The organism is Actinophytocola sp. (assembly GCF_036378875.1).
Taxonomy (GTDB): Bacteria; Actinomycetota; Actinomycetes; order Mycobacteriales; family Pseudonocardiaceae; genus Actinophytocola.
In genome coordinates this window covers 1-47,393 of the sequence record NZ_DASUVO010000167.1, presented here as the reverse complement: position 1 = coordinate 47,393, position 47,393 = coordinate 1, and the positions used below count along the sequence as shown (strand labels likewise).

The 47,393-nt window shown below is 68.3% G+C and carries 38 protein-coding genes, 1 tRNA gene and 1 pseudogene; 17 read left to right on the top strand and 23 right to left on the bottom strand.

Annotation, left to right across the window (positions count from 1 at the left end):
- The coding region (locus VF106_RS46125) for a DEAD/DEAH box helicase (protein ID WP_330846426.1) at positions 1 to 2,513 on the bottom strand (2,513 nt) is incomplete at its 3' end.
- 1,084 nt (positions 2,514 to 3,597) lie between these two features.
- On the opposite strand from VF106_RS46125, the gene VF106_RS46120 reads away from it, so the two are divergent.
- Both VF106_RS46120 and VF106_RS51100 read left to right on the top strand, forming a co-directional pair.
- Positions 3,598 to 4,107: a hypothetical protein gene (locus VF106_RS46120; RefSeq protein WP_330846425.1), complete on the top strand. Its 510-nt coding sequence runs from the start codon at positions 3,598 to 3,600 to the stop codon at positions 4,105 to 4,107.
- Positions 4,079 to 5,410 (top strand): annotated as a pseudogene (locus VF106_RS51100) (recombinase family protein); the annotation flags it as partial. The gene VF106_RS46120 and the pseudogene VF106_RS51100, both read left to right, overlap by 29 nt.
- A 629-nt stretch (positions 5,411 to 6,039) precedes the next feature.
- Here the strand turns inward: VF106_RS51100 and VF106_RS46110 are convergent.
- Positions 6,040 to 6,113: transfer RNA gene (locus tag VF106_RS46110), tRNA-Leu, on the bottom strand.
- A 189-nt stretch (positions 6,114 to 6,302) separates the two neighbouring features.
- Between VF106_RS46110 and VF106_RS46105 the strand changes: the two genes are divergently transcribed.
- Complete coding sequence (locus tag VF106_RS46105; RefSeq protein ID WP_330846423.1) at positions 6,303 to 6,911, top strand: two-component system response regulator PdtaR; 609 nt, start codon at positions 6,303 to 6,305, stop codon at positions 6,909 to 6,911.
- Here the strand turns inward: VF106_RS46105 and VF106_RS46100 are convergent.
- A complete protein-coding gene (locus VF106_RS46100) occupies positions 6,904 to 8,835 on the bottom strand; it encodes a hypothetical protein (protein ID WP_330846422.1) in 1,932 nt (643 codons plus the stop codon). The two genes, VF106_RS46105 and VF106_RS46100, sit on opposite strands and share 8 nt — an antisense overlap.
- A 270-nt stretch (positions 8,836 to 9,105) precedes the next feature.
- Between VF106_RS46100 and VF106_RS46095 the strand changes: the two genes are divergently transcribed.
- From VF106_RS46095 to VF106_RS46075, 5 genes are all read left to right on the top strand, one after another.
- Complete coding sequence (locus tag VF106_RS46095; RefSeq protein WP_330846421.1) at positions 9,106 to 10,341, top strand: branched-chain amino acid ABC transporter substrate-binding protein; 1,236 nt, start codon at positions 9,106 to 9,108, stop codon at positions 10,339 to 10,341.
- A gap of 84 nt (positions 10,342 to 10,425) precedes the next feature.
- Positions 10,426 to 11,343: a branched-chain amino acid ABC transporter permease gene (locus VF106_RS46090; protein WP_330846420.1), complete on the top strand. Its 918-nt coding sequence runs from the start codon at positions 10,426 to 10,428 to the stop codon at positions 11,341 to 11,343.
- Entirely contained in the window at positions 11,340 to 13,103 is a 1,764-nt protein-coding gene (locus VF106_RS46085) for a branched-chain amino acid ABC transporter permease (RefSeq protein ID WP_330846419.1), read from the top strand. The genes VF106_RS46090 and VF106_RS46085 overlap by 4 nt, the downstream gene beginning before the upstream one ends.
- A complete protein-coding gene (locus tag VF106_RS46080) occupies positions 13,100 to 13,984 on the top strand; it encodes an ABC transporter ATP-binding protein (protein WP_330846418.1) in 885 nt (294 codons plus the stop codon). The genes VF106_RS46085 and VF106_RS46080 overlap by 4 nt, the downstream gene beginning before the upstream one ends.
- The gene (locus VF106_RS46075) at positions 13,981 to 14,694 is read left to right on the top strand and encodes an ABC transporter ATP-binding protein (protein ID WP_330846417.1); all 714 of its coding nucleotides are present in this window, start codon (positions 13,981 to 13,983) and stop codon (positions 14,692 to 14,694) included. The genes VF106_RS46080 and VF106_RS46075 overlap by 4 nt, the downstream gene beginning before the upstream one ends.
- A gap of 52 nt (positions 14,695 to 14,746) precedes the next feature.
- On the opposite strand, the gene VF106_RS46070 is transcribed toward VF106_RS46075, so the two are convergent.
- Positions 14,747 to 15,172, bottom strand: coding sequence for a PaaI family thioesterase (locus tag VF106_RS46070; RefSeq protein WP_414639226.1), 426 nt, complete (start codon positions 15,170 to 15,172; stop codon positions 14,747 to 14,749).
- Between the two features lie 139 nt (positions 15,173 to 15,311).
- Between VF106_RS46070 and polA the strand changes: the two genes are divergently transcribed.
- Entirely contained in the window at positions 15,312 to 17,966 is a 2,655-nt protein-coding gene (gene polA / locus VF106_RS46065; RefSeq protein WP_414639227.1) for a DNA polymerase I, read from the top strand.
- A 274-nt stretch (positions 17,967 to 18,240) separates the two neighbouring features.
- Here the strand turns inward: polA and VF106_RS46060 are convergent, their stop codons facing one another.
- The gene (locus VF106_RS46060; RefSeq protein WP_330846415.1) at positions 18,241 to 18,399 is read right to left on the bottom strand and encodes a hypothetical protein; all 159 of its coding nucleotides are present in this window, start codon (positions 18,397 to 18,399) and stop codon (positions 18,241 to 18,243) included.
- A gap of 975 nt (positions 18,400 to 19,374) precedes the next feature.
- Here VF106_RS46060 and VF106_RS46055 point away from each other — a divergent pair.
- Positions 19,375 to 19,773 (top strand): Rossmann-fold NAD(P)-binding domain-containing protein, encoded by a 399-nt coding sequence (locus VF106_RS46055; RefSeq protein WP_330846414.1) that lies wholly within the window; start codon positions 19,375 to 19,377, stop codon positions 19,771 to 19,773.
- Positions 19,774 to 19,805: 32 nt separating this feature from the next.
- Here VF106_RS46055 and VF106_RS46050 read toward each other — a convergent pair whose 3' ends face one another.
- The 6 genes from VF106_RS46050 to VF106_RS46025 are packed head-to-tail and all read right to left on the bottom strand — an operon-like array spanning position 19,806 to position 25,056.
- Positions 19,806 to 21,020: a beta propeller repeat protein gene (locus tag VF106_RS46050; protein WP_330846413.1), complete on the bottom strand. Its 1,215-nt coding sequence runs from the start codon at positions 21,018 to 21,020 to the stop codon at positions 19,806 to 19,808.
- Entirely contained in the window at positions 21,013 to 21,501 is a 489-nt protein-coding gene (locus VF106_RS46045; RefSeq protein ID WP_330846412.1) for an RNA polymerase sigma factor, read from the bottom strand. The genes VF106_RS46050 and VF106_RS46045 overlap by 8 nt, the downstream gene beginning before the upstream one ends.
- 60 nt (positions 21,502 to 21,561) lie before the next feature.
- Positions 21,562 to 22,734 (bottom strand): YCF48-related protein, encoded by a 1,173-nt coding sequence (locus tag VF106_RS46040; protein ID WP_330846411.1) that lies wholly within the window; start codon positions 22,732 to 22,734, stop codon positions 21,562 to 21,564.
- Positions 22,727 to 23,254 carry a SigE family RNA polymerase sigma factor gene (locus VF106_RS46035; protein WP_330846410.1) on the bottom strand — a complete coding sequence of 176 codons (528 nt, stop codon included), beginning with the start codon at positions 23,252 to 23,254 and terminating at the stop codon, positions 22,727 to 22,729. The genes VF106_RS46040 and VF106_RS46035 overlap by 8 nt, the downstream gene beginning before the upstream one ends.
- A gap of 21 nt (positions 23,255 to 23,275) precedes the next feature.
- Positions 23,276 to 24,196: a GNAT family N-acetyltransferase gene (locus VF106_RS46030; protein WP_330846409.1), complete on the bottom strand. Its 921-nt coding sequence runs from the start codon at positions 24,194 to 24,196 to the stop codon at positions 23,276 to 23,278.
- On the bottom strand, positions 24,193 to 25,056 hold the full coding sequence (locus tag VF106_RS46025) for a class I SAM-dependent methyltransferase (RefSeq protein ID WP_330846407.1): 864 nt from the start codon (positions 25,054 to 25,056) through the stop codon (positions 24,193 to 24,195). Before VF106_RS46025 ends, VF106_RS46030 begins: the two co-directional genes overlap by 4 nt.
- A gap of 261 nt (positions 25,057 to 25,317) precedes the next feature.
- Here VF106_RS46025 and rpsA point away from each other — a divergent pair, with 261 nt between their 5' ends.
- The 3 genes from rpsA (at position 25,318) to coaE (ending at position 28,938) form a co-directional block, all read left to right on the top strand.
- A complete protein-coding gene (gene rpsA / locus VF106_RS46020) occupies positions 25,318 to 26,814 on the top strand; it encodes a 30S ribosomal protein S1 (RefSeq protein ID WP_330846406.1) in 1,497 nt (498 codons plus the stop codon).
- Between the two features lie 323 nt (positions 26,815 to 27,137).
- Positions 27,138 to 27,722, top strand: coding sequence for a hypothetical protein (locus tag VF106_RS46015; protein ID WP_330846405.1), 585 nt, complete (start codon positions 27,138 to 27,140; stop codon positions 27,720 to 27,722).
- 13 nt (positions 27,723 to 27,735) lie between these two features.
- A complete protein-coding gene (gene coaE, locus VF106_RS46010; protein ID WP_330846404.1) occupies positions 27,736 to 28,938 on the top strand; it encodes a dephospho-CoA kinase in 1,203 nt (400 codons plus the stop codon).
- On the opposite strand, the gene moaA is transcribed toward coaE, so the two are convergent.
- From moaA to VF106_RS45975, 7 genes are all read right to left on the bottom strand, one after another.
- Positions 28,935 to 29,954: a GTP 3',8-cyclase MoaA gene (moaA, locus tag VF106_RS46005; protein WP_330846403.1), complete on the bottom strand. Its 1,020-nt coding sequence runs from the start codon at positions 29,952 to 29,954 to the stop codon at positions 28,935 to 28,937. The genes coaE and moaA overlap by 4 nt on opposite strands.
- Before the next feature lie 32 nt (positions 29,955 to 29,986).
- Positions 29,987 to 30,616, bottom strand: coding sequence for a response regulator (locus VF106_RS46000; RefSeq protein ID WP_330846402.1), 630 nt, complete (start codon positions 30,614 to 30,616; stop codon positions 29,987 to 29,989).
- Positions 30,613 to 31,893, bottom strand: coding sequence for a sensor histidine kinase (locus tag VF106_RS45995; RefSeq protein ID WP_330846401.1), 1,281 nt, complete (start codon positions 31,891 to 31,893; stop codon positions 30,613 to 30,615). The genes VF106_RS46000 and VF106_RS45995 overlap by 4 nt, the downstream gene beginning before the upstream one ends.
- Before the next feature lie 3 nt (positions 31,894 to 31,896).
- Positions 31,897 to 32,637 carry an ABC transporter permease gene (locus tag VF106_RS45990; RefSeq protein ID WP_330846400.1) on the bottom strand — a complete coding sequence of 247 codons (741 nt, stop codon included), beginning with the start codon at positions 32,635 to 32,637 and terminating at the stop codon, positions 31,897 to 31,899.
- Between the two features lie 9 nt (positions 32,638 to 32,646).
- Positions 32,647 to 33,555: an ABC transporter ATP-binding protein gene (locus VF106_RS45985; RefSeq protein WP_330846399.1), complete on the bottom strand. Its 909-nt coding sequence runs from the start codon at positions 33,553 to 33,555 to the stop codon at positions 32,647 to 32,649.
- A 113-nt stretch (positions 33,556 to 33,668) separates the two neighbouring features.
- Positions 33,669 to 34,187: a ribonuclease FAU-1 family protein gene (locus tag VF106_RS45980; RefSeq protein WP_330846398.1), complete on the bottom strand. Its 519-nt coding sequence runs from the start codon at positions 34,185 to 34,187 to the stop codon at positions 33,669 to 33,671.
- A 142-nt stretch (positions 34,188 to 34,329) separates the two neighbouring features.
- A complete protein-coding gene (locus VF106_RS45975; protein WP_330846397.1) occupies positions 34,330 to 34,836 on the bottom strand; it encodes a ribonuclease FAU-1 family protein in 507 nt (168 codons plus the stop codon).
- 196 nt (positions 34,837 to 35,032) lie between these two features.
- On the opposite strand from VF106_RS45975, the gene uvrB reads away from it, so the two are divergent.
- Positions 35,033 to 37,198, top strand: a complete 2,166-nt coding sequence (uvrB, locus tag VF106_RS45970) for an excinuclease ABC subunit UvrB (protein ID WP_414639225.1) — start codon at positions 35,033 to 35,035, stop codon at positions 37,196 to 37,198.
- Between the two features lie 1,208 nt (positions 37,199 to 38,406).
- Here uvrB and VF106_RS45965 read toward each other — a convergent pair.
- Entirely contained in the window at positions 38,407 to 38,682 is a 276-nt protein-coding gene (locus VF106_RS45965) for an SRPBCC domain-containing protein (protein ID WP_330846394.1), read from the bottom strand.
- 246 nt (positions 38,683 to 38,928) lie between these two features.
- Here VF106_RS45965 and VF106_RS45960 point away from each other — a divergent pair, with 246 nt between their 5' ends.
- A complete protein-coding gene (locus VF106_RS45960; RefSeq protein ID WP_330846393.1) occupies positions 38,929 to 39,885 on the top strand; it encodes a helix-turn-helix transcriptional regulator in 957 nt (318 codons plus the stop codon).
- Here the strand turns inward: VF106_RS45960 and VF106_RS45955 are convergent, their stop codons facing one another.
- From VF106_RS45955 to VF106_RS45940, 4 genes are all read right to left on the bottom strand, one after another.
- On the bottom strand, positions 39,886 to 41,109 hold the full coding sequence (locus VF106_RS45955; protein ID WP_330846392.1) for an MFS transporter: 1,224 nt from the start codon (positions 41,107 to 41,109) through the stop codon (positions 39,886 to 39,888).
- Between the two features lie 10 nt (positions 41,110 to 41,119).
- A complete protein-coding gene (locus VF106_RS45950) occupies positions 41,120 to 41,719 on the bottom strand; it encodes an acyl-CoA-like ligand-binding transcription factor (RefSeq protein ID WP_330846391.1) in 600 nt (199 codons plus the stop codon).
- 206 nt (positions 41,720 to 41,925) lie between these two features.
- Positions 41,926 to 43,635: an AMP-binding protein gene (locus tag VF106_RS45945; protein WP_330846390.1), complete on the bottom strand. Its 1,710-nt coding sequence runs from the start codon at positions 43,633 to 43,635 to the stop codon at positions 41,926 to 41,928.
- A 14-nt stretch (positions 43,636 to 43,649) separates the two neighbouring features.
- The gene (locus tag VF106_RS45940; protein ID WP_330846389.1) at positions 43,650 to 44,474 is read right to left on the bottom strand and encodes a crotonase/enoyl-CoA hydratase family protein; all 825 of its coding nucleotides are present in this window, start codon (positions 44,472 to 44,474) and stop codon (positions 43,650 to 43,652) included.
- A gap of 196 nt (positions 44,475 to 44,670) precedes the next feature.
- Between VF106_RS45940 and VF106_RS45935 the strand changes: the two genes are divergently transcribed.
- On the top strand, positions 44,671 to 44,847 hold the full coding sequence (locus tag VF106_RS45935) for a hypothetical protein (protein ID WP_330846388.1): 177 nt from the start codon (positions 44,671 to 44,673) through the stop codon (positions 44,845 to 44,847).
- 429 nt (positions 44,848 to 45,276) lie between these two features.
- Positions 45,277 to 46,920, top strand: coding sequence for an MFS transporter (locus tag VF106_RS45930; protein WP_330846427.1), 1,644 nt, complete (start codon positions 45,277 to 45,279; stop codon positions 46,918 to 46,920).
- Positions 46,921 to 47,393 lie beyond the last annotated feature (473 nt).

The window sequence follows — 47,393 nt, the reverse complement described above, 5'->3', positions numbered from 1 at the left end:
ACCAGCAGGTGCGGCTCGTCGAGAGTTGAGGACACCAGCACGGTGCCGGCGTTGAGGGTACCGCCGAACTGTTTGATGGCCTCGTCCATCACCGTGTCGTGCAGCGGGTGACCTGGCGCGAGGAGATCGGCGCGGGTCATTCCGTCATCCAGGGCGACGTGGGGCAGGTCGAAGGTGACCCGGTCGTAGCGGGTCGCGATAGGCCCGTGCTTGCTGCCCCGGAGGGAAGCCGGCACGTTGGCGATCTCGTAGCGTCCGCGTTCGCGCCTGGCGATCCGTCCGCCGAGGCGAGTGAACGCCGCCTTGAACGCTAGTTCGATGTAGTGCGGCTGCAGGCGTCGAGCGCGGGCTTCATCCATCGCGGCACGGAGTGCCGCGAGGTCGGCCTCCCCCAAGTGACCAGCGGCGAGAGCCCTCTCTTCCAGCAGGTCCTTGACACCGTCACCGACGCTGGCGTCGATGACCTTGTGCATGTTCGCCCGGACATCGGGACGCTCGCCGTACTGGATCGCCTCCATCAGCAGATTGCGGAGCGGGGTCTCGGCGAACGCCTCGCCGAGCACATCGAAGACCTTCCCGCCGTAGGCCTTGCCCATCTCCTCAAGCTTCAGCAGCAAGCGGGTGAAGACCTCACCCTCGCGGGTGTTGGAAGCGACCAGGTTCCAGAGTCGGCAGACCTCTTCCTGGCCGATACGGTGGATACGGCCGAAGCGCTGTTCGATCCTGTTCGGGTTCCACGGGAGGTCGTAGTTGACCATCAGGTGGGCAGCCTGCAGGTTCAGGCCTTCGCCCGCGGCGTCGGTGGCCAGGAGGATCTGGCAGTCGCGGTTCTTGGTGAACTCCTCGGTGATCTGCCGGCGCTCACCGCGGCGCACGCCACCGTGGATGGCTCGGACGGCATCCGGGCGGCCGAGCAGCGAGCCGATACGGCCCTGGAGGTAGTCGAGGGTGTCACGGTGCTCGGTGAAGATGATGAACTTCCGCGGACAGCCATCCCTGTCCGTGGTGAGCGCGTTGTCCTGCAGGATCGTCGACAGCTCGGTCCATTTGCGGTCCGTGCCGAGATCGCGGACCCGCTTGGCGAGCGCGGTCAGCTCGGTCAACTCGACGAGCTCGGCGTCAAGTTCTTGCACCGTGCGTGCTGCGGTGGCGGCGTCGAGGAGTTCCTCCTCGAGAGCCTCGACCTCCTCGGCGTTGTACTCGTCCGCGTCGAGACCGCCGAGGTCGATCGCGGGCTCTGCCTCCCGGTAGGTGCCGTTGAGGATTTCCTGCTTCTTGCGTTCCAGGCGCCGCGAGCGGCGGACCAGGCTCCGGTGGATCGCCTCGGGGCTGGAGGCAAGCCGCCGCTGGAGCACGGTGAGCGCGAAGCCGACGGTGTTCCTGCGCTTGCCGTCGAGCTTCTCTGCCCGGTTCATTCCGGTACGGACGTACTCGGTGACCTGCTCATACAGGTGGTACTCGATGGCGGTGAGCTCGTAGGGAACGGTCTCGGCGATCCGTTCGGGGAACAGCTTCTTGCCTTCGAAGGTCAGCAGATCCTCTTTGACCATCCGGCGCATGATGCCGCTGGTGTCGGCGGTGACTTTGTTCCTGCCCTCGAACCGGTCACGATCCAAGAGGGTGAGGAAGAGCTGGAAGTCTTCCTCCTTGCCTGAATGGGGGGTGGCCGTCATTAGCAGCAAATGGCGGGTGATCTCGCCGAGAAGCTCGCCGAGCTGAAAGCGTTTCGTCTTCTCCAGCTTGCCGCCGAAGTAGTGCGCTCCCATCCGGTGGGCTTCGTCAACGATGATCAGGTCCCACTCGGTCTCCGTGAGCCGCGCTCGCAGCTCCTCATTGCGGGCGAGTTGGTCCATTCGCGCGATCAGCAGCGGGTTGGTCTCGAAGATGTTGAGGTTGATGTTCGCGTCGACGAGCTGGTTGGTCAGCAGGTCGAAGCGCAGGCCGAACTTGAAGAACAACTCGTCCTGCCACTGTTCGACCAGGCCGCCGGGCGCGACGATGAGACATCGTTGCACGTCGTCGCGGAGGATCAGCTCCTTGATGTAGAGCCCGGCCATGATCGTCTTACCGGCGCCGGGGTCATCCGCCAGGAGAAACCGCAGCGGCGTGCGCGGGAGCAGTTCACCGTAGACGGCGCGGATCTGGTGCGGCAGCGGCCGGACATCACTTGTCGCGACCGCGAGCATGGGATCGAACAGGCCGGCGAGGGTGATCCGCTGCGCCTCGGCGACGAGCTTGAAGTCGCTGGCCGGAGCGTCGAAGGCACGGCTTCCGGACTGGGCGATCGACAGAGTGCCCCCGTCCTTCCGGAACACCACCTGCTGCCCGAGCCCACCTGCTGTGGTCTTGTAGGTCAGTTCCAGTGCGTCAGCACCGTGCCACTGCACCGCGAGGACTGTGATGACCTCAGCAGGAATGAGTCCCTCAAGCCGCAGTCCTGGCTTGACCTCCTCGAGCAGCACGCATGACCTCCTAATCGACAGCCCGCCAACGTTAGTCGAGAGGTCCGACAATCTTGTTACGACCCCACCGTCAGCGTCACCGATCTTCGCAGTGCAAGCGACGGAACCTGAGGGTAATCGACCATGACGAACGACAGCATTTCCGGACGGTCGTTTGGCCGCTCAGGCCTGCACCCAACAGCCCACACTGCGCATGTTGCGGCTGACCGGCCTCGGTCAGCGCTCGCCGTCTACTCCACCGGCGGCGCACCCGTCGAGTCGAGGACACTCGGGCCACGCGTCCCCGGTGGGGGGCGTTTCGGGTGCAAACCTGACGGTTTCCGTGGGTCTGTCCAGCGCTTGGGGATGGTTAGTCGATGTGCACGGTGTGGGGTTGGTGTAAGCGTGGTTGATGCGGAGGCGGACGGTGGGGGCGGGTAGGTCGGTGAGTTAGGCGGGGGTGAACTAGCGGGCGTCGGTGGCTTCCTGATGGTCGGGGCGGAGTCCACCTCAGGCCCGACCTCGGGTGGACTCCGCGCGGTGAGCCGGTGGTCGACAGCGGGTGTATCGGCGCTGATCAGGTACGGGAGTGTCATAGTCGGCCGATGCACGATGGCCAGGCCGACCCGCGTCGCGAGCCGCCCGCGCCAGTTGCCGGCTCGGTCGACGATCTGGCACGCGATCCCGCGCGGACCGTCGCTCGAAACGGGCGTGACGGTCAGTGGCACACCGCCGAACAGGTCATCCATGCGCACGGCCTGCCGATGTCACCCTCGCCCCCGTGTCACACCCCGACTGGGTCGCCCGCCTCGCTCTGGGGGCGCCGCCGCCGGGTTGTGGCATTGCGTCATGGCCACGAACTCCCACACCGCCTACCCAGTCACACCCGCACCAACCGGCGGCTCCAGCAACATGAAAACCGCTGGTAGCGGCCGTGCTAGTCACGTCTCGTGACGGTATGTGTGCATCTGCAATCGTGGTGGTGGTCGTGTAGTTTGGATCTAGCGTGGGGGCGCCGGTAACGGTGGCCTTCCCTCCCCCTAGTGGTTGCCCGATGGGGCGTCGACCTCCCACGTGACGGAAAGAACGCGCGAACGCGGAGCGGTTCTGGGGTCGTCGACGCGGCACGTGCGTGTGACGCAGTGGAGGGAAGGTAATGGGTGCCGATCTCGCATCGGACAACAACCCCGGTAATGGTCCCGGCAATAATCCTGGTGACGACCCCGGCAATCAACCCCGCAAAGATTCCGGAACTGGTTCCGGTACTGATCCTGGTAATCACCATAGTGGCGACGTGGACGATTTCGTTATTCCATCGCCCCGTCCAGCGCCGGATGACGACATCGCCGGCCTGCCGACCAGTCCACGGCGGACCTCTCGGCAGAACCCGTGGGAGAACGCGGAGAAGTCGCAGGAGAGGTCGCCGGAATCTGGTTCGGATGACCCGGTGTGGTGGTATGATCAACCGCGCAAACGCGGCGGGGATCGCCGCTACTGGGGAGAAGTTGAGTGGATCGGTGGGCCGGAAGCTGACCGATTACGCGACAAGCTGACCGAGATTGTTCGGGATCTGCTCGATTGGGCACACAGTGAACAACTGAAATCCGAAACAGATTCAGACGCAGATTCTGGTGAGGATGGTGATACCGATGACACACCCTCATGACCCACGCAACCCGCGTGACCCACGGGCCGACCCGCCGCCGCCCGCGTTGCGGGGGCCGTTACCCAGACGGGAGGTCCCGGAGACGGGTCCGTCCGGGTTGTCCGACTATGCCGTGTCGCCGTTGGGGATGCGCGGCGCGGTGCTGGGGCAGTTGTTGGCCGGCGAGGTGCGGGTGGCGGTGTTGTGCCGCACCTCCACCGAGGATCTGCAGGATCCGCGGCAGTCGGTGTTGCGGCAGGTCCACAACGTCAAGGACGCGTTGCCGAAGGCGTGGATGATCGTCGCGTACTTCTACGACGTCGAGTCCGGCCGCATGGAACTGGACCAGCGTGGCCGGAAGACCAACTACGAGCGGTTCAACATCCCGATCCCGCGTGACGGCGGGATCGGTGACCTGCTGGCCGAGGCGGCGCAGCCGAAGCGGCGGTTCGACGTGGTGATCTGCGAGAGCATCTCCCGTGTCGCCCGCCGCGCCTTTGAGGGCTTGTCGGTCGAGCGGGACCTGGAACGTGCGGATGTGCCGTTGTTCGCCGCGAACGAGCCGATCACCCTGGACGGGTCCCAAGCGCAGCGGATCCTGCTACGCGGGATCAACCGGTCGGTGGCCGAGTACGAGGCGGTCAACACCGGCGAGCAGTCCTGGGGCGGGTTGTGCGCCCACACCCGGGACGGGTTCAACATCGGCAAACCCCCACACGGCTATAAGGCGAAGGTCTACCGGCACCCGAACTCGGTGAAGGCCGCCAAGGGCCACACCAAGTCCCGGCTGGAGCCGGACGGGGCACGGGGGGAGACGGTCACGCAGATCGCGTTGTGGCGCTACCACGAGAACCTCGGCTACGGCACCATCGCCGAACGCCTCAACCAGGACCTCACCAAGTACCCGCCACCCGTGCCGCCCGGCAAGACGAGGGCGCGGGGGGCGTGGAGCAAGACCAGCGTGTACGAGATCCTGAAGAACCCGAAGTACACCGGCTACATGGTCTACAACAAACGCGCCACCCGCTCCCGCAAAGGGAAGGTCAACGACCCGATGCTGTGGGTGTGGTCCGCCGAGCCGGTGCACGAGCCGTTGATCCCCAAGTGGATGTACGACGAACTCGCCGCCCGCCGCGCCGCCAAACGCGGCTCCCGTGACGGCAACGCCCCGAACACCCACCCCAAGACCCGCCGCACCTATGTGCTGCGGGGGATGGTGTTCCACTCGTGTGACCGGCGGATGTATGGCAACCACCGCCACGGCAGCCAGTACTACATGTGCAACCCCGCGTCCAACAACCGCGGACGGCCGGACAAGCACGCCGGGCACGCGAAAGCCGCCTACATCCGAGAGGACGAGATCCTCAGCGCCGTCTCGCAGGTCTACATCGACCGAGTGTTCGGCCCGCACCGGCGAGAGCTGTTCACGGCCGGTCTCGCGAGCACCGATGACCGCGAGACGAGACAGCGAGAGGCCGAACGAGAGCGGCTCCAACGCACTCTCGCTGACCTGTCTCGGCGACAGGACAACGTCATGCGCCAAGCCCAAGACTGCGCACCCGACGACCCCTTCGGCCAAGGACTACGAGAGACCTACAACACCCTCGAAACCGAACGCCGGATCGCTCTCGCGTCGATCGCCGAGCTGGACGCCGCCGAGCAAGCCGGACCGCCCCGGCCCACCGCTGAGGACATCGACCTGCTGGACGCGCTGCCCTACCTGACGCTCAACCTCACCCAGGCACCCCAGCAGCTCCTCCGGGCCCTGTTCGAGATCACCAACCTCACCGTGCGCTTGCACCCGGACAGCGACGACGCCACCATCACCATCAGGCTCCCCGCGACAGAGCTACCCGTCATCGCCGAAGCAGCAGAAAGGATCACCAACACCATGGATACCGCACAAGAAACGCCTGCTCAGACGGCAGGCGTGTCTCGTGCGGATGCTGTACGTGCCCCCGGTGCGATTCGAACGCACACTGGACGGGTTTTGAGTCCGTTGCCTCTGCCGGTTGGGCTACGGGGGCGTGGTGCATGACGACTTTACGGGATCGTCTGTGCGCCGGTCGTCAGGGTTGTGGTTGGGGGTGTGGCGCTGGTCATGGCCACTGTTGCTGGCCCGTTAACGTTGTGCTGATCACCCTCGTGCAGGGGGTATTTGGTCGCGTCGCGCCGGTACGCTGGAGGCTCAGACCGATTGATTCAGGAGGACCCCGGTGACCGATCAGGCTGCCGAGGCCCAGTCCGGCCCGGCCGTGCAGCGTAGCGTGCTCGTCGCTGAAGACGAGGCGCTTATTCGGCTCGACCTTGTGGAGATGCTCAAGGAAGAGGGCTACCACGTTGCCGGGGAGGCCGCCGATGGCGAGCAGGCCGTCGCGTTGGCTAAGGAGCTGCGGCCCGACCTTGTGATCCTCGACGTGAAGATGCCTCGGCTCGACGGCATCGACGCGGCTGCGCAGATCGCGGGGGAGCGGATCGCGCCTGTCGTGATCCTCACCGCGTTCAGCCAGCGGGATCTCGTTGAGCGGGCGAGGGAGGCCGGTGCCATGGCCTACCTCGTCAAGCCGTTCGCCAAGCATGATCTGGTGCCGGCCATCGAACTCGCCGTGAGCCGGTTCGCCGAGCTGGCGGCGCTCGAGACCGAGGTGGCCACGCTCACCGAGCGGATGGAGACCCGCAAGCTCATCGAGCGGGCCAAGGGCCTTCTCATGACCAAGCAGGGGCTCACCGAACCCGAGGCCTTCCGTTGGATCCAGCGCACGGCCATGGACCGGCGCGCCACCATGAAGGCTGTCGCCCAGGCGGTGGTCGAGAACATCACCTGACGGTGAAGTTGAGTACGGCCGACACCGGCAGTCCCTTGCCGTCCATGGCGTACTCGCGCACCTCCATCAGGTGTGGGCCTCGCTTCAGGCCGCCGACCGCGATCGACAACGCGTACCGACCGCCCAGTCCTGGGCCGTTGGTGCGCGTCGGTACGGCGGCGGCCAGTTCGCCGTCCAACCACACCTGAAAACCCTGCACACCGCCGATCGACCCCGTCTCCCACTGGTTGCTCGACGCGTCCAGTTTCACGTCGAGCACCAGTTGGCCGCGTTGGGGCACGACGGCGGACGTCAGTGGCTCGCCTGCGGAGTTGCAGAGCACGGCGTCGATCGCCGGCAGCATGTCGGGGCCTCGCCGCCGGCCTGTCTTGAGGTCCTGCGCGGGTGGTCGGCCGCCGCCCACCTGGGTGATTTCCAGGTATGTCTCCACGAGCCGGACCTGCTGGTTCGCGCCCGGCGCGCGTAACACGAACGGGGTAATCGAGGGTGCTCCCAGCACGCCGAGGAGCGTTGCCGGGACGTCGGCGATCACCGTGACCGCGGCGCCGGATGCGCCGGACGGCGCCGCGACGGCCGGGCGGGCCGGTACTCGCAGGTCACCGAGCTGTATGACGACACCGGTCGGGTCCATCTCGCCGGCCACCATGATCGTGGCGACCAGGCGGGCGGAGGCCGCGGTCGTCAGCGGCGTCCGTGCGATGCCCAGCTGCGGCGACTGCTCGGTGAGGTCGAGGACCCGTTGCGTGCCCGGGTTCACCGGCACCTCGACCACCGAGGCCAACTCGGTCACCGGCCCGGTGAAACCCGCCGCGATCAGGTGCACCCGCGACCGCCGCCGGTCCGGGCCGCGGAACCCCAGCAGCACCGACGCCGACGGCCACGGCGGCACGACGGCGGCCACCGCCACCAGCAGACCGTCCTGGTAGACCCGCAGCCCGGCCGTCGTGAGCACCACCTCGAACAGGTGTGGGACGCCCGGCCCACGCACCGGTGCCGGGTACACCTCGAGCTGGGCGGGAGCCACGGCCGGCACGTCCGGCGCCGCGCTCACGCGCACCCCCGTCGAGTCGACGGCCACCCGGATCGCGCCGCCGGGCAGCGCCGGGTCGCGCTCGGTGAACCGGTTCGCCCGCTGCCGGTCGACGCCGACCCGGTCCATGGGCCCGGGGGTCAACGCGATGGTCAACTCGCCGCCGGCGCCTGCCGTGTCGGTGCGTACCGCGACCCGGCCGAGCTCACCGGCCGGGTTCGGCGGCGTCAACGTCATCGGCTGCCGGGCCCGCAGCACCGCGAGGTCGGCACCGCAGCCCAGCTCGATCGGCAGGCCGTCGGCGCGCTCGGACACCACGTCGACACAGCCGCGGTAACCGGACAGGTGCCAGCGTTCCGCCAGTCGTTCCGGCTCGGCGAAGTCGTCGAACAGGCCGGTCAGCGCGGTCGTCCACCGGTCGTCGGCGTCCTCTGGCGTCCCCTCCACCGCCATGGGCGACGACCGCTGACCGAACGAGTCCACCGTGCGCACCTCGACCCGTACCCGCCGGTTCCCGCTCAACCGGTTCAGCAGCACGTCCGGGGTGGCGACCAGCCGCGTGCGCCGTTCGCCGCCGTCCTGTTGCCAGCGCACCTCGTAGCCCGCGGCGCCCCCGGGTACCTGCCCGCCGGGCAATGCGTCTGCCCACGACACACGCAACGCGTCGGGTCCGGCAGGCGTGGTGACCAGGTTGGCCGGCGGCGCCGGGCGGCGGCCGGGCGTGGGTAGCACGACGTGGTCCGCGGCGTACCGCTCCACCCGCACGGGCTTCGGCGGGCCGTCACTGTCCGTGTCACTGCCTTGGGACTCATCGGTGACACGCAGAGTGACGATCGCGCTCGCGATGAGCGCGATCGCGCCGAGCCAGATCAGCACCCGCTTTCTGGTTGGCACGTCAGCAGGGTAGGAGCAGGCAGGTTCCGGTCAGGGGGTCCGTTGCGAAGTTGAGATCGTGTTACCGCGCGATGACCGGAAGGACCGGGTTAGTCCGGAGAGCGGACACGGACGGTCAATTTAGTTGCAGTCTGGTCACGAGCGCCGTTGTGGCGTGACTAGGACTGCGCTGGGTTACTAGGTTCCGGCCAGCCCTCTGACATCAGTGAGGGTTGGGTTCGGCATGCTATGCGGCACTGCTCGGACGGATATCGGAGAAAGGGACGTCACGTGCGAAACCACACGGTGAAGGCCGCGGCCTTAGTGGCAGCTGGGGCCCTGCTGCTCTCGGCCTGCAGCACGAACAAGGAAGAGTCGCCGGGTGGTGGTGGTGACAACCAGGCCAGCTGCGACCAGAGCAAGGGGACGCTTGTCGTCGGGGTCATCGTGCCGCTGAGCGGCGACCTGGAGGCTCTCGGCAAGGGCATCTCGCAGTCGGCGCAGCTTGCGGTCGACCAGGCCAACACGGAGTGCAAGGTGCCGGGCTACAAGCTCGCCCTCGACGCGCAGGACGACCAGCGTGACCCGACGATCGGCGCCCAGGCCGCGACCAAGCTCGCGTCCGAGGAGAGCATCGTCGGCGTCGTCGGCACGCTGAACTCGTCGGTGGCCCAGAGTGTCGCGCCGGTCCTGGCGCAGAACAACATTCTGCAGATCTCGCCCGCCAACACCAACGACACGCTGACCAAGGGCGAGGACTACCTCAACAGCCCGAAGCGGCAGTGGAAGACCTACTTCCGCACCTGCACCGTCGACTCGCTGCAGGGCCCGTACGCGGCGAACTACCTGGTCGGCCAGGCCGGCAAGAAGAAGATCGCCATCGTCACCAACGGTCTGACCTACGGTGAGGGCCTCGCGGACACGTTCACCGTGCAGGCGGAGAAGAAGGGCGCGGAGATCGTGACCCGGCAGAAGGTCGGCGAGAACGACACCGACTTCTCGGGTGTCATCTCGGCGATCAAGCCGTTCAACCCGGACGCGGTCTACTTCGGCGGCGAGTACCCGCAGGCCGGCCCGCTGTCCAAGCAGCTGGCCAGCGCCGGGATCAACGTCCCGGTGATGGGTGGCGACGGCATCTTCGACAAGACGTTCATCGAGCTCGGCGGCAAGGAGGGCGACCTCGCCACCTCCGTCGGCGCGCCGACGGACGAGCTGCCCAGCGCGAAGGCGTTCATCGACGCGTACAACAAGGAGTTCGAGGAAGGCTCCTTCGGCGCCTACGGTGCGTTCTCCTACGACGCGACCAACGCGATCATCGCCTCGCTGGCGGAGACCATCGGTGACGGCGAGTGGAGCGCAGACAAGCGCGACGCGCTGCTGGAAGCCGCTCAGAAGTACTCGGCTGAGGGTGCCACCGGCCAGATCAGCTTCGACGAGAACGGCGACAGCACCAACAAGGTTCTCACCGTGTACCAGGTCAAGGGCACCGACTGGGCCTCGGTGGAGACCGGCGAGTTCGAGGAATAAGCCGACAGGTTCTCTGAACTCGTAATTTCGTGACGCGACGGCGGGGGTGGGCCGAGCCCACCCCCGCTGTCTATGGAGGCAGATGTGACAACTTTGTTGCAGCAGATCGCCAACGGGCTGGTGCTCGGCGCCACCATCGGACTGATCGCCGTCGGCTACACCATGGTCTACGGCATCATTCAGCTGATCAACTTCGCCCACGGCGAGGTCTTCATGGTCGGCGCGTTCGGTGGGCTCGCTGTGTGGCGTTTCGTGTTGCCGGAAGGCATGAAAGAGGACTGGTACGTCGCGTTGCCGCTGATGCTCGTCGGCGGCGTGGTGGTCTCCGTGACCATCGCGATGCTGATGGAACGCTTCGCGTACAGACCACTGCGTAACGCACCGAGGCTCGCGCCGCTGATCACGGCGCTCGGCGTGTCCATCGCGCTGCAGGAAGCGGTGCGGATCTGGTTCCCGGACGCGGACCGGTCCCAGTCCTTCCCCAGGGTGTTCATCAACACCCAGGTGAAGATCGGGCCGGTCGAGATCCCGGCCACCGGCCTCCTGCTGATCGCGACGGCCATCCTGCTCGGCCTGCTGGTGCAGCTCTACGTGAACAAGACCCGGATGGGCCGAGCCATGCGGGCGACCTCTCAGGACCGGGACACCGCCCGGCTGATGGGTGTGAACCCGGACCGGGTCATCGTGCTCACGTTCGTGATCGGCGCGGCCCTCGCCGGCATCGCCGGCGTCATGTACGGGATGCACGTCCAGACCCTCGGTGTGCGCGCCGGATTCCAGACCGGCATCTTCGCGTTCACCGCCGCGGTTCTCGGCGGCATCGGTAGCCTGCCGGGCGCCGTGATCGGTGCGTTCATCATCGGTCTGGTCGAGCGGCTCGGCGGGCAGTACCTGCCCGGTGGCACCGCCTACGCGTACGTGTGGGTCTTCGTGGTGCTCATTCTGGTGCTGGTGTTCCGGCCACAGGGTCTGTTCGGCGAGTCGGAGAAGGTGCGTGCATGAGCAGGTTGTCATCTCTCGTCCCAGCCGCTCTCGGCCGGCCGCTTTCCGCCGTCGGTTCGGTGTTGTTGCTGGTCGCGGCGATGCTGCCGTGGGCCACCTTCCTGCTGAACGACGGCGCGTATCCGGACAAGGCGACGCTGCAGTTCTTCGACGCCCCGTTCGCGCTCACCGGCTACCGGTGGCATGTGCTGCTGTTCGGCGTCGCCGCGCTGGTGATCACGTTCGTCCCGCTGCCTGGCAAGGGGCGCGCATTGCGTGCGCTCGGCTTCGGTGGCCTGGCGATCTCCGTGATCAGCGCGGGCTTCATCCTCTCGGAGGGTGGCGGCCTCGGCGCGATCACCGCGGCGGACGGCGCCACCGCGTTCGGCAGCATCGTCGGGATCCTCGGCGGCGTGGCGCTGGTCCTCGGTGGGAGCGCGATCGGCATCGGCGACATCCCGCACTGGCCGGACTCCCCGTTCGGGTTGACCGGCTGGGCGCAGCGGCTGCTCGCCTGGGCGGTGCTGATCGTCTCCTTCGTCGCCCTGCTGTGGCTGGTGTCGGAGACGTTGACCGCGGGTGGCACGAGCGGCGTCTCGAACCCGTACGCGGGTCCGATCTTCCTCGCGTTCCTCGGCATGGCGGTCGGCGTGCTCGCCGCACTGCACGGCATCGGGTTCACCCGCTGGCTGACCTCGCTGTCCGAACGGCACCGGGCGTTCAGCATCATCGTGCTCGTGTTGTGCGCGGCCGCGCTGCCGTTCACCGACGCGGGCACGCAGTACTGGATGACCGTCGCCGGGACCATCGGCATCTACGCGGCCACCGCGATCGGGCTGAACGTCGTGGTCGGCCTGGCCGGCCTCCTCGACCTCGGCTACGTGGCGTTCATGGGCATCGGCGCCTTCGTGGCGGCGAACCTGTCCGGCTCGGCCGCGTCGAAGCTCGGCATCACGCTGCCGTTCCCGATCGCCGCGGTGATCGCCGCGGTGATCGTCGGCATCATCGGCGCCATCGTCGGCTCGCCGACGCTGCGGGTTCGTGGTGACTACCTGGCCATCGTGACCCTCGCGTTCGGTGAGATCTTCAGCAAGTCGGCCCAGAACAACATCGGTGACCTCACCGGTGGGGCGAACGCGATCTCGAACATTCCGCCCATCGCCGTCGGCGACCTCGGCTTCAACGAGCCGATCACCCTGCTCGGTACGAAGTTGCCTCCCGGCGTGCTGTACTACTTCCTCATCACGCTCCTGGTCGGGCTCGTGATGGCGGTGTTCGCCAACCTGAAGAACAGCCGCATGGGCCGGGCGTGGATCGCCATCCGGGAGGACGAGGACGTCGCCCGCGCCATGGGCATCAAGACCGGACAGGCGAAGATCCTCGCGTTCCTGGTCGGCGCGACCCTGGCCGGCCTCGCCGGCGCGGTGTTCGCGCACAAGCTGGGTACCGCCTCCTACGACGCGTACTCGTTCCTCCAGTCGGTGACGTTGCTCGCCGCGGTCATCCTCGGCGGCATGGGCTCGATCCCGGGCGCGGTGCTCGGTGCCTCGCTGCTGTTCGTGCTGCCGGAGAAACTCCGGGAGTTCGACAACTACCGGCTCCTGTTCTTCGGTCTCGCGCTGATCCTGATCATGCGGTTCCGCCCGCAGGGCATGGTGCCGGACCGGATCCGCAGGGCCGAGTTCGCCGGAGAGACGGCCGAGGGCAAGCCGATCGAAGAGGTCCAGGAACAGCTGGTGGTCGAGCATGAACTCGACGTGCCGAAGGGAGGCAAGGCGTGAACGCGGCGAAGCACAGCATGGCTGACTCCGTGCTCGAGGCCAGCGGGGTCACCATGATCTTCGGTGGCCTCACCGCGCTCAACAACGTCTCGCTGACGCTCGGCGAGGGACGGATCGTCGGTCTGATCGGCCCGAACGGGGCCGGGAAGACGACGTTCTTCAACTGTCTCACCGGTCTGTACACCCCGACGCGGGGTTCGGTGCGCCTGCGCGGTGCCCAGCTACCGTCCGACCCGGCCAAGGTCACGGTCGCGGGGATCGCGCGGACGTTCCAGAACGTCCGGCTGTTCCCCAACATGTCGGTGTTGGAGAACGTGCTGGTCGGCCGGCACATCCAGATGAAGCAGGGGCCGATCGCGTCGCTGTTCCACGGTCCGGGGTTCCACCGCGGCGAGCGGGCCGCCAGGCAGCGCGCCAGGGAGCTGCTGGAGTTCGTGGGGCTGCGCAGCGACGAGAACACCGCGGCACGCAACCTGCCCTACGGTGACCAGCGGCGGCTCGAGATCGCGCGGGCGCTGGCCACCGACCCGTCCGTGCTCCTGCTGGACGAGCCCACCGCCGGGATGAACCCGCAGGAGACCGAGGCGGCCCGGCAGCTGATCTTCCGGATCAGGGACATCGGCATCTCGGTCGTGGTGATCGAGCACGACACCAAGTTCATCTTCTCCCTGTGCGACACGGTTTCCGTGCTCGTGCAGGGCGAGGTGCTGGTGGAGGGCACGCCGGACGTCGTGCGTGACGACTCGCGGGTGATCGAGGCCTACCTCGGCAAGCCGCGTGACGAGGTCGCGGCCGACGTGGAGGCGGCGACGGGCGTCATCCCGCGCTACGACGACGATCAGACGACGATCATCGACAGGCACAGGGAGGACCACCCGTGACGGCGCTCTTGGAAGTCAGCGAGCTCAGCGTCGCCTACGGTGCGATCGAGGCTGTGCGAAACGTGTCGTTCGTCGTCGAGGAGGGGCAGATCGTCTGCCTCATCGGGGCGAACGGCGCCGGGAAGTCGACCACGCTGCGCACCATCTCCGGGCTGCTCCGCCCGAGGGCGGGTGACATCCGGTTCGAGGGCAAGTCGATCATCAAGGAGCCGGCGCACACGATCCTCGGCCGAGGCATCGCGCACTCGCCGGAAGGCCGGCGGGTGTTCGCGCGGATGACCGTGGAGGAGAACCTGCTGCTCGGGGCGTACTCCCGCAAGGACGAGGCCGGTGTGCAGAAGGACATCCAGCGGGTGTTCGAACTGTTCCCCGTGCTCGGGGAGCGCCGTACCCAGAAGGCGGGCCTGTTCTCCGGCGGTGAGCAGCAGATGCTGGCGATCGGCCGCGCCATGATGTCGAAGCCGCGACTGCTCATGCTGGACGAGCCGTCGATGGGTCTCTCGCCGATCATGACGCAGCTGATCTTCGACACGATCAACGAGCTGCAGCAGCAGGGCACCACGATCCTGCTGGTGGAGCAGAACGCACTGGCGGCACTGGCGCTGTCGGACCGCGGCTACGTGGTCGACCTGGGCGAAACCACTCTGGAAGGCGCCGGCCAGGAACTACTGGCCGACGAACGCGTCCGCGCGGCCTACCTGGGTCAGTAGAACAACCGACGCCTCGTGCCCTGCTCTCCTGTGAGGGCAGGGCACGAGGCGTTCACGCTCCGGGAGGCGCGTCGCGCAGGATGCAGGTCAACCGGGCGGTGCAGGTGCGCTTGCCGTCCTCGTCGGTGATCACGATCTCGAACGTCGAGGTGGACCGGCCCGTGTGGATCGGCGTGGCGACGCCTGTCACGAGTCCGCTGCGTGCCGCGCGGTGATGAGTACAGGACAGCTCCAGCCCGAGCGCGACCCGGCCGGCCGGCGCGTTGAGCGCGGCCGCGACGGACCCGACCGTCTCCGCGAGCGTGGCGTTGGCCCCACCGTGCAGCAGACCGTACGGCTGGAGGTTGCCGGCGACGGGCATGGTGGCGACCACTCGCTTGGGGTCCCACTCGGTGACCTCGATGCCCATCCTGGTGGGGAGCCACTGGTCGACGAGGTCCTCACGGACACCCGGCAGGTTCTCCGGGAACGTGTGCACGCAGTCTCCTTGCTGGTCGCGACAGGGGCCGCGAGTGATTGTCGGTGCCCCACCCTAGACTCGCCGTGTGCCTGAGACGCCCGCCACAGAACCTGTCAAGACCTCCGAGCGCCGGTTGCTGCTCATCGACGGCCACTCGATGGCCTACCGGGCGTTCTACGCGCTGAAGGAAGCGAACCTGGTCACGAAGACCGGGCAGCACACCGAGGGTGTGTACGGCTTCACGTCGATGCTCATCAACCTGCTGCGCGACGAGCAACCGACCCATGTCGCGGTGGCTTTCGACGTCTCCCGCAAGACCTTCCGCAGTGAGACCTACGCGGAGTACAAGGCCAACCGCAGCAGCGCGCCGGACGAGTTCAAGGGCCAGATCAGTCTCATCGAGGACGTGCTGGGGGTGCTGAACATCCCGTGGCTGTCGAAGGAGGGCTACGAGGCTGACGACCTGATCGCCACGCTCACCACGCAGGCCACCGCCGAGGGTTACTCGGTGCTCATCCTCACCGGGGACCGGGACGCGTTCCAGCTGGTCAACGACCAGGTCACGGTGATCTACCCGACGCGTGGCGTGTCGACGGTGAGCAGGATGGACCCCGAGGCCGTGCTGGCCAAGACCGGCGTCACCCCGGACCGGTACGCCGACTTCGCCGCGCTGCGCGGCGACCCGTCCGACAACCTGCCCAAGATCCCCGGCGTCGGGGAGAAGACCGTGGCCAAGTGGATCAACCAGTTCGGCTCGCTGAACGAGCTGGTCGACCGGGTCGACGAGGTCAAGGGCAAGGCCGGCGACGCGCTGCGCGAGAACCTCGCCAACGTGCTGATGAACCGCCAGCTCACCGAGCTGGTCAAGGACGTGGCGCTGGAGAAACGGCCGGACGACCTCGCGGTCCGGCCGTGGGACCGCGACGCCGTGCACCGGCTGTTCGACGAGCTGGAGTTCCGCATCCTGCGTGACCGGCTGTTCGGCGAGCTGAGCACCGCGGAACCGGAGGCGGAGCACGGCTTCGAGGTCTCCGGTGGCGCGTTCGAACCGGGCAAGCTGGGGGAGTGGCTGGCCACGAACGCGCCGGCCGGCACACGAGTGGGCCTTTCGTTCCAGATTCGCTCGACCGGTGTCGCCGGTGAGTCGGTCGAGCTGCGGTCGGTGGCGATCACGCGGGCCGACGGCACCGGCGTGTACGTCGACGTCACCGCCCTTGACGAAGCCGACGAGCAGGCGATCGCGACGTGGCTGGCCGACGACGCGACCCCGAAGCTGACCTACGACGTCAAGCCGTCGCTGCACGCGCTGCGCCACCGCGGCTGGACGCTCGGCGGGCTCGCAATGGACACGCAGCTCGCCGCGTACCTGGTCCGGCCGGGGCAGCGCTCGTTCGCGCTCGACGATCTCGTGCTGCGGTACCTGAAGCGGGAGCTGCGCGTCGAGCAGCAGCAGGAGGAGCGTCAGCTGTCCCTGCTGGACGGCGTCGAGGGTGACGACGCGAAGATCGCCGAGGGCGAGATCGTGCGCGCCCGCGCGGTGGCCGAGCTGGCGGACGCGTTGGCGGTCGCACTGGACGAGACCGGCCAGGCGAACCTGCTGGCGGAGATGGAGCAGCCGCTGCTGCGGATCCTTGCCGAGCTGGAGGCCGTCGGCATCGCGGTGGACACCCCGCAGCTCGCGGCGCTGGAGGCGCACTTCGCCTCGCGGGTGAAGAGCGCGGAGCAGGAGGCGTTCGGGGTCATCGGCAAGGAGATCAACCTCGGCTCGCCGAAGCAGCTGCAGGTGGTGCTGTTCGACGAGCTGCAGATGCCCAAGACCAAGCGCACGAAGACCGGCTACACCACCGACGCCGACGCGCTCACCGGTCTGTTCGAGCAGACCGAGCACCCGTTCCTGGCCCATCTGCTGGAGCACCGCGACGCGACCCGTCTGAAGATCACGGTCGAGGGCCTGATCAAGTCGGTCTCCGAGGACGGCCGCATCCACACGACGTACAGCCAGACGATCGCGGCGACCGGCCGCCTGTCGTCCACCGAGCCGAACCTGCAGAACGTGCCCATCCGCACGGACGAGGGCCGGACGATCCGCGACACGTTCATCGTCGGCGACGGCTACGACGAGCTCATGACGGCCGACTACAGCCAGATCGAGATGCGGATCATGGCGCACCTGTCCGGCGACGCGGCGCTGATCGACGCGTTCCAGTCCGGCTTCGACTTCCACGCCGCCACCGCCGCCCGCGTGTTCAGCGTCGAACCGACCGAGGTCACGGGCGCCCAACGCGCCAAGATCAAGGCGATGAACTACGGCCTGGCCTACGGGTTGTCGGCCTACGGCCTCTCACAACAGCTGCGGATCTCGACCGAAGAGGCCCGCGGCCTGATGGAGGAGTACTTCGCCCGGTTCGGCGGCGTCCGCGACTACCTCAACGAGGTCGTGGCACAGGCCCGCAAGGACGGCTACACGTCAACGATCTTCGGCCGCCGCCGGTACCTGCCGGACCTGACCTCCGACAACCGCCAACGCCGCGAGATGGCCGAACGCATGGCACTGAACGCCCCGATCCAGGGCAGCGCGGCGGACATCATCAAGGTCGCGATGCTCAACGTGCACCGCGAACTACGCGCCGCGGACCTGCGCGCGCGAATGCTGCTGCAGGTACACGACGAACTGGTCCTGGAGGTCAGCACGGACGAACGCGCCGAAGCGGAGTCGTTGGTGCGTAAGGGAATGGGGTCCGCGTACAAGTTGGATGTGCCGTTGGACGTGTCCGTCGGGTTTGGACGTTCTTGGAACGATGCCGCGCACTGAGGTTGCTTGTCCGGGTCGGGATGGGCCGGGTGGGCTGGGGCTTGGCAAGGTGGCTGGGGGAGTGTGGGCTGGGGCTTGGCAAGGTGGCTGGGTTGGTCGTGGCGGTTTCTTGGTCCCGCCACCGTCCCGTGACGCCAGGCGGTTTCACCGGGCCGCACCCCGAGTCACCAAGACCATTGGTGGGTCTGGGTTCAACGACCCGAAAGCGTCTTTCGGGACAACGCATCCGGCCCGGTGCCCCGAAGGCGCCCTTCAGGCATCGAGCCCACAGCAACTAGCCCCAGGCGGACACGGCCAACCTCAGTCTTGGGGCCGGCGGCCATGCGAGGAACGCGTCCTTCACCACCGCCAGCGTGAGAAAGGCGTCCTTCACCACACGCTGAGGTCGTGCTGGCCGCGCACCCGGCATGGGCAGTGCGAATGGCGTGTTCACGCCACGGGCGATGTCCTGAAAGACGCGTTCGTGTCGTTGAACGTCCCGATCGCGTCTTTCAGGACACCAGCCATGTCCCCAACGCGTCCTTCGCGACGTGCACCCTGTGGGTGCGTGCCGGGCGCTGCGCGCCCGGCGCCTGCGAAGCGGGCCTGCTCAGGCCCGCACCTCTCCCGCAAGGCGCGACACCCGACAAGATCACCGGTGGATCCGGGTTGAACGTCCCGAACGCGTCGTTCGGGGCACCGCCACGTCTTCCCGGTGCCGCGTCCTGCGGCTGTTCGAGCCAGTGGCCGTGTGCTGACTGCGCGGGACTTGACCGCGCTGGTGAGCATGGTGCGTAGGGCGGCGATGCTGGCGGCGGGCCCGGTGAAGGCCTCGGGGGGGTGGCCCGACCGGACGACACGGCCTGTGCGGTGCCCTCGACTCCCGCCGTGCCCACCACGCCAGGCCAGCAACGCGGTATATCCCGCCCTGGTAGCAGGAAGAGGTACGCGTGCCCAGCGTCCGCCCCAGTGCATCGAGCGCGGCGGCCGTATGGGTGTCGACTCCGCCGGTGTCCACGACCTCGCGGCCGGCCTCGACGGTCGGTTGCTGATCGGTCAACCTTCACCACGCCCATGGTGAGGAAGGCGCGGCGGCACACCGCCGGCGCCGCCGCGCCCAGCCTTGCCTTGCTCGGTGAACCGGTTCACTCGGTCTGGTCACCGTCCGTGATACTTTGGGTGCGAATTGGTCCTTATTGCACATCGCTGACGAGTGAAATCGGGCTATCCGGGCTAATGTGAACGGGGATACTGCCGATTAGCCGAGGGGCGCCCAATGGCCGTGCGTCGAGCTCTTGTTCTTGGTGGTACTGGGATGTTGGCTGGCGTGGCCGCCGCTCTGCTCGATGATGGGTGGCAGGTGGTTCTGCCCAGTCGTCGGCGGCCTACCCTGCCCGCTACGAACGGTAATGGTCACGGAGCGCATTGGGTGAAGGCCGACTGGACCGATCCCGCTGTGCTCGCGGAGGCTTCCCGGGAAGCGCTCGGCGGTTCGGCCGATCTGCTCGTGGCGTGGGTGCATCGTGAGGTGCGTACCGGTGTCCTTCGTGCGGTGGCGCCCCTGCTGGCGTCCGGCGCGCCCGTGGTCGAGGTCCACGGCAGCGCCTCCGCCAACCCGGTTGGTGGCTGCCCCGATCCGGTTCTGTCCGACCATCCGACCCAGCAGGTCGTGCTCGGGTACGTCCGGCACGCGGGTCGGACCCGGTGGTTGACGCATGACGAGATCTCGGCCGGGGTGCTCGACGCGGTTCGGCGGGCGGTGGCCGGGAAGCCGCCGCATGTGCATCAGGTTGGGGAGTTTCGGCCGGTCCATACCGCCGGCCGGTAGCGCCCCACCCCCATCGGGCGCTACCGGCCGTCTCACCGGACCTCGAACCTTCGCCAGGTGAGGCCGTCCCCCGACAGTTCGAACGCGTTGTTCGATCCGGTGACCAGGTAGCCGGCCCTGGTCCACCTGACTGGGCCCGGGAACTGGTGCCGCGCCTTGGCGAATGTGCGGCCACCGTCGCTGCTCGCGACCGTGCCCACGACGCGGGAGTACACCAACAGCTCCCCGTCCGCCGTCAGCACCGCGTCGCCGGTCACCGCCTGCAGTTCGTGTTTTTCCGTCGACTGCCATGTGCGTGCCCACGACACGCCCTTGTCGGTACTGCGGAACACCGCCAGCAGCTCCGTCGGGCCCACACCGACGTTGCCGACCACCGTCAGGTACATGTCGCTACCGCGTTCGGTCATCGACCACGCGCCGTCCACCTGTAAGGACGGCAAGCCCTTGAAGTCCAACGGCGTCGTCGCCCAGGTCGCGCCATAGTCCGAGGTCACCGAGACGGACCAGGTCCCTGTGGTTCGTTCCCGACCCGCTGCCCAGTACAGGCCACCCTCGGTCGCTGTCGTGCCCGGCCACGGGTCATCGATCGGTGGCTGGGTAAGAACCGGGGCCGCTTTGGCGAGCGGCGTCAACATGCCCACCCCGATGACGCATACGTTGTCCGACGTCCTGCTGACACACATCGGGACGGTCTGCGATCTGGCCGGGATCAGGGTCGGTGACTCCTGGTGCTCCACGTCCCGGTCGTGCCACGTGCGTCCTCCGTCGTCGCTGACGAACTGCTCCACCTCCCCCACCAGGCCGGGCTTGGCGCGGGAGAACCCCAGCCCTTTCGGGCTCATCACCGACACCATCCCGCGAACGAACGTCTCGCGGCTCTCCGGCAGGGAAACCCGTCGCCAGGTTCGGGCTCCGTCGTCGGTGGCGCGCAAAGCGAAGACGCAGGGGCCGTCGTTGTCCTCGCAGTGCTGCTGGAACGCATAGCCGTGGTCGGCGTCCGCGAAGTCCACCGTGTAGGGCGCCGGAGCCGCGGGCGGCTGGGCCGGCGGTTGACTGTCGGACTGCACGAGGCGTAGCGCCGGCACCGCCGCGCTCACCAGCACGACCGCCACGATCGCGCCGAGTTGCATGCGTCGCCGCACGGTCCGCTGCCGTGCTCGGTCGGCGACGTGGGAGAGGTCCGGCCGGGTGAGCGTCCTGCGCAGGTCGTCCCGCAGCTCATGGAGGGACGTGTCGAGATCAGGCATGGTCCACCTCCGTGCGGAGCCGTTCGGCCAGCGCGCCACGCGCTCGCGACAACCGCGACTTCACCGTGCCCACCGGGACGCCGAGGACCTTCGCCACCTCGTCCACCGGCATGTCGGCCAGGTAGTGCAGCACCACGACCATCCGGTGCTCCGGCGCGAGCGCGCGGATGGCCGCGTGCAGGTCGAGGTGCTCGACGGGTGGTTCCGGCGGTGGTGGTGGCTCGGACCGCTGTCTGAGCAGGATGCGGTCGAGCGTGGCCTTGCGCCGGAACCGCCTGCGGGCGAGGTTCACCACGACCGTGCGCAGCCACGCCTCCGGGCTGTCCGCGCGGGACACGCGGCGGACCCTGCTGTACGCGAGGGCGAACGCCTCCTGGGTGATCTCCTCGGCGGCGCCGAGGTCGTTCGTCAGCGCGTAGGCCGCCAACACGAGGCGCTCGTAGCACCGGTCGTACAGCTCCGCGAACCATTGCTCGCTCACAGCCACCCCACAGTTCTCTCACAGAACAAGAGGCACAGGTCCGCGCGCAGGTTCCACGCTTTACCGCACGGTGAACTCCTTCCAGTGCAGGCCGTCGCTCGACAAGGCGAACTCGTTCATTCTCGAGCGCAGATAGCCGGCCCGCGTCCACGTCACCATGCCGAACATTTCATCGCCGGTCCGTGTGAACGTGTGGCCCTGGTCGGTGCTGACGTAGGTGGTGGTGCCGGTGGGCAGGCGCAGGCTGCCGTCACCCGCCGCGATCGGCATACCGAGGACGCCAGGGATTTGCTGGCCGTTCGCGGGCGTCCACGTGCGGGTCCATGACCGCCCGTCGTCGGTGCTGCGCCACACGCCCAGCGTCGCGCGGTACGTGGTGGCCGTGGCGTACATGACGCCGTTGCGTTCCACCACGGCCAGACCGTCCCAGCTCGGGGTGCCGTCCACGGCGACCTCGCTGGTCGACCACGTCCGGCCGCCGTCCGCGCTCACCGAGAGCGCCCACTGGTTGGTGTTCCGGTCCCGGCCACTCGCCCACCATTTGCCACCCTCGGTGGCGACTGGCCCCATCTGTGTGAACTCCAACGGCGGCTGGGCGATGGTGGTGAACGTCTTCCCGGAACCGGGGTCGATCGACGTGATGACGTCACAGTCCGGGGTCACCATGAAGCCGTTCCCGCATCGGCCGGCCAAGGTCGCGGTCGGGGCGAGAGGCATGCTCTCGGCGGGCCCCCACCTCTCGACCGTCTGCCACGTGCGACCGCCGTCCGTGCTGTGGATCCGCTGCTGCCACAGCTGGTCACTCGGCCGGTCGATCACCACGTTGTCGATGCCCAGCACGTACAGGGAACTGCCGAAGTAGCCCGACTTCGAATGCGCTGGTGCCGGCAGGTCCCTCGGCTGCCAGCTGCGTCCGCCGTCGGCGGTGCGGTACAGCCTGAACGCGCAGTCGGGTATGCACGTCCGCCCCAGCGCATACCCGTGATCGGGGTCGGCGAAGTCCAACGTGAAGTTCGTCGGCGACGAGGACGGCGGGCCGGCCGGCGGCAGGTCCGCCGGCAGCGCGCGCAGCACCGGCACCGCCAGCGCGACCAGTACGACCGCCGCGATCGCGCCCAGCTGCAGCCGCCTGCGGGCACGGGCCCGGCCGGTGACGTGCTCGACGTCGGGGAGCGGGATCGCACTGTTCAGCTCGTCCCGCAGCCCGCGCAGCTCGGCATCCAGATCAGACATGGTCCACCTCCGTGCGCAGGCGAGCTGCCAACGCGGTCCGTGCGCGGGCGAGCCGCGACTTCACCGTCCCCGCCGGGATGTCGAGGATCGCGGCCACCTCGTTGACCGGCAGGTCCGCCAGGTAGTGCAGCACCACGACGGACCTCAGGTCCTCGTCGAGCCGCCGGATCGCCACATGCAGGTCGAGGTGTTCACCGATCGGAGGGTCACCCGGGTGCGCCTCCGCGGACTGCCGGTGCAGGATCCGGTCGAGCATCGCCTTGCGGCGAAACCGCCTGCGGGCGAGGTTGACCACCACTGTCCGCAGCCACGCCTCCGGGCTGTCCGCACGCGACACCCGTCCCCGCCGGCCGAAGGCGACCGTGAACGCCTCCTGGGTGAGCTCCTCGGCGACGCCGAGGTCACCCGTCATCGCGTAGGCGGTCAGCACCAGACGCCGATAGCACCCTTGGTACAGCTCCGTGAACCATGTCTCCGCCGCCACCGCACCCCCATTCCGAACTTTTCGAACAAGAGTCACGGGGGCGGACCCTGGTTCTCGTCAGCGCAGAGCGGACGCCGGCCGCAGCTCCCAGCTCGTCCACAGCGGCCGGTAACCCTGCCGCGCCCAGAACACCGAAGCCAGCGGGTTGGGCGGGTTGAAGTACAGGAACGTGCTGGTCGCGCCACGCCGGCGCAGCTCGTGGTGGGCGACCGCCATCAGGTCACGGCCGATCCCGGTGCCACGCGCCACCTCCGCCACGGAGACACAGTTCACATATCCCCAGCGGCCGGGTCGCAGGCGTGTGGCGGTCAACCCGCCCGAGGTGACGTCCATCAGCCGGCAGTGCGCGACGCCGGCGACAACACCGTCCTGCTCCGCGACCCAGATCAGGTCACCCTGCTCGACGTGCCTGGCGAGGGCCGCCCGCTTGATCCGTTCCGCGTCCGGCCGCACGACCGCGGCGCCGACCAGCGCCGAGTACTCGAGCTCGGCGAGCTCCAGGGCCAGCACGACCTCGAGGTCGGCCTCGGTGGCGAGGCGGACCGTCACCTCAGTGCGTGGCGGGTCGGCAGGGGCACCCACCCGCACCGCGAGGCTCGTCAGCGGCACAAAACCGTGGCTTAGCAACGGTTTCGCCGCGCCGGCGTCCCGGCTCGGCCACGTGAGCAGGCACGCGGAGTCCGTTCCGGTCCGGCGGCGGTCGAGCAGGCGGCGCCACTCCCGCAGCAACCCGTCCATGCCGGTGCCGCCCGCCGCGCCGAGCAGCGGGTGCAGTTCCCACAGCTCCAGCGCCGACCACAGCGTGGTGGCCGTGCCCGGGTCGAACGTGCTGTGCGTGACAACCCCGGCCACCCGGTCGCCGGTCGGCAGCGCGGCCGTCACCACATGTCCGTCCGGCGGTGGGGCCGCTTGCGGCAGCAGCGCGTCCACCCGCTCGAACCGCGTGGTCTGGGCGTCGAGGAGGGCCGTAGCCCTCACGTCGTCTTCCGGGTCACGAAGATCATCGTTCCGGGGAACAGCGCGCCGCGGAGCGGACTCCACTGCCCCCACTCCTCGGTGAGCCACTCGGGCCACTCCGGTTCGATCAGGTCCGCGATCGTGAAACCGGCGCCGGTGAGCGCGCGCACGAAGTCGCCGAGCGTGCGGTGGTGCTCAACGTAGGTGGCGTGGCCGTCCGCGTCGACCTCGACGTACGGCGTGCGGTCGAAGTACGAGCCGGTGACCCGCAGGCCGTTCGGGCCGGGGTCGTCCGGGAAGATCCACCGGATCGGGTGGGTCACGGCGAACACCCAGGAGCCGCCCGGCCGCAGCACGCGGGCGATCTCGCGGAACGTGCCGGCCAGGTCGGCGACGAACGGGATGGCCCCGAACGCGGAGCACGCGATATCAAACGTTTCAGTCGCGAACGGCAGTCGCTCGGCGTTCGCGCGGATCAGCGGCACGTCGATGCCGGTGGCCTCGTTCGCGGCGGCCGCGTAACGCAGCATGCCCGCGGACAGGTCGAGTGCGGTGACCCGCGCGCCCTCGGTCGCGAGCCAGCGGGCGCACGGTGCCGAGCCGCAGCCGACCTCCAGCACGTCCCGGCCCGCCACGTCGCCGAGCAGGCGGACGTCCTCCTCACGCACCGCCTCCGGACACCAGACGAAGTCGCTGACGCCCAGGAACTCGCCGTGTTCGACGTGGTAGTCGTCGGCGTCGGCGTCCCACCACGCGCTGTTGGCGGCCACCGACTCGGCGGAACCGGCGGGTCGGCGCGCACTGCCGACCGTGCCCAGAAGCCGTTCAGCGGCCCGCTGTGACGGCCGTTCCTCGTCCACGCCTGACTCCACGGTCGACATCTACCGCCCCCTCGGTACCAGAACCCCCGGGACCAGGTTTGCCCGGTCCACGCACGGCCGCGTAGGATACCTTCCGCGCAGTGGTCTCGTGCTGCCGTCTGTTCATGGTCTCGGGAATCAGATGCGGTCGCGCGGCGTTGCACGGTGTTGGCCCTCGTTCCTCGGGGGCTCGCCTCGGGGAACTATGCCGCTGCCGCACGACAACTGCAAATCCCGACAACCGCCAACTCTCAACCAATCCGTACCGGAGCCTCCTAGCTAATGTCCACCGACACCACCATCGTCCCGGCCGACACCACGGCGAAGCCGCAGATCGCCATCAACGACGTCGGGACGGGTGAGGACTTCCTCGCCGCCGTCGACAAGACCATCAAGTACTTCAACGATGGCGACATCGTCGAGGGCACCATCGTTAAGGTCGATCGGGACGAGGTCCTGCTCGACATCGGCTACAAGACCGAGGGGGTCATCCCCTCTCGTGAGTTGTCGATCAAGCATGACGTCGATCCGAACGAGGTCGTCAAGGTCGGTGACGAGGTCGAGGCCCTCGTCCTCCAGAAGGAGGACAAGGAAGGCCGGCTGATCCTGTCCAAGAAGCGCGCGCAGTACGAGCGCGCCTGGGGCACGATCGAGGCGCTCAAGGAGAGCGACGAGCCGGTCAAGGGCACGGTCATCGAGGTTGTCAAGGGCGGCCTGATCCTCGACATCGGTCTGCGCGGCTTCCTGCCCGCGTCCCTGGTCGAGATGCGCCGCGTGCGCGACCTCCAGCCGTACGTCGGCCGCGAGCTCGAGGCCAAGATCATCGAGCTGGACAAGAACCGCAACAACGTGGTTCTGTCCCGCCGTGCCTGGCTGGAGCAGACGCAGTCCGAGGTGCGCAGCGAGTTCCTCAACCAGCTGCAGCGCGGCCAGGTCCGCAAGGGTGTCGTCTCCTCGATCGTCAACTTCGGTGCGTTCGTGGACCTCGGCGGCGTCGACGGTCTGGTGCACGTCTCGGAGCTGTCCTGGAAGCACATCGACCACCCGTCCGAGGTCGTCGAGGTCGGCCAGGAGGTCACCGTCGAGGTGCTCGACGTCGACATGGAGCGCGAGCGCGTCTCCCTGTCGCTGAAGGCCACCCAGGAAGACCCGTGGCGCCAGTTCGCCCGCACCCACGCGATCGGCCAGATCGTGCCGGGCAAGGTCACCAAGCTCGTGCCGTTCGGTGCGTTCGTCCGCGTGGACGAGGGCATCGAGGGCCTGGTCCACATCTCCGAGCTGGCCGAGCGCCACGTGGAGATCCCGGAGCAGGTCGTGCAGGTCGGCAACGACGTCATGGTCAAGGTCATCGACATCGACCTGGAGCGTCGCCGGATCTCGCTGTCCCTGAAGCAGGCGAACGAGGGCTTCACCCCGGACACCGAGTTCGACCCGACCCAGTACGGCATGGCCGCCGAGTACGACAACGAGGGCAACTACATCTACCCAGAAGGCTTCGACCCCGACACCCAGGAGTGGCAGGAAGGGTTCGACAAGCAGCGGGAAGAGTGGGAGCGCCAGTACGCCGAGGCCCACACGCGCTACGAGCAGCACATGGCGCAGGTCAAGAAGGCCGCCGAGGCGGAGGCCGCTGCCGAGTCCGAGGGCGGCGCCGACGTGGAGGGCACCGAGCGCGAATACTCGTCCGCGGGCTCTTCCGACAAGCAGAAGAGCGGCGGCACGCTGGCTTCCGACGAGCAGCTGGCCGCGCTGCGGGAGAAGCTGTCGGGCGGCGTGTGATCTGTCGGGCGTCTGCCTTCCGGCCTCTGCGGGGCCGGAGGCGGGACGCCTGAGTTGGCAACGGGGTCGAGTCGTTCAGGCGGCTTGAACCCTCGTAGCTGAAGAGGCCTCGGGCTGGTCGTGTGGACGACCAGCCCGAGGCCTTTCGCGTGTCCAACGCCAGAGACCCGCGAGTTCAACACTCGTGACTCGCGAGTTCGACAAACTCATACCCCCGAAAGGCCCCGGCTCGGTGAACGCGGGACCGGGCCGGGGCCCCCGTCTGTGTAACGAGTCGTTCGGTGTGGCGATATGGTCGTGATTCTTTCGCTTACCGTAGAGCGATGCGGGTCGTCCTGGTCATCGTCGCGGTGCTCGTGCTCGGTGGGTGCACCCAGAGCGAGCCGCCCAAGGAAAGTCCCGCGGTGCCTGTGTTCAGTACCGCGCCGGCGAACGCCGGGGTCGAGCGGACCGTTCCCCAGAACTGTGACGCCGTTGCCAGCCTCGACGACCTCAGCCGCATCCTCGACACCTTCGTGACCGGGCCCGTGCAGCCGGTCGTCGGTGTGCCGCAGGACAACATCGGCCGTACCGCGCGGCTCGACTGCTACTACGGCGTGCCGGCCGGGCAGCCGAACTCCGCCGCGCCGATCTGGATCGGGCTCACCAGCTACGTCAACGACGAGTCCGCTCGCAAGCGGCTGACCGCCACCGTGGCCGACGAGCGGGCCGCGAGCGGCACCGTCAACGTCAGTGACGTCGCCGTCGGGGCGGACCGTGGGGTGCTGATCAGGAACGCCAACTGGATGCTCGTCGTCGGGCGGGGGAAGACCACCGTGGTCGTCCAGGTCGCGCCCGCGCTCGTGCGGGAGGACCACGCGGGTGCGTTGCTCGGCCAGGTGGCCGACTTCGCGCTCACGAGCCGATGACAGAATTGCCGCCATGCTTCGGGTTGGCCTCACAGGCGGGATCGGATCCGGCAAGTCCACGGTGGCGAGGCGCCTCGCCGAGCACGGTGCCGTCCTCATCGACGCCGACAAGATCGCGCGTGAGGTGGTCGAGCCCGGCACAGAAGGTCTCGAGGAGGTACGGGCCGCTTTCGGCGACGAGGTGATCAGCGACGGCGCGCTCGACCGGGCGAAGCTCGCCGCGAAGGTGTTCACCGACGAGGCGGCCCGCGCCACGCTCAACGGCATCGTGCACCCGCGGATCCGCACCAGGACCGTCGAGCTGATGGCCGCCGCCCCCGACGACGCGATCGTCGTCCACGACGTGCCACTGCTCGTGGAAGCCCACCTCGGTTCCGCCTACCACCTGGTTCTGGTGGTCGACACGCCGGAAGAGGACCGTGTCCACCGCGTGGTGCGCGACCGCGGCATGCCGGAAACGGACGTGCGCGCCCGCATCAAGGCCCAGGCCAGCGAGGCGGCACGCCGCGCGGCCGCCGACGTCTGGCTCGACAACAGCGGCAGCCGCGACGAGGTCGCCGCCGTCGTCGACGCGCTGTGGGCAGACCGCCTCGTCCGCTTCGAAGCCAACATCCGCCTACACCGCCGCGCCGAGTACGGCTCGCCACGCCTCGTCGACCCAGACCCCACATGGCCGGCGCAGGCGGCACGGCTGACGGCCAGGCTCGCCGGTGCTGCCGGTGACCTCGCGCGGCGCGTCGACCACATCGGGTCCACCTCGGTGCCCGGCCTAGGAGCCAAGGACGTCATCGACCTGCAGGTCACCGTCGGCTCGTTCGAGGACGCCGACCGGATGGCCGACGCGCTCGCCGGCGCCGGTTTCCCCAAGCACCCGACGATCGACCGCGACAACCCGAAGCCGTACGCGCCGGACCCCGAACAGTGGCGGAAGCGCTACCACGGCAACGCCGACCCGGGCCGCCCCGCCAACGTCCACATCCGCGTGGAGGGCACGCCCGGCTGGCGGCTGGCGCTGCTGTTCCCCGACTGGCTGCGGGCCAACCCGACCGACCGCGACGAATACCTCGCGCTCAAGCGAAAGCTGGCCGACCGGTTCCGGGACGACGACGACACCGCCAACTACGCCGACGCCAAGGAAACGTGGTTCGACGACGCCGCGATCCGTGCGGAGGACTGGGCCAAGCGCACCGGGTGGCAGGCCTCGCAGACCCACTAGCCGCCCCTGGTGTGCATCTCCAGGTGCGGATCGCGCTTCAACGCGGTCAGCGGCACGAACGGCATCCGGTCGCGCTCAGCGAGTCGGTCGACCGCGCCTCGGTCCGTCCGCGCCCGCCACGCACCCGAGATCAGCTCCGCCAGTTCGGCCTTCGTGGCGCCCTCACGCAGCGGGTCGCGCAGGTTCACGCCCTCCATCGCGTACAGGCACAGGTACCACAGGCCGTCCGCGGTCAGCCGGCTGCGGTCACAGGTGGCGCAGAACGGCCTCGTCGTCGACGACACGATCCCGAACGTCGTCCCGTCCGGCAGCGCGAACCGGTCGGCCGGCGCGCCGTCGGGGTTGGGCAGGGGCGTGACCGGCCCGTAGTGGGCGGAGATCCGCGTAAGCATCTCCGCGCGCGACAGCACCAGGTCCGGTGACCACGCGGTCGCGCCGCCGACGTCCATGTACTCGATGAACCGCACCTCGGCGGGCACGGTTCGGCCGAACTCGATGAGGTCGATCAGCTCGTCGTCGTTCACGCCGTTCAGCGCCACGGTGTCGATCTTGGTGTCGGTGAACCCGGCCGGCGCTACCGACGCGATGCCCTTGAGCACCGACGGGTGCGTGGCCCGCTGAGACAGCGTCTTCGACCGGTCGGCGCGCAGTGTGTCCAGGCTGACGGTGATCCGGTTCAGCCCCGCCTTCTTCAACGCCTCCACGTGCCCGGCGAGCAACACTCCGTTGGTGGTCATCGCCAGGTCCTTCAACGGCTTCGCCGAGAGCATCGACACCAGCTCCGGCAGGTCACGGCGTAACAGCGGCTCACCGCCGGTCAACCGCACCTTGTTCACGCCCAGCTCCATGAACACGTCCACCAGCGTCGAGATCTCCTCGAACGTCAGCAGGTCGCGCCGGGGCAGCCACACGTACTCGGCTTCTGGCATGCAGTACCGACACCGCAGGTTGCACCTGTCGGTGACGGAGATCCGCAGGTTCCGCAGCGGTCGCCGGTAGAAGTCGAGCACGCTCACCTCATCAACGTATACAAAATCTGATCATCCTGTCACCCACGTGGCGTCAGGTAACCACGTGAGAACGCGGTGGCCACAGCGGCCGCGCGGTCGTTGACGCCCAGTTTCGCGTACACGTGGAGCAGGTGCGTCTTCACCGTTGCCTCGCTGATGAACAACGCCTTCGCCGCCTCACGGTTCGTCGAGCCGCGCGCGATCAGCTCCAGTACTTCCAGCTCACGCTGCGACAGCGGTTCGGACACCGGTTGGCGCATCTGCCCCATGAGCCGGGTCGCGACCGCGGGGGAGAGGACCGCCTGCCCCTGTGCCGCCGCCTCCACCGCGCGGAACAGCTCCTCGCGTGGCGAGTCCTTCAGCAGGTAGCCGGTGGCGCCGGCCTCGATCGCGGGCAGCACGTCGCTGTCCGTGTCGTAGGTGGTCAGGACGAGTACCCGGGACGGCACGCCCCGCTTCGCCAGCTCCTTGATGGCGGTGACGCCGTCGGTCCTCGGCATCCGCAGGTCCATGAGGATAACGTCGGGCCGCAGCTTCTCCCCGGCGGCGATGGCCTCCGCGCCGTCCCCGGCCTCGCCGAGCACCTCGAACCGCGGGTCGGCGGTGAACATGCCCCGCAGCCCGTCACGCACCACGGGGTGGTCGTCGACGATCAGCAGCGTGATCAATCCACACCCCCGGCGGGAATCGCCGGCACGGTCGCCGAGATCGCCGTGCCCCCACCCGGCTCCGACTCGATGTCGAGCCGTCCCGAGAGCCGCTGCACCCGCTGGCGCATGCCGGCGAGCCCGAACCCGCCGTTCGTGGAACCGTTGGCACGCTTGACGTTAGGGTCGAACCCGACCCCGTCGTCGCGCACGTCGAGCGTCACCAGATCCTCCATGTAGGACAGTGTCAGGCCGACCCGGCTCGCCTTCGCGTGCTTCGCCACGTTCGCGAGCGCCTCCTGCGCGGTCCGCAGTAGCGCCACTTCGACGTTCGCGTGCATGGGCCGCGCGTCACCGGTCGTGGTCAACACCGCGTCGATGTGGTTGACCTCCGCCCAACGCCTGGTCACCTCGCTGATCGCCTCCGGAAGCCGGGCCTCGGCGAGCACCGTCGGCTCGACCGCGTGGACGGTCCTACGGGCCTCGGTGAGGCTCTCCCTGGCCAGGGTCATGGCGTTCGTGACGTGCCGGTGCCACTTCTCCGGTTCGTCGTCGGTCTGCTCGGCGGCCTGGAGTTGGGTGAGGATGCCGGCCAGGCCCTGAGCCAGGGTGTCGTGGATCTCCCCGGCCATCCGCTGCCGCTCGTCCATCACCCCGGCCTCGCGGGCCTGGACCAGGAGTTGGGCGTGCAGGCCCGCGTTCTCCTCCAGCGCCGCCTCCAACTTGGCGTTGGCCGACTCCAGTTCGACGAGCGCCTGTTTCTGCTTCTGGTTGCGCTGCTCGGTCATGTCGCCGAAGTACGTGAACACCCCGCTCAACAACATGTTGAAAAACACCAGGAGGAGGTAGACCCACCACGTCTCCGCGTTGATGTTGACCGGCCCGCCGATCCACGACGCCGCCGTCACGAACGTGAAGGCCAGGACACCGACGAACCGCCAGTGGCCCCGCAGGACGAGGAACGCCTGGATGTAGCCGTTGAAGGCGAAGAAGCCGTACCACGGGGAGAGCGTCACCAGCAGGGCGGCGAACACCCACAGCCCGGCGTAGTACACGCCCATCTTCCAGCCGCCCGGCTGCCACTCCGGGTGGAGCGTGGTGAACCACAGCACCCAGAGCGCGGCCGCGATGGTCAGCCCCACCACGCCGGGGACGTTGACCGGGATGATCCAGAATATCTGCAGCAGCGTGATGAGGAGGCTGATCCCGAGCAGGGCGTACGGCAGGTTCTGGTTGACCGTGTTCTCTTTGCGCTCCCAGCGGTCGAACTCCGCCCGTAGCTGCGCCTCGACACCCACGACTCACTCCCAGCGGAAGTACCGCGCGGCCAGCCCGCCGGCAACGATCGTCCACCCCAGCATGACGGCCAGGTGCAGCAGCTGCGGCCAGTGCCCCGCGGCGGCGTCGCCCAATGATTGCACGCCCGCGCCCAGCGGGGAGAAGTCGCTGATCCGCCGCATGACCTCGGGCATCGTCTCCCGAGGGCCCCACATGCCGGCGGTGAACAGGAACGGGAAGAACAGGAACGTCCCGATCGCACCGGCGCCCTTGCCACTCGGCGCGAGCGAGGCCACGAGCAGCCCGATCGCGAACATCGCCAGCGAGCACAACAGGAACGCCATCAGGAAGGCGGGCAGCTGCCGCGGCAGGCTCACGTCGAACGCGGCCCGCGCGATGGCCATGATCACGAGCAGCACGACCACGGACAGGGCAAGGCACATCAGCAGCTGGGCGCCGAGCATCACCACCGGCTTCACCGGCGTGACCCGCATGCGCCGCAGGATGCCCTTCTCCCGGTAGGTGGCGAACTGCTGGGGCAGTCCGCTGAGCGCGAACATGGTGATGGCCATCGCGATGATGACCGGGGTGTAGAGGTCGATCACCCGAAGGCCGCCGAGATCCGGGGAGTTCTCCCGGAACGACGGGATCAGGCCAAGGATGACGAACAGGAGCGGTGGCATCACGAGCGTGAAGAACACGCCGACCGGTTCGCGGAAGAACAGCTTGGTCTCGGAGGCGGTGAGCCGGTACAGGGCGGACATGGTTACTCCTCAGGCGTCGATGGGGCGGCCGGTGAGCGCGACGAACGCGTCGTCCAGGGACGTCTGCTCGACCCGCAGGTCGCCCGCGACGACCTGGTTGCGGGCGAGCTCGCCGGCCACGGCCAGCAGCAGGTTGCCGGTGCCGGTGACGACGAGCTGGCTGCCGGCCCGCTCGACGCTCGTGACCTCGGGAAGCGCCGACAGCAGCGCGTGGTCGATGGGGGCGGACGGCCGGAACCGGATCCGCTGCCGGTCGTCGACCTGTTTGACCAGACCGGCCGGGGTGTCGAGCGCGACGAGCTTGCCGGCGTCGATCACGGCGAGCCGGTCGCAGAGCCGCTCGGCCTCCTCCATGAAGTGCGTGACCAGCACGATCGTGACGCCGCGGTCACGGATGCGCTCGATCAGGTCCCACGTGTCGCGGCGCGCCTGCGGGTCGAGGCCGGTGGTGAGCTCGTCCAGCACCGCGACCTTCGGGTCGCCGATGAGCGCCAGCGCGATCGACACCCGCTGCTTCTGCCCGCCGGAGAGCCGGCGGAACTGCGTGTTGAGCTTTTCCTCGAGGCGCAGGACCTCGACCAGCTCCCGCCAGTCGGCAGGGGTGCGGTAGAAGGAGCTGTACAGCTCCATGGCCTCGCCGACCTTGAGCTTCTCGGGCAGCTCGCTCTCCTGGAGCTGCGCGCCGAGCAGCTGGCGCAGCTCGGTGGTGTCCTGTCGCGGATCGATGCCACACACGTGGATGCTGCCGCCGTCCGGCGAGCGCAACCCCTCGACGCACTCGACGGTCGTGGTCTTACCGGCCCCGTTGGGCCCCAGAATGCCGAAGATCTCGCCCTGCTCGACAGCGAAGCTCACCCCGTTGACGGCGGTGAAGTCGCCATACCGCTTGACGAGGCCGTCCACCTCGATGATTGCCATGCCTCAAGCGTGTCCGGCGACAGGGGTGTGCCGAATCGACCGCGCGGCCAGGGGTTCGGTTGATCGCGGTGGGCGCGGAGATCAACCGATCGGTGGATGGCCGCATCACCCCGTCAGTACGGCGGCCACACGTCGAAGATGTGCTTGTACGCCAGCCACGAGGACAGGTCGTGCCGGAACTGGCTGAGTTCCTCGAGTGTCTTGTGGACCGTGCACAGCGCGAGGTCGGCGTCACCGACGAGGATGACGCGGCCAGCGACCGCCGCGGCGAACTCCTCCGACTGCACGATCCTGGCGCGCATGCCGGTCGGTGTCTCGAGGCCGAGCAACAGATCCGTGGTGCGCCAGTACCGGCCGTCGCTGGTCGCGCGAACGGAGGTGAGCACGCTCGGGCCTGCCTTGGCGTGGCGGGAGCGGGGCCGCTGGTGGGTGAGCCGGAGGTTCAGCGTCGGCAGGAGCCAGGTCACCTCGGACTCGTGGAACGGGTCCTCCGGGGTGGGGCACTCGGTGCGCAGACCCCAGCGTTCCACCTGGCAGGTGCGCAGGTGTCGGGTCATGCCGGACGAGTACGTGCGCGATGCCGTGAAGGTGTCGACGACGTCGACTAGCTGGGGGGTGATCGCCGTGCCCACGCGTCGAAGCGTAGTCGCCAGCATGCAATCGGTGATCCCCGGGTTTGATTCGTTATGTCACGTCTCGTGCGCAGAGAGGTACCGAATTGATGAACCTATAACTCTGTCGGGCGGTAACTGTTGACCTGGTGTGCCGTGCTCGCTAATTGCGTTCGACCCAGGTCAGCGGGATGCCGAGCCAGGCTTCGACGTCGTAACCAGCTGCCGCGATCCCGTCGACGGCCGCGAAGGTTCGCTCGAACGCGCGTTGCACAGTCACCCGATCGAGGAGCCCAGCGGTATGGGCCTCGAGTAGCTCGTCCGTGTCCAGCACCCGAAGGTCCGCGTGATCCCGCACGAGAATGTCCAGGTAGAGGTCGATCGTCCGCCACACCGACCCCGGCTCGATGTCGACGATGTCGATGTAGACGTCGTGGTTGAGCTCGATGCCGGGATGCGCCATCCAGCGACCCACTCGCAGGCCGTGTGCGGGGAGCAGCCAGGAGCGGAAGTAGGCGATGTGGGGGTGGCCGTCCACCGGTCGTCCCATGTAGAGGCCGAACTCCGTGGCCCGGTACGTCTCGACCGCTCGGACGATCCCCTTCGGATCGGTGTTGGTCATGGCTTCGACGTCGAAGAGTTCGATCTTGGGCGGGTGCAGGTCCGTCACGGATCCCAGCCTGGCACACGCGACTGGCCGGCAACTTCGGCCGAATGGGTCCGTTGTGGACTGATCGTTCGCTGGCATCCCGGCCGTGTTCAGCCGTGGTCGGCGCTGCCCGGCCCCTGGCGGGAGCCGCGACGGCTGGGACTGCGACTGCTGACCCTCGTTGACCTGGACTGACCTGCGCGAACCAAAATTGTCGGTGCCCCGGCGTAGCCTTTCTGTCGTGGCAATCGTGACTGCTAGCTCCGAGTTCCGGCCCATCGGTGACATCCCCCGCACCGAGGGTGAGTTCCGCATGGTCAGCGACTACGCGCCGGCTGGTGACCAGCCCGCCGCGATCGACGAGCTCGAACGTCGCATCAGGGCGGGCGAGAAGGACGTCGTGCTGCTGGGCGCCACCGGCACGGGCAAGTCCGCGACCACTGCCTGGCTGATCGAGCGCGTGCAGCGGCCGACGCTGCTGATCGCGCCGAACAAGACGCTGGCCGCGCAGCTGGCCAACGAGTTACGCGAGTTCTTCCCGCACAACGCGGTCGAGTACTTCGTCAGCTACTACGACTACTACCAGCCGGAGGCGTACGTACCGCAGACCGACACCTACATCGAGAAGGACTCGTCGATCAACGAGGACGTCGAGCGGTTACGGCACTCGGCCACGTGGAGCCTGCTGTCCCGGCGTGACGTCATCGTGGTCGCGTCCGTGTCGTGCATCTACGGTCTGGGCAGCCCGCAGGAGTACCTCGACCGCACGATCGCGCTGACGGTCGGCGAGGAGATCGAGCGCGACACCTTGCTGCGTGCGCTGGTCGACGTCCAGTACACCCGCAACGACGTGTCGTTCAGCCGCGGCACGTTCCGGGTGCGTGGCGACACGCTGGAGATCATCCCGGCGTACGAGGAGCTGGCCGTGCGGGTCGAGTTCTTCGGCGACGAGGTGGAGGCGCTGTACTACCTGCACCCGCTGACGGGCGAGATCGTCAAGCAGGTGGAGACGATCCGCATCTCGCCGGCCACGCACTACGTGGCGGGACCGGAACGCATGGAACGCGCGATCAAGAGCATCGAGGAGGAGCTGGAACAGCAGCTCGCGAAGCTGGAGAAGCAGGGCAAGCTGCTGGAGGCGCAGCGCCTTCGGATGCGCACGAGCTACGACATCGAGATGATGCGCCAGGTCGGCTTCTGCTCCGGCATCGAGAACTACTCGCGGCACATCGACTACCGCGGCCCCGGCACGGCCCCGGCGACCCTGATCGACTACTTCCCGGAGGACTTCCTCCTGGTCATCGACGAGTCGCACGTGACGGTGCCGCAGGTGGGCGGCATGTACGAGGGCGACATGTCGCGCAAGCGCACCCTGGTGGAACACGGCTTCCGCCTGCCGTCGGCGATGGACAACCGCCCACTGACGTGGGAGGAGTTCCAGGACCGCATCGGCCAGACGGTGTACCTGTCCGCGACCCCGGGCCCGTACGAGATGGGGCAGACCGGCGGCGAGTTCGTGGAGCAGGTGATCCGTCCCACGGGCCTGATCGATCCCGAGGTGATCGTCAAACCGACCGAGGGCCAGATCGACGACCTGGTACACGAGATCCGCCTCCGAGCCGAACGCGACGAGCGCGTCCTGGTCACCACGCTCACCAAGAAGATGGCCGAGGACCTGACGGACTACCTGCTGGAGCTGGGCATCCGGGTCCGGTACCTGCACTCCGAGGTCGACACCCTCCGCCGGGTCGAGCTGCTCCGGCAGCTGCGCCTCGGCGAGTTCGACGTGCTGGTGGGCATCAACCTGCTGCGCGAGGGTCTGGACCTGCCGGAGGTGTCGCTGGTGGCGATCCTGGACGCCGACAAGGAAGGCTTCCTGCGTTCGGGCACCAGCCTGGTGCAGACCATCGGTCGCGCGGCCCGAAACGTCTCGGGCGAGGTCCACATGTACGCCGACCGCGTCACCGACTCGATGCAGCACGCGATCGACGAGACAAACCGCAGGCGCGCCAAGCAGATCGCGTACAACACCGAGCGCGGCATCGACCCACAGCCACTACGCAAGAAGATCGCCGACATCCTCGACCGCGTCTACACGGAGGCGGAAGACGGGGAAACGGTGCCGATCGGCGGTTCTGGCCGCAACGCGTCCCGAGGCCGCCGCGCGGCAGGCGAACCGGGCGGCCGCTCGTCGGGCGTGTACGTCAAGGAGAACGTGGGCTCGATGGCGCGGTCCGAACTCGCGGACCTCGTACAGCAACTGACCGACCAGATGATGAACGCGGCGCGGGACCTGCAGTTCGAACTGGCGGCCCGCCTGCGCGACGAGATAGCGGACCTGAAGAAGGAGCTGCGTGGTATGGACGCTGCCGGCATCAAGTAGTCGGTCGTCGGGTGCGTGCCCGGGGGCTTGATCCCCGGGGGCCGGGGAAGTAAGGGGACAGGGCTGGGTTGGCCATGTCAGGTGGCCGTTGTGAGCGTTTGGCTCGCCGGCAGTCAGGCTGGCCGCCTGGCCCCGCGTACCTGGCGGAACCTTTCCGAGGCTGGCTGTTTCCCGACGAAGGGGTTCCGAGGCTGCCGACTGCGGGTCCGCGCCCGGTTGGTCGAGCACCACTGGACATGCACCAGCCCGGATCGGAACCTTCTCGGGGCTTGATCCCGGGTGCCGGGGAAGTAGGGGGACGGGGCTGGGTTGGCCGTGTCAGGTGGTCGTTGTGAGTGTTTGGCTTACCGGCAGTCAGGCTGGCCGCCCGGCCCCGCGTACCCGGCGGATCCCTTCGGAGGCTGGCTGTTTCCCGACGAAAGGGGTTTCGAGGCCGTCGACTGCGGGTCCGCGAACGGTTGGTCGGTTGAGCACCACTGGACACGCACCAGACCGCATCGGAACCTTCTCGGGGCTTGATCCCGGTGGCCGGGGAAGTGAGGAGACGGGGCTGGGTTGGTCGTGCCAGGTGGTCGTTGTGAGCGGTTTGGCTCATTGGCACCCAGGCTGGCCGCCTGGCCCCGCGCACCGGGCGGAACCCTTCCGAGGCTGACTGTTTCCCCACGAACTGGTGCCGATGCCGCCGACTGCGGGTCCGCACACGGTTGGTCGAGCACCACTGGACATGCACCAGACCGCATCGGAACCTTCCCGGGGCTTGATCCCGGGGGCCGGGAAGTAAGGGGACAGGGCTGGGGGGTTGGCCGTGCCAGGTGGCCGTTGTGAGCGTTGGCCCACCGGCACCTCAGGCTTCCGCCCGGCCCTGGCACCCGGCGGAACCCTTCCCTGGCTGACTGTTTCCCCACGAAAGGGTTCCGAGGCCGCCGACCGCGGGACCGCACACGGTTGGTCGGTCGAGCACTACTGGTGCCACCCGCCAGGCAGGAAGCCACACCCGGACACCCACCAGACCGGATCGGACCCTTTTCGGGGGCGTCTGCGCCGCGAGCATGCCTGCTTGAGCGTGGCTCCCGGCTCGCGAGCGGGCTGTCGGCCATCCTGCTCATCGGCTTTCTCGTCGCCGCTGCGCCGCCGTGGGCCTTCGTGGCCCGGGAGCGCGGTGAGCCCCTGCTCGGGCAGCTCCCGCTCCTGGCGGCTGTCAACGCGGTTCAGGTCTTGGCCAGGGCTTCCACAAGTGCCGTGACCACGCCCTGCCAGTGCTGGCGCTGTTGTTCTCGTTCGTTGGCGTCGGCGAGTCGTTCCTGGTGGACCCCCAGCCTCGTTCGTCCCTCGCCTGCTGGGGTCACGGTCAGCTGGAGTGTTGTGTCGTGGGTCCAGCCGCGTGGTTGCCAGGTCAGGCGCACGCGGTCGCGTTCGCGGAAGCTGCGGGTCTCGCCCCGAACTCCGGACGTGGTTTCGTAGCCCGCGCCTGGTTCCGACAGCACGGCGACCCAGCCAGATCGCCATCCCCGCCGGTGAGGTGAGGAAGCTCCACACGTCTCCCACCGGAACGTCGATCGTCTTGGACACGCCGATCTGCCAGCCGGCGTCGCGGGTGAGGCCGACCTGCGACCGACGCCACCCGGCGGTCACGAGGTCACCTCGATGAGTGCGGCGGGGCGAGGGACTTCTGGACGAATCATGCGATCCAGTATCGTCCTCAACCAGGACAACTACTGTCAGGGTTTTCCGTGAGCACCACGAATCGCCGTCTCGAGACGCTCTCCTTGCTGCAGGCACGCCCGGGTATCTCCGCGACCCAGCTTGCCGAGCGGCTCGGGGTCACCGAACGCACCGCGCGTCGTGACGTGGCCCAACTCCGTGAGCTCGGCTACCGCATCGACGCCGAGGCCGGCCGGACGGGCGGTTACCGTCTCGCGTCCGGCCATGCGATGCCGCCGCTGCTGCTGGACGCGGACGAGGTCGCCGCCGTCGCCCTCGGGTTGCGTACCGCGGTCGCCGTCGACGGGCTCGACGCCGCCGCCACCACCGCGCTCGCCAAGCTCACCCAGGTCGTCCCGTCGCGTTGGCGCACCCGGCTCAGCGCGTTGGCCGACGTCGAGGCACGGTCCGAACAACCCGGACGCCACGCCGACCGCGACGTGCTCATCCCGCTCGCGCTCGCCTGCCGTGCGAACGAGGCCGTCCGCATCCGGCACCGCCGGCACGACGCCGTGGCGGCGCGGCCCGTCGACGTGCAGCCGCACCGGTTGGTCGCCCTGCGTCGCCGCTGGTACCTCGTCGCATGTCCGCGCGGTGCGGACCGGTGGGCCGTCTACGCCCTCGACCGCATTGATCATGTCCAGCCGCTCGGCACTCGTTTCCCGGCGCCCCAGCCACTGACGGACGCCGCCGCGTACGTCACCGACGCGCTCGCGCACGGGCCGTGGCGGCACCGCATCCGCGTGCTGGTCCACACCTCGGCCGACCTGGTCCGCGACATGGTCGACCCGAGCGTGGCCACCGTGATCGACACCGGCGACGAGTGCGAACTCCACTTAGGCACCGACGACCTCGACTGGGCGGCGCGGTGGCTCGCCTACCTCAACCTCGACCTCGACGTGATCGAACCGGTCGAACTCACCGACCACCTACACGGCCTGGGACGCTGGCTGCTCGACCGCTACCCCACGAGTGCCGACGGGTAGCTACGCCTGGTCAGCCGGTGTCGGTTCAGGACTCCGGGAAACTCTGCGTAGTTCCCGGACCTGGCGGCTGGTCAGTGCCGCGGCCGTGACCACCACGATCAGCACGGCGGAGCCGACGAGCGTCGCCGCCGGTCCGGCGACCGCGGCGACCGGGCCGACCGCGAGCTGCCCCACCGGCACCGCGACGTACGAGCCGATCATGTCGTAGCTGTACACCCTGGCCAGCTTGTCGCTGGGCACGTTCTCCTGCAGCGACAGGTCCCAGGCGATGGTGAACTGCTCCAACGCGATGCCGCACAGGAACATCGCCGGCAACAGCACCACCAGGTGCGGCGACAGGCCGAGCGCGAGCAGCGGCGCCGCCTCCATCGTCACCAGCACGACCCCGAACAGCAGCGCCCGCCGCGGCAGCCACCGGGCGGCAACGAGTCCGCCGACCACCGCGCCCGCGGTTTGGCTCGCGAGTGCCACACCCCAGGCCGCGCGCCCAAACGTCTCGTCCGCGATCACCGGCCCCAGCACCTGCTCGCCACCGACGAACGCCGCGTTCACGACCATGAACTGCAGCACCACGACCCACACCCAGCGCCGTGAGAAGAACTCCGACCAGCCCTCGCGCAACTCGGTGAGCATGTGGCTGCGGGCCCGCTCCGTCCGCGTGCCGCCGACCCGCACGTAGCAGGTCGCCTCGACCGCGAACGCCGCCGCGATCACGACCATCGCCCAGCCAGGCCCGGCGGTGGCGGCGAGCAGGCCGCCGAGTGGCGCGCCGACGATCGCGGCCGAGTTCGTGCCGATCCGCAGGATCGCGTTGGCCTGCTGGAGGTTCTCGGCGGGCACGGTCTCCGGCGTGATCGAGTACGAGGCGGGCAGCGCGATCGCCGCGACCGCGCCGTTGACCAGTCCGATCCCGGCGAGCAGCGGCACGGAGGCGAACCCGGCCAGCACGGACACGGCCATCAGCGCGGACGTCGCCGCCGCGAGTGCGCTCGAACCCTGTAACAGCAGGGCCCTCGGCCACCGGTCCGCGAGCACGCCACCGACCAGCAGCAACGCGATGTTCGCGATCGACCGTGCGCCGACCACGATGCCGAGATCGGTGACCGATCCACCCAGGTCGAGCACCGCGAAGGACAGCGCGATCGGCGCGATGGCGTTGCCGAGGAACCCGGTCGTGCGGGCGATGGCCAGCCAGCGAAAGCGCGCGTGCGAGAAGACCCCCATGCGGGTCTTCTTACCGCAAGAGGCCGTCGTCCAGTTGCGTGAGAGCGTTTTCGATGGACGACAGGATGTCGGTGTCCTCCGACCTCACCCACTCCAGCGAGGTGGTCAACAGCACGCCGAAGATCGCGCCGACCGTCGCCTGCACGGCCGGGTCGTCCGTCGGGCGGCCGAGCCGTTCCGCGCTGAGTCTCGTCATCGTGGCCATCGTGTCCCGGATGCTGTGCAACGTGGCGCCCCACAGCTCCGGCACGGACAGCAGCAGCCGGCCGCGGTCGAGCTGCGTCGTGAGGTCGTCTTCGGTCATCTGGGCCATCCCGTCCCACATCGCGGCACGCCATGCCTGGATGAGGTTGAGCTCGGGCGGCTGCGCGACGAACGCGGCGAAGATGATCGGGTCGTAGTCGTCGTTCACGACCAGGTCTTCCTTGGTGGGGAAGTAGCGGAACACCGTGCTCGGCGACACCTCGGCCGCCTCCGCGACCTGCTCGACCGTGGTCGCCGCGAACCCACGCTCGCGGAACAGGCGAATCGCATGCCCCTGAATGGCGAGCTTGGTCCTCGCCTTCTTCCGCTCCCGCAGTCCACCCTTGCTACCGGCCGCCGACGTCATGCCCAGATTCTGAGGGTTCCAACCCCGAACGGCGACAGCCCACCCCCGTTCGCACCCGAAAACGCGCGAGTCTCGCTTCTGGCCCCCGCGAGTTGCGCGTTCAGCACCCCCGAGTTGCGTTTTCGTGTACGCCCCGTGTTCCCGAAAACGCAACTCGCCGGGGCCGAACGCGCGACTCGCAGGGGCCGAACGCGCGACTCGCGAACTCAGGGGCGTAGGTCTGGGAAGTCTTCTTCGCGGTATTCGCTGGTCACCGGTGCCGTCGGGTCGGCGTGGAGTTCGGTTTCGCGGTTGCGGAGTTCGACGCGGCGGATCTTGCCGGAGATCGTCTTCGGCAGCTCGGCGAACTCCAGGCGGCGGATTCGCTTGTAGGGAGCGAGGTTCTCGCGGGCGAAGGCCAGGATCGAGCGGGCCGTCTCGGCGGTGGGGGAGTGGCCCGCCGCGAGCACCACGTACGCCTTGGGCACCGCGAGCCGGATCGGGTCCGGGGACGGGACGACGGCCGCCTCGGCCACCGCGTCGTGTTCGATCAGCACGCTCTCCAGCTCGAACGGGGAGATGCGGTAGTCGGACGCCTTGAACACGTCGTCCGCACGGCCGACGTAGGTGATGTAGCCGTCGGCGTCACGGCTGCCCACGTCGCCGGTGTGGTAGAAGCCGTCCCGCATGACCTCGGCGGTGCGTTCCTCGTCGTCCGCGTAGCCGGTCATCAGGCCCACGGGGCGGCGCGACAGGTCGATGCAGATCTCGCCCTCGCCGTTCGGCACGCCCGACGCGTCGACCAGCGCGATGCCGAACCCCGGCAGCGGTCGGCCCATCGAGCCGGGCTTCACGGGCTGGCCCGGGGTGTTCGCCACCTGCACCGAGGTCTCGGTCTGCCCGAAACCGTCCCGAATCGTCACGCCCCACGCCTTGCTGACCTGCTCGATCACCTCAGGGTTCAGCGGCTCGCCAGCGCCGACGACCTTGCTCGGCGGGGTCTTCAGCGCGCTCAGGTCGGCCTGGATCAGCATCCGCCACACCGTCGGCGGCGCGCAGAACGACGTGACCCCGCACCGGTCCATCACGCCCATCAGCGTGGCCGGGTCGAAGCGCGTGTAGTTGAAGAGGAACACCGTGGCCTCGGCGTTCCACGGCGCGAACACGTTGCTCCACGCGTGTTTCGCCCAGCCCGGCGAGGAGATGTTCAGGTGCACGTCGCCAGGTTCGAGGCCGATCCAGTACATCGTGGACAGATGGCCGACCGGGTAGGACACGTGCGTGTGCCGCACGAGCTTCGGCCGTGCGGTCGTGCCGGAGGTGAAGTACAGCAGCAGGCCGTCGTCGGCGTGTGTCACCTCGTCCGGGGTGAACGCGACCGGCGCGCTCTCGGCGTCGGCGAAGTCCAGCCAGCCGTCGACCGGCTCCCCGACAGCAATACGACTGTATGAACCAGGCACGTCCGCGAACTTCGCCGTGTCAGCGGACCGCACCACGACGTGCGCGGCGCGGCCCCGGTCGACGCGGTCCCGCAGGTCGGTCGTACCGAGCAGGGTGGACGCCGGGATCAGCACGACGCCCAGCTTCATCGCCGCGAGGATCGTCAACCACAGCTCGCCCTGGTTGCCCAGCATCAGGATCAGCCGGTCGCCGCGCTGGACTCCCGCCGCACGCAACCAGTTCGCGACCTGGTTGGACCTGCGGGACACGTCAGCGAAGGTCCACTTCAGCTCGCTGCCGTCCTCCTCGACGATCCACAGCGCGAGCCGGCTCGCCGTCGGCTCGGTCGCGGCGACGACGTCGAACCAGTCGAGCGCCCAGTTGAACTCGGACAGGACGGGCCACTCGAACTCAGCGCTCGCGCGGTGGTAGTCCGTTCGATGCTCCAGGAGAAAGTCCCGTGCCGCGCGGAACTTCTCGGCGGCCGCACTGCTCACCTGTCTCGTCCCTCCTACTTGCCGTTGAACCGGGGTGCCCGCCGCTCGACGAAGGCCTGCACGGCCTCGCCAAGATCCTCACTGGGCAGGAACGCGGCGTTCCACGCGCCGACGTACCGCAAACTGTCGGCGACGTCCCGCTCGCGCCGGTGCCCGAGCACGTCCTTGACGCCCTGCACGACCAGCGGCGGGTTGGCCGCGATGTCGGCGGCGAGCGCGCGGGCGGCGGCCAGCAGCGACTCCTGGTCCGGGTACACGTCGTTGACCAGGTGGATCTTCTCGGCGCGGGCGGCGTCGATGTCCTTGCCGGTGTACGCGAGCTCGCGAAGGTGGCCCTCGCCGATGATGCCGGCGAGGCGCTGGAGGCTGCCGAGGTCGGCGACGATCGCGACCTTGACCTCGCGGACGCTGAACTTGGCGTCGGCGCTGGCCAGACGGATGTCCGTGGCCGCGATCACGTCCACCCCGCCGCCGATGCACCACCCGCTGACCGCGGCGATCACGGGCTTGCGGCACGCGGCGACCGAGGTGACGGAGTCCTGGAGCTCGCGGAGCCGGGTGAGGAACTCCGTGCGTGGCTTGGCGAGCGCGGGGCCGCCGAGTATCCCGGCCCATTCGCCGGACATGGCGGGCAGGTCGAGGCCGTAGGAGAAGTTGGCGCCGCTGCCGGTGAGGATGATCGCGCGGACGTCGTCGTCCTGGTCGAGCCGGCCGAAGACGATGGGCAGCTCCCGCCAGAAGTCGGGGCCCATCGCGTTGCCCTTGCCGGGACCGAGCAGCGTGACCTCGGCGACACCGTCCGCGATGTCGATCTTCAACGAGACGAGGCTGTCGGTCACGACAGCTCCTCGCGGTCGCCGAGTGACCACTGTGTTCGGTGATTTGCTGCGCAAGGTTCGCTCATGGCAGCCATACTCGCAGTATTTGCCAGGAGGGCCCAGAGTTCCCCCAATCGTGTCGGCCGAGGTTTGGCAGTCTGAGCCGGTCCGGCCGTTACGGTCCGGACCGGGCGGATCTTCACGTTAAGGAGGGCGGATGGCACGGGAGAACGTGATGTCGACGCCGATCTTCGACCAGCTGCTGCGCGAGATGGCACAACGGGCGGAATCACCCGCTGGCGCCCCGTCATCCGCGCCGTCCCCGGAGCCCGAGCCACCGAAGGAACCGGAACAGCCGCGCCCAACCCCACGCCGCCGCCACCGAGCAGACTGACCCCGCCCCGCTCCCGCGCCGGCCTCCGGCCTCCGGCCTCCGGCCCCCCGAATCCCAGCGTACCGGCCACCACCGACAAAACCGGCACGTCGCCGAGTCACCTGTGGACAACCTCGCGTGTCCAACACTCTGGACCCGCGTGTCCGACAGTGCGGACCGGTGAGTTCAACAAACGTGCTGTGTGCTCGCCCGAGGTCACCGCAGCGCCCCCGTTCTTCGGTGCGCCATGTCCACCGTGTCCACCCGGGTCCGAATCTGATGCGTTGGACGCGCGAGGTGGATCACACGGTCTTTAGCGATGCGAACTAGTTGAGTTAGCCTTGCTAAAGAACCTGTGCGAAGGGGGCTTTCACCGTGTCGCGTGTGCGGTCACTCGCCGAACTCGGTCCGCACTACAAGTGGATCGCGCTGTCGAACACGACGCTCGGGATGCTGATCGCCACGATCAACTCCTCGATCGTGCTGATCGCTCTGCCGGACGTCTTCAACGGAATCGGGATCAACCCACTGGATCCGGCCAACACCAGCTACCTCCTGTGGATGATCATGGGCTTCCTGGTCGTCACCGCCGTGCTGGTCGTGACCTTCGGGCGGCTCGGCGACATGTACGGCCGCGCCCGCATGTACAACCTGGGCTTTCTGATCTTCACGGTCTCGTCGGTCCTGCTCGCGGTCACATGGATGTCCGGCGACGCGGCCGCGCTGTGGCTCATCGGCTGGCGGGTCGTCCAGGGTGTCGGCGGCGCGTTCCTCATGGCCAACTCGAGCGCGATCCTGACCGACGCGTTCCCCACGAACCAGCGCGGTCTCGCGCTCGGCATCAACGGCGTCGCCGCCGTCGCCGGGTCCTTCCTCGGGCTGGTCGTGGGCGGTGTGCTCGCGCCGATCAACTGGCACTTGGTCTTCCTGGTGTCCATCCCGTTCGGGGTGATCGGCACGATCTGGGCGTTCCTTAAGCTGCGCGACACCTCCGAGCGCCAGAAGGCAGACATGGACTGGGGCGGCAACATCACGTTCGCCGTCGGCCTGATCGCCGTGATGGTCGCGATCACCTACGGGCTTCAGCCATACGGCGGTCACTCGATGGGGTGGACCAACCCGTGGGTGCTGGGCGCGTTGATCGGCGGGTTCGCCGTGTTGGCGCTGTTCGTCTGGATCGAGCGGCGTGTCGCCAACCCGCTGTTCAACCTGTCGCTGTTCCGGATCCGCGTGTACAGCCTCGGCAACATCGCGAACCTGATGGCCTCCCTCGGCCGCGGCGGGCTGCAGTTCATCCTGATCATCTGGCTGCAGGGCATCTGGCTGCCGCAGCACGGCTACTCCTACGAGCAGACGCCGCTGTGGGCGGGGATCTACATGCTGCCGATGACGGTCGGGTTCCTGATCGCCGCGCCGCTGGCCGGGATGCTGTCCGACCGCCGCGGGGCCGCGTTCTTCACGACCGGCGGCATGGTCCTGACGGCGCTGACGTTCTTCCTGCTCACCGAGTTGCCGGTGGATTTCCCATACCCGCTGTTCGCGCTGATCCTGGTGATCAACGGGATCGGCATGGGCATGTTCACCTCCCCGAACCGGGCCGAGGTGATGTCGGCGCTGCCGGGCAACGCACGCGGCGCGGGCGCCGGGATGACCGCGACGTTCCAGAACTCGGCGATGGTCCTGTCGATCGGGATCTTCTTCAGCCTGATCATCGCGGGTCTGTCGACGACCCTGCCGACCGCCATGAGCACCGGGCTGACCGCACACGGCGTACCGGCGGACGCGGCCAACCAGTTGGCCCAACTGCCGGCGGTGGCGGTGTTGTTCGCCGCGTTCCTGGGCTACAACCCGATCGAGCACCTGCTGGGCGGCTCGCTGGGCTCGCTCCCACCGGAGCAGGCGGAGTTCCTGACCGGGCACAGCTTCTTCCCGAGCCTGGTGACCCAACCGTTCGCGGACGGCCTACATGTGGCGTTCTGGTTCGCGATCATCGCCAGCCTGGTGGCCGCGGCGGCGTCGTGGTTCGGCCGCCCACGCAGCGGCAAGGCAGGCGCGATAGAACCAACACTCAACCCAGCAGCAGCGACGCCGTAAGCCTTCCGGGGCGTGGCCTCCGGCCCCCGGTTCGAGCCTCTCATGGAGCACCGACATTCCGGGCGCGCGTTACGGCGGTTGTCCACAACATCTCGCGTGTCCAACACTCCAGACCCGCGTGTCCAACGTGTGGGACCGGTGGGTTGAACAAAGTCAGTCGGGTGCTTGAACTGTTGAACTCGGCGGTCGGCATTGTTGGACACGCGGGTCCTGAGTGTTGGACACGCGGATGCCGGGCGTTGGACACGCGGGGTTGTCCACAGGCAGTGGGTGCGCGGTGCCCGAAACTGTCGGTGCACGTTGGTAGCGTGGAAATCGGGGGACCCCCGGGTGCACGAATGGTCCATTCGCTCCGGTTGGGTGGGTGAATCGGTTGCCGTTTGCCGGTTGATCGGCCGTGGGTGTCGGTGCTCACCGGTAGTGTGGAAATCGGGGGACCCCCTGGCGCACGAATGGACCATTCGCTCGGGTTC

Coding starts and splice junctions, on each gene's coding strand:
- VF106_RS45955 (WP_330846392.1), bottom strand. CDS start 41,109: ATGGGGGTCTTCTCGCACGCGCGCTTTCGCTGGCTGGCCATCGCCCGC.
- VF106_RS46040 (WP_330846411.1), bottom strand. CDS start 22,734: ATGTCTGATCTGGATGCCGAGCTGCGCGGGCTGCGGGACGAGCTGAAC.
- VF106_RS45950 (WP_330846391.1), bottom strand. CDS start 41,719: ATGACGTCGGCGGCCGGTAGCAAGGGTGGACTGCGGGAGCGGAAGAAG.
- polA (WP_414639227.1), top strand. CDS start 15,312: ATGGCCTACCGGGCGTTCTACGCGCTGAAGGAAGCGAACCTGGTCACG.
- rpsA (WP_330846406.1), top strand. CDS start 25,318: ATGTCCACCGACACCACCATCGTCCCGGCCGACACCACGGCGAAGCCG.
- VF106_RS46025 (WP_330846407.1), bottom strand. CDS start 25,056: ATGTCGACCGTGGAGTCAGGCGTGGACGAGGAACGGCCGTCACAGCGG.
- VF106_RS46050 (WP_330846413.1), bottom strand. CDS start 21,020: ATGCCTGATCTCGACACGTCCCTCCATGAGCTGCGGGACGACCTGCGC.
- VF106_RS46085 (WP_330846419.1), top strand. CDS start 11,340: ATGAGCAGGTTGTCATCTCTCGTCCCAGCCGCTCTCGGCCGGCCGCTT.
- VF106_RS46120 (WP_330846425.1), top strand. CDS start 3,598: ATGGGTGCCGATCTCGCATCGGACAACAACCCCGGTAATGGTCCCGGC.
- VF106_RS46015 (WP_330846405.1), top strand. CDS start 27,138: ATGCGGGTCGTCCTGGTCATCGTCGCGGTGCTCGTGCTCGGTGGGTGC.
- VF106_RS45935 (WP_330846388.1), top strand. CDS start 44,671: ATGGCACGGGAGAACGTGATGTCGACGCCGATCTTCGACCAGCTGCTG.
- VF106_RS45990 (WP_330846400.1), bottom strand. CDS start 32,637: ATGTCCGCCCTGTACCGGCTCACCGCCTCCGAGACCAAGCTGTTCTTC.
- VF106_RS45930 (WP_330846427.1), top strand. CDS start 45,277: ATGCTGATCGCCACGATCAACTCCTCGATCGTGCTGATCGCTCTGCCG.
- coaE (WP_330846404.1), top strand. CDS start 27,736: ATGCTTCGGGTTGGCCTCACAGGCGGGATCGGATCCGGCAAGTCCACG.
- VF106_RS45985 (WP_330846399.1), bottom strand. CDS start 33,555: ATGGCAATCATCGAGGTGGACGGCCTCGTCAAGCGGTATGGCGACTTC.